We start from the raw sequence: 55,455 nt of genomic DNA, 5'->3' as shown, positions 1-55,455 counted from the left end.
GGGGACTCTTGACGTGTCGTTCTCAGCCAAGCCCGATGATCCTCAGTCCTTGCGCAGGCGGTCCCTGCCGGACGGGCAGCCGTCCCGGCGCCAAGGATCGGCGCAACGGGCAGGCCGCAGGGCCAACACCGGCAACCGCCGCGCGGGCAAGCCGGAGGCGGTCGCCGAGATCGTCGGCGCTCGGATCATCTACCTGAGCTGGGCCCAGACCTTCGGACGTCCGCCCCGGGCGCGATTGCCCGGGATGATCGCGCGCATCCTGCCGTTCCGCCAGCGGTAACCGGCGACCGAAGGAAGCCGCTGATCGGCGGAGGCGCCGGTCAGCCTTTGGTGCCCGTCCTGCGCTGATCGGCGCGGGCACCCGGAACGCCGAGGCCGATCGCCTTGGCGAGGGCGGAGCGCTGCGCGGCGTAGCCCGGCGCGGTCATCGGATAGTCCGCCGGCAGGCCGTAGCGCTCGCGGTAGCGCTCGGGCGTCAGGCCGTGGGCCGTCAGGTGGCGCTTCAGCGTCTTGTACGACCGGCCGTCGATGAAGCTGATGATGCCGTCCTGCTGGACCGACTTGCGGATCTGGGCCGCGGTCGGCGGCTCGATCACGGGCTCGACCTCCACGGGCGGCTTGCCGTCGAGATTGACCAAGGCGCCGTGAACGCTGGCGATCAGCTCGGGCAGCGCGGTCGGCGGGACGGGATTGTTCGACACATAGGCGGCGACGATGTCGCCGACCAAGACGGCCAGTTCGGCGCTGCTCTCGGGGATCGTTTCGGGCACTGCGCAAGTTCCAGTCTAAGATTTCGATCGTGACACCACGGTTCCAAAGCAAAAACCGTCGCAGTGTCAAGATGCTTTGTTCAGCCGATCCCGTTTCGCGGCAGAATTTTAATGCGACCTCTAAGGAAAACACGTTCCCGACAGAGTGTTTTCACTGCCTCCATCCCGCGATCTGCTGGGCCTGTTCCGATCAGATCTTCAGAAAATCCGAAATACGAAACTCAGAACACAGTTTGCTTCTGTCCACGGTCTCAACCGATCCCGAGTCCGCGGATGAGACCGAGGCTGACCGCGACCAGGACGGCCAGCGAGGCGGTCACTGCCAGGGTGACCCGGCCCCCGACGCGGGCGAGCACGCGCACGTCGACCCCGAGACCCAGGGCCGCCATGGACAGGACCGTGAGCACGCCCGCGAGCTGCGTCAGCGGCTTGACCGCCGCATCCGGGATCAGCCCGAGGGAGCGGGCGGTGGCCAGCGCCAGGAAGCCAAGAATGAACCAGGGCACCAGCTTGGTCAGGCCGGGACGGGGCTTCGGGCCGGTCGCTTCGAGTCCGGCCTCCTGGGGCAGGCGCGAGGCGATCAGCGAGAACGCCACCACCACCGGCCCGAGCATCAGCACGCGCACGAGCTTGACTAGGGTGCCGACCTGCGTGGCGAGCAGGCTCACCGGCACGGTCGCAGCCAGGACCTGCGGCACCGCGTAGACGGTGAGCCCGGCCAGCACGCCGTACTGGTTGTCGCTCAAGCCGGCGAGCGGCACGAACAGGGGCAGCCCGAGCACCATCAGCACGCCGAGCACCGCGGTGAACGCGATGGCCGCCGCGATGTCCTTGGGCTGGGCCCCGATCACCGGCGCCACCGCGGCGATGGCCGAGTTGCCGCAGATCGCGTTGCCGCAGGCCACCAGGATCGCCATCCGGGGCGGCAGGCCGAGCGCTCGGCAGATCGCCACGCTGGCACCGATGCCGATCGCCACGGTGCCGACGATGCCGGCGAGGAGGGCCGGTCCGGAGGCCAGGATCGCCCCGAGACTGAGGGAGGCGCCGAGCAGGACGACCGCGACCTCGAGGAGTTGCTTGGCCGAGAACGCGATGCCGGTGCGGAACCGGGCATCCGGGGTCCAGGCGGTGCGCAGGGCGATGCCGATCAGGATCGCCAGCACCAGCGCCTCGACATAGGGGTGGCCGGCGACGCGCTCCTCGAGCGCCTGTGCGGCCATGGCCACGGCGGTGATCGCCGCGCACAGGCCGAGGCCCGGCAGTACGGAGGCACCGGTTCCGTCCCGTGCGGCCGCGCCGGTTTCGCCCGCCCGGGACGAGGTTTTTGAGCTCACGCCGGTCGCTCCGTGGTCGACACCCGAGCAAAGGGAAGAAAACGTTTGCCGCGAACGCGCAAGAGAGAAGGACACTCTACGGCACGAGAAAACTTCGAAAGACGCGTCCATTGCGGCGCGAGGGTTCGAGCGCGACATTCACTCCCATGCGCACCACCCCGAATACCCGGTCGACGACGATGGCGTTCGACCCCTTTGGCGAGCCCGTCGCCGAAGGCGTGGCGAACGCTTGCCCGACCGCGTCCGGAGATCGGACCGCCCGCCGGGTCGGCGGCGCCGTGTTTTGGACGCTTGCGCTGGCGATCCTGGCTGGCCGCGTCTACGCCTACGACATGCCTGCGGTGGAAAGCGTCGCCTCCTACGCCGCGCAGGTTATTGCCCTGCGCTGAGGCGCGGTCGTCACTCAATACGTATCGGCCAGATAAGCCGCGATCGCGCGGCCATCGGCTTCGTCGATCGGGGCGTGGTAGACCTTGATCATCTTGGTTACCTCCGCATCCCAGAACGCCTTGCCGCGGCCCGGCGGCTGCGTGGCGATGTAATCGATCGAGTGGCAGGTCTGGCAATTGGCCTGCGCCGCCGCGAAGCCCCGGCCCTGGCTGCCCCCCTCCCCGTCCCGGGGCGCCTTCAGTTCCGCGGTCGGATCCGGCAGGGAGTAGCTTCGCGGTGCCGACAGGGCGGTGCCCGCGATCAGGCCGGCGGCCAGCGATCCGACAAGAAGCGCGCGCATCCCGTTCCCCTTCACGCCACCCGGACCCGGGTGGTCTCGACCCCGTTGCGCATGTAACCGGACGGGTTCCAGCGGGACTCCATCGGCTGCGTGCTGCCGTCGGTGGCGGTGGCTCGAACCCGGATCGCGTGCGACCCCGGATCCAGTTCGATATCGAGCGACCAGGGACGGAACGCGTAGGGGCCGAGATCCTGCCCCAGGGCCGCCGGCGTCCAGTTCCGGCCGTCGTCGGTGGACACCGCGACGGCCTTGATGCCGGAACCGCCGTCGAACGCGATCCCGCGCAGATGCGTCCTGCCGGCCTGGATGTTCGCTCCGTCAACGAGGTTGGTCAGGAACGACCGCACATTGAGGCGCCCGATCGGCACCGTAGCGGCGGCCTGGCCGGGCTCCGTGCAGGCGCACGCATTGTCCGGGATGCGGTAGGCGCTCTTCATGAAGAAGCCGTCGAAGGGCGTGTCGCGGACCGTGATCGCGTTCAGGTGTTTGACCCAGTAGGTGCCGTAGAAGCCCGGCACCACGAGGCGCAGCGGAAACCCGTTGAGCCAGGGGAGGTCTTCGCCGTTCATGGCCCAGGCCAGCATCACCTGCCCGTCGCGGGCATGGTCGAGCCCGAGCGCCTTCACGAAATCCGGGGTCTCGGGCAGGACCGGGCCGTCCATCCCGTCGAACGTCACCTGCACGGCGCCGGTCTTCACGCCGGCCCGGTCGAGCACGCTCTTCAGCGGCACGCCGGTCCAGCGGGCGCAGCCCATGGCGCCGTTGCCCAGCTGGCCGCCGGCCATGCGCGGCTCGAAGAAGCCGCGGGAATTGCCCGAGCACTGATTCACGGCCACGATCTCGGTCCGCCCGGGCAGGGCCTTGATCTCGGCCAGCGACAGCGAGACCGGCCGCTCGACATGGCCCGTCACACCGAGCCGGAACGTGTCCAGATCGATCTCCAGGGGGATGTCGGCCAGGTGGTAGCGCACGAAGAAGGCGTCGTTGGGGGTGATCGCCCCCTCGTCGAACACCGCGAACGGCGTCTCGAGCTGCGGCGGCCGGGCCGTATTCTGAAGAAGGGGGCGCTTGCCCGGATAGGCGACCAACGGCCGTGTGCCGTTGCCGAAGGGAAGCGTGACCTCCTCGGCCCGGGCCCGCAACGGTGCCACGACGGTCGCGAGCGCGCCGAGACCGCCCTGCAGAACCCGGCGCCTGTCGAGATCAGCCATCGTCGCGTCCTTCTTCCACCACCCTGGGAAACCGAACGATCTGCGCGCGGACGCCCTTCGATCCGACAATCCCGGGGCGGCCCTACCGTGGGGGTGTATCAGAATTTCGTCCGGTCGAACCGGCCGACCCCGAGGCATTCGTGTTTCACGGGAAACATTACGCCGCGGTCAGCCGAGCGCCGCGATCTCGGCCGCCAGGGCGTCCGGGACCGTCAGCCCGTCGCGCCCGGCGCGGCGGCGCAGATCGAGGCGCCGGCTTCCCGGCAGCCGGGCGCCGTCCTGATCCTCGATCGCTCCGGCCAGGACGGCGAAGCGCTCCGGTGCGTCGGAGCTCAAGGCCGTGGCATCGATCGCCAGGATCAGTTGCCCGGTTCCGGGCGGGTCGCCCGCCGCGTCGAGGAACGAGCTGGCCTCCGCTGCGAAGCGCCCCCCGGTGAGTCCGGCCGCCAGCAGCTCCACCATGAGAGCGAGGGCCGTGCCCTTGGCGTCGCCGAGCGGTATCATCGTGCCGTCGAGGGCGGCGGCGGGATCGGTGGTCGGACGGCCCTCGGCATCGAGCGCCCAGCCCTCCGGGATCGCCTCCCTGCGCTGCTTCGCGCCCACGATGGCGGCCCGGGCGACCTTCGACAGGGCGAGGTCGATCACGATCGGCGCGCGACCGGGCAACGGGCAGGCGAAGGCCAGCGGGTTGGTGCCGAACACCGCGCGGTTGCCGCCCCAGGGCGCCATGGCGGCGGGCGTATTGGCGAACAGGATCGCGAGACATCCGGCCTCGGCCAGGGCCTCGACCGGCCGGCCGGCGGCGCCGCAATGATGCGAGCGCCGGATCCCGGCCGCCGCGATCCCCTGCCGGCGTGTCAGTTCGGGCAGCTCGGCCAGCGCCGCGTCGAGGGCCGGATAGGCGAAGCCGTGTCCGGCATCGATCGCCAGGAGCCCCGGCCGCGGGTGAGTGACGGTGATCGCGGCATCGCCCACGACCTTGCCGGTCCGCAGCTGCGCGGCGTAGCTCGGCACCCGCGACAGGCCGTGCCCCTTCAGGCCGTCCGCCTCGGCGGCCACCAGGGCCCGGGCGGTGCTGTCGGCCGCAGCCGCCGAGGCGCCGCAGCGGCGGAAGGCGCCGGCCGCGAGGGCGTGCGCCTCCGCAAGGGACAGGATTGGCATGGTCAGGACTCCGGATGGATGCGCGACATCACCCGACGCCATGCCGGACTTCGATCAGGCCTGCATCCCCCAACGCTGGATGGTCCGTCGCTCGATCGTCTGGAAGATCAGGTTCTCCACCACGAGACCGATCAGGATCACGGTGAGCAGCCCGGCGAACACGTTCGGGATGTCGAGCATGTTCTTGTTCTCGAAGATGAACCAGCCGAGCCCACCCGCCCCGGACGAGACTCCGAACACCAGCTCGGCCGCGATCAGGGTCCGCCAGGCGAAGGCCCAGCCGACCTTCAATCCGGTGAGGATCGACGGGAAGGCCGCCGGGATCAGGATCTTGCCGATCAGCCGCGGTCCTGACAGCCCGTAATTGCGCCCGACCATCCGGAGCGTCCGGCTCACCGACAGGAAGCCGGAATGGGTGTTGAGCGCGATCGCCCAGGTCACCGAGTGGACCAGGACGAAGATCAGGCTGCCATTGCCTAGACCGAACCAGATCAGCGCCAGCGGCAACAGCGCGATGGCCGGCAGGGGGTTGAACATCGAGGTCAGGGTCTCGAGGAAATCGGTCCCGATCCGCGACGCGATGGCGACGCCGGTGAGCAGGGTCGCCAGCACGATGCCGGCGGCGTAGCCCATCAGCAGCACCTTCAGCGAGCTCCAGGCCCGCGCCGGGAGGGTGCCGTCGGCGACCGCCCGGAAGAACGCCTCCATGGTCGCCGAAAAGGTCGGGAACAGCAGGTCGTTGTCGAGGTAGCGCCCGTACGCTTCCCAGATCCCCGCCAGCAGGACCAGGATCAGGATCTTGCGCAGCCAGGCCTGGTTGTAGAGCCGCTCGAAAGCCGAGAGCGGCTTCTCCACCACCGGAGCGCCGTGGGCCTGGCCGGTCTGCCGCACGATCTCGGGGCGGACCGGCTCCGCGGCGGCCGGCCGCGGCGGCACGGCCGTCGGAGCGTCGCTCAGAAGGGGCGCGCTAGACATTCTCGGCCTCCTGGATCTCCTCGGAGAAGAGCATCTGCTGGATGCGGTTCTCCAGCCGCAGCGCCGCCTCCGGGGTGGCGGCGCTGTTGAGCTCGGCCTTGACCTCGCCGGGATGGGGCGAGAGCAGCAGGATGCGGGAGCCGACCTTGATCGCCTCGGGGATCGAGTGCGTCACGAACAGAACCGTGAAGCGCGTCTCCTCCCAAAGCATCAGCAGCTCGTCCTGCATGCGCCGCCGGGTGAGCGCGTCGAGCGCCGCGAACGGCTCGTCCATCAGCAGGATGTCGGGCTCCATCGCCATGCCGCGGGCGATGGCCACGCGCTGCTTCATCCCGCCCGACAGGGTGTGCGGGTAGCTGTCGGCGAACTTCGTGAGGTTGACCTTGTCGATGTAGAGGTTGGCCCGCTCCAGCGCCTGACGGCCTTTCAGCCGGCCCGAGGCTTCGAGGGCGAAGACCACGTTCTGCCGGACCGTCTTCCACGGCAGGAGCTGGTCGAATTCCTGGAACACCATCATCCGGTCGGGCCCGGGCTCGGTCACCGGGCGGCCTTTCAGCCGGATCTCCCCCTCGGTGGGGGCCATGTAGCCGCCGACCGCCTTGAGCAGGGTCGACTTCCCGCAGCCGGATGGCCCGAGCAGGACGAACCGGTCTCCGGGCCAGACCTTGAAGCTCACCCGGTAGGTGGCCGTGACGAGGTGCTCGGGCGTCTTGTAGCGGAGCGTGACGCCGTCGACCTCCAGCAGAGGCTGACCCGTACCCATCCATCCTCCCTGGCGCCGCAGCTTGAGCCGCGTGTCGCTGATGGCCTGGAGATGGTCCGGGCCTCACGGGAAAGTGTAGGGCCGGCGAGGAGAGGCTGTAAAGCGGCGACTTCTTGATAAACGAGGATTGCTGTCCGGATCAGCCCGATTGTTTCGTCTATCCCGGTCTGCCGCTCAGGTTCGGGAATATCTCACAAGGCTGTTCCCAACGGTCAGTCGAAGGAGCGTATTTCGTACATCTCCCGGCCGAAGCGCCCGTTCGATGGTCCCGCACCGTCATGGCGAGCGCAGCGAAGCAACCCGGGGCGGCGCGCGCCCCCCGGACGTGGCGTTTCCCTCGGTTGCTTCGCTGCGCTCGGAATGACGGTGGCGTGTGGGCCCTGCGACGGAAACCTCACCCTCCCCATCTTAGACCGGGTGCCACCACCGGCCCCGCAGCACCACGCCTTCGGAGAAAATCCGGTGGGCGCCGGTCATGTGCTCGCCCCTTGTGTCCACGTAGTCGAACGCGCCGTCCCGGACCGACAGCACGGTGGCGTCGCCGAGCGCGCCGACCTTCAGGGTGCCGTATTCCATGCGCTTCAGCGCCACCGCGGCGTTGACCGTGGAGGCGGCAATGACCTCGTGCAGGCTCATGCCGAGGCAGAGCATCTTCGACATGGTGGTGACTTGGTCGAAGGCGGGGCCATCGATGCAGAGCTGGTGCACGTCGGACGAGATCGTGTCCGGCAGGAAGCCGCCGGCCAGCATGGCCCGGGCGGTCTTGAACGCGAACGAGCCCTTGCCGTGGCCGATATCGAACAGCACGCCCCGGGCCCGGGCGTCGCGGAGCGCCGGCTTGACCGCGCCCTGCGCAGTCACGGGGGAATTCGGGAACGGCCGGAAGGCATGGGTCAGCACGTCGCCGGGGCGCAGCATGGCCAGCACCTCCTCGTAGCTCGGCGGCGGCTCGTCGATATGGGCCATCAGCGGCAGGCCGGTCTCTTCCGCGACCTGGAGGGCGATGTTGAGCGGCGCGGTGCCCTGGTCCCCGGAGGAGTTGCGCCCGACCCGGACCTTGATGCCGACGATCACGTCCCGGTTGGCCTCGGCCACCTCCACCGCCTCGCGGGGCGCCATGAGCTGCGGGTCCTTGCTCTCGCCGACCATGATCGTCTTGGAGAAGGCGAAGATGCCGGCGAACGACACGTGAAGGTAGGCGAGGATGCGCGCCTCCGAGCGGTCGATCACGTGCTTGCGGAACCCCGCGAAATTGCCCGGCCCGGCGCTGCCGGTATCGACCGAGGTGGTCACCCCGGAGGTGCGGCAGAACGCGTCGGCGTCGATCCCGATCGAGGTGCCGCCCCAGTAGACATGGGTGTGCAGGTCGATCAGCCCCGGGGTGACGATCGCCCCGGCCATCTCCCGCACCTGCGTGCCCGGGCCCGCCACCAGGTCCCGGCCGAAGCCCGAGACGCGGCCCTCCGCGAAGGCGACATCGCAGACGCCGTCATGGTTCTGTGACGGGTCGATCACCCGCGCGCCCTTGAGGATCAGGTCGTGCTGCACGGCTGTCTCCGGTCCGGTCTCAGGCGGCTTGGGCGGCAACAGTGCCGTCGTTGAGGTGGCAGGCGGCCAGGTGGCCGGCGCCCACGGTGTCGAGGCGGGGCTCCTCGACCCGGCAGCGGTCGAAGGCCTGCGGGCAGCGGGTGTGGAAGCGGCAGCCGCTAGGCGGGTTGATCGGGCTCGGAACGTCGCCCTTGAGCACGATGCGGGTGCGCCCGGCCCCGGGCTCCGGAATCGGCACCGCGGAGAGCAGCGCCTGCGTGTAGGGGTGCTTCGGGGCCAGGAACAGCTCCCGGCGCGGGCCGATCTCGACGATCTTGCCGAGATACATCACGGCCACCCGGTGGGTCATGTGCTCGACGATGGCGAGGTCGTGCGAGATGAACAGCATGGCGAGGTCGAGCTCGCGCTGCAGGTCGCGCAGCAGGTTGACGATCTGGGCCTTCACCGAGACGTCCAGCGCCGAGACCGCCTCGTCGCAGATGATCAGGTCCGGCTCGGCGGCGAGCGCCCGGGCGATGCCGATGCGCTGGCGCTGGCCGCCCGAGAACTCGTGGGGCCAGCGCCCCAACGCCTCGCGCGGCAGGCCGACCCGCTCCATCAGGGCGGCGAGCTTCGCCTCGAGGTCGGCCGAGCCCTGGGCCAAACCGAAATTGCGGATCGGCTCGGCCAGGATCGCCCGCACCCGCATCCGCGGGTTGAGCGAGGAGAACGGGTCCTGGAACACCATCTGCATCCGGCGGCGCAGTGGCCGCAGGGTGCCGGCCGAGAGGTCGTCGATGCGCCGGCCCGCCAGCACCACCTGCCCGGCCGTGGGGGCGTAGAGGCGCATCAGCGCCTTGGCGACCGTGGACTTGCCGCAACCGGATTCGCCGACCAGCGAGAGGGTCTCGCCCCGGTCCACCGTGAAGGACAGGCCGTCCACTGCCTTCAGCACCCGGGCGGACCGGCCGAACAGGCCACCGCCGAGGGCGAAGTGTTTTTTCAGGTCGTTGACCTGGAGGAGCGTGCGGGCGGTCGTGGTCACGGGCAGCCTCCCAGGATTGCGTCGACCGCGGATATCCATCCCGCTCTGCGGGCCGCGAGCCTGTCGTCAAGCCTCGGGCCGACGCCGACACGCGCCCTCGCCCGTGCGGGAGAGGGTTGGGGTGAGGGATCCGCCCTCTCCGGACAAGCCTGTCCCCTCTCCCGCACGGGAGAGGGGACCCGCGCTGCATCCGGCATCATGTGAATTCGACGGCCGCTGCGAGGGCGAATGGATGCGCCAGCGAAGTCACAAACCATCATGCCGCCAGCGCGTCCTTGGGCGCGTAATGGCAGGCGGCGAGGTGGGCGGGGGCCTTCGGCTCCAGGGCCGGGGCGTAGGCGCGGCACAGGTCGGTCACGTCCGGGCAGCGGCCGGCGAAGACGCAGCCCTCGATCCGCTGCTTCAGGCTCGGGACCATGCCGGGAATCTCGGCGAGCCGCTCGGTGGCGCCGTGCTCGACCGCGCCGAGCTTGGGCACCGCCCCCATCAGCCCGCGGGTGTAGGGGTGGCGCGGCGCCCGGAACAGGTCGCGGACCGGCGCCTCCTCGACCTTCCGGCCGGCATACATCACCACCACCCGGTCGGCGACCTCGGCGACCACGCCGAGATCGTGGGTGATCAGCATGATCGCGGCGCCGACCCGGCGCTTCAGGTCGCGCATCAGGTCGAGGATCTGGGCCTGGATGGTCACGTCGAGCGCCGTGGTCGGCTCGTCGGCGATGAGGAGCTTGGGCGAGCAGGCGAGCGCGATGGCGATCATCACCCGCTGGCGCATGCCGCCCGAGAGCTGGTGCGGGTATTCCCGGACCCGGCGCCCGGGCTCCGGGATGCCGACCAGCGTGAGCATCTCCACCGCCCGCGCCTCGGCCTCGCGCCGGCTGAGGCCCTGGTGCAGCCGCAGGGTCTCGCCGATCTGGCGGCCGACGGTCAGCACCGGGTTCAGGCTGGTCATCGGCTCCTGGAAGATGACGCTGATGTCGTTGCCGCGGATCCGGCGCATCGCCTTCATGGGCAGGTCGAGGAGGTTCTGCCCCTCGAACCGGATGGCGCCGGCGATGCTGGCCGGCGGCTCGGGCAGGAGCCGCAGGATCGACATCGCGGTCACCGACTTGCCGCAGCCGGATTCGCCGACGATCGCCAGGGTCTCCCCGGCCTGGATCGCGAAGGACACGCCGTCCACCGCCCGGTTGGCCCCGTCGGGGGTGCGGAAATGGACCTGCAGGTTCTCGATGGAGAGGAGGGGTACGCCGTTCACGCCGGGGCTCCTCATGCGTCTTTCGCCATGCGGGGGTCGAGGGCGTCGCGCAGACCGTCGCCGACCAGGTTCACGGCGAGCACCGTCATCGAAAGGAAGATGGCCGGGAACAGGATGATGTAGAACTTCACCTGCCAGAGGGCCCGGCCCTCGGCCATGATGTTGCCCCAGGACGGCGTCGAGGGCGGCACCCCCGCACCGATGAACGACAGGATCGCCTCGGTGATCATCGCGGAGGCGCAGATATAGGTCGCCTGCACGGTCATGGGCGCCAGGGTGTTGGGCAGGATGTGGCGCCAGATGATCGCCGGCATGCGCGTGCCCGTGGTCACGGCGGCCTCGACATAGGGCTGCTCGCGCAGGGACAGCACGACGCCCCGGACCAGCCGGGCGACCCGAGGGATCTCCGCGATGGTGATCGCCACGATCACGTTCTGGACCGAGCCGCGGGTGAGCGCCATCAGGGTGATGGCGAGCAGGATCGGCGGGATCGACATCATGCCGTCGACGATCCGCATGACGATCCCGTCGAGCCAACGCACCATGCCGGAGACGAGCCCGACCGCGAGCCCCGCCACCGAGGCGAGGAGCGCCACCGAGAAGCCGACCAGCAGCGACACGCGGGCGCCGTAGACCACCCGCGAGTAGATGTCCCGCCCGAGCATGTCGGTGCCGAACCAGTACTGGGCCGAGGGCACGCGGGTGCGCTTGGCCGGGGCCAGGGCGGTGGGATCGACGGTGCCGAGATAGGGTGCGAGCACCGCCATCAGGAACACGATCAGCAGCAGGATCCCGCCGACCACGATGGTCGGGTGGCGGCGGACATAAGTCCAGACCGGCCCCCGGCGTTTGCGCGCCGGGATGACGTCCGGCATCGGCGTGGCGACGGCGAGGCCCGCGGGGGGCGGCGCCTTGGCGGGCAGGTCCTTGAGGGACGAGTCCCGGGCGAGGGACGGACCGGAGAGGGGCGCGACGGTCGCGGTCAATAGCGGATCCTCGGGTCGAGCAAGGTGTAGAACAGGTCGATGGCGAGGTTCACCAGCACGTAGACGAAGCTGAACAGCAGGACGACGCCCTGGATGACCGGGTAATCGCGCCGCAGGATCGCATCGACCGTGAGGCGGCCGAGGCCGGGAATCGCGAACACCGTCTCGGTGACCACAGCGCCGCCGATCAGCAGCGCGATGCCGATGCCGATCACGGTGACGATCGGCACGGCGGCGTTCTTGAGGGCGTGGATGAACAGCACCGGCCCCTGCGCCAGCCCCTTGGCCCGGGCGGTGCGGACGTAATCTTGGCTCAGCACATCCAGCATGGTCGCCCGGGTCACCCGGGCGATCAGCGCGATGTAGACGAGGCCCAGCGTCACCGCGGGCAGGATCAGGTTCGAGAACCACGGCCACAGGCCCTGCTCGATCGGCGTGTAGCCCTGCACCGGCAGCCAGCCGAGTTCGAGGGCGAACACGTAGGCGAGCACGTAGCCGACCACGAAGACCGGCACCGAGAAGCCCATCACGGCGAGCCCCATGACCAGCCGGTCGATCAGGCTGCCGGCCTTCCAGGCCGCCACGACGCCGAGCGGCACCGCCACCACGATGGCCAGGACCAGGGTGACGAGCATCAGCGACACGGTCGGCTGCACCCGTTGGCCGATCATGGTGGTGACCGGCAGGTTGGTGAAGATCGAGGTGCCGAGATCCCCGTGGAGGATCTGCCAGGACCATTCGCCGAACCGCACCAGGAACGGCCGGTCGAGGCCGAGCGAGGCGCGGATGCGGGCGACGTCGTCCGGCGTCGCCTGATCGCCCGCGATGATCGCGGCCGGATCGCCGGGGGCGAAGTAGAGGAGGCTGAAGACGAACAAGCCGACCACCGCCATCACCGGGATGGTGGCCAGGATGCGCCTGCCGATATAGCCGAGCATGGGTCTCCCCTATCTCATCGGTCGCCCGCGCCCCGGGCAGCATCCGGCTGGGGCGCAGGTCCCCTCTCCCGTGTTGTGGGAGAGAGACAGGGTGAGGGGACAGGTTTGTCCGGAGAGGGCGTATCCCTCATCCCAGCCCTCTCCCGCACGGGAGAGGGGGCGCGTCGCGCCGAACGGGATGATCGCGGGACATCTCATCACGCCTTCGACACGCCCCAGGTGAACGGGATCGGCCCCTTCACGATCCCCGAGACGCTCTTGCGCCAGGCCTGGTAGCCGAGGAAGAACCCGGTCGGGACGTAGACCACCCCCTCGCAGGCGGCGGCGTTGACCTTGTCGATGGCGGCCTTCTCGGAGGCCGGGTCGGCGGCGTCGAACCACTCGGCGATCCCCGCCTCCACGGGCGGGACGTTCGGCCAGCCGAACCACGCCTTGTCGCCGTTGGCGCGCACCGCCGGGTAGCCCGCCGGGTTGATGGTGTCGGCGCCCGCATGCCACGTGTGGAACATGTTCCAGCCGCCCTGTGACGGCGGCGCCTTGGAGGCGCGCCGGGTGCCGGTGGTGCCCCAGTCGGTGGCGACGAAATCGACGTTGAAGCCCATCTGCTTCAGCAGGTCGGCGGTGATGTCGCCCTGCGCCTTGGTGATCGGCTGGTCCTGCGCCACGACGCAGGTGACGGGCTCGCCCTTGTAGCCGGCCTCCTTGAGCATCTTGCGGCCGAGCGCGATGTCGCCCTTGCCGACGTTCTCGCCGCCCGCCTCGCTGTAGAGCGACGTCCCCGGCGTGAAGAAGCCCGGCAGCTTCTTCCACAGGCTGTCGTCGTCGCCGACGATCGCCCGCATGTAATCCTCCTGGTTCATGGCGGTCAGGACCGCCTGGCGGATCTTCGGGTTGTCGAAGGGCGGATACAGGTGGTTCATCCGGAACGACCCGACATTACCCAGCGGATCGGCGATATCGACGTTGAGGTTGGCGTTCTTGCGCAGGAGCGGCACGAGGTCGGAGATCGGGTTCTCCCACCAATCGACCTCGCCGTTCTGCAGGGCCGCCGAGGCGGTGGCCGCGTCCGGCATGATCACCCACTCGACCCGGTCGACCAGAATGTGCTTGCCCCCGGCCAGCCAGGAATTCGGCTCCGCGCGGGGCTTATAGCCAGCGAATTTCTGGAACACGGCCCGGGCGCCCGGCACCCATTCGTTGCGCACGAAGGTCATCGGGCCGGAGCCGACATATTCGGTGATCTGTGTGAACGGGTCGGTCTTGGCGATCCGCTCCGGCATGATCAGGGCCATCGGGGCGTTGGTCTTGCCGAGCGCGTAGAGGAGCTTCGGGAACGGCTTCTTCAGCCGCCAGCGGAACGTCCGGTCGTCGACGGCGGCGAGGTCGTCCTGGACGCCGCGGATCATCAGGCCGATCGGGTCGCGGGCCATCCAGCGGGTCAGGCTCGCCACCACGTCCTTGGACAGGACCGGCTCGCCGTCGTGCCACATGAGGCCGGGGCGGAGCCGGAAGGTCCAGGTCAGCTGGTCGCCCGAGACCTCCTCGGATTCGACCATTTGCCGCTGCGGCTTCAGCTGCGCGTCCACCCCGTAGAGCATGTCCCAGACGAGGGTGCCGGCATTGCGCACCACGTATTGCGTGCCCCAGATCGGGTCGAAATTGGCGAGGTTCGCCTGGGGCACGAAGCGCAGCACCTTGGCGCCCTGCGCCACGGCCGGCATCGCGATCTGCGGCGCTGCCAGCCCGAGTGCGGCCGAGCCCTTGAGGAAGGTCCTGCGGTCCATCGTGATCTCCCTGGCCGGTGGGATTGCGATCCCGGCTACCGGCCCGCACCCCGGGTGCGCCTGTGACTCGGTCGACGGAAGGCTTCGGTCCCGTATCGGGGCCGAAGTGGGCTGGCGTTTCACGCGATCAGCAGCATGCGCCAGTTCCCTGCTGCCGCAAGACGCTTTTGGGGATTTGAATTCTAGTTATCCGCATCCTGTTCGCGCGCGCCGTCGTCCGGCCGGATGCAGGCCGGCAGGGGATACGGAGGGGCGTCGGCGGATCGGCGGTCGTCATGCTCACGGGGGCTACCTCGCAAGCCTCGCGCCACCGTGAGGGGAAGAGAATTCAAAATGCAGCGCGACCGTCCGGCTGGACGGGGCGGGAGCGCAAGCTCACGAAAGGGATTTCAAAGGACTCTCAGCCCTTTGGTGGGGCTCGGTGCGGCGTCGCCCAAAGGCCAGGGCTCCGCCCTGGACCCGCGAAAGGTCCCGGACCTTTCGAAACCGGGACCTCCCTCAGCTGACCTGGCGCAGGTGCGAGCCGGCCTCCGCCGGTTGGGCGCGGATGAAGGCCGCGATCCGCGGGGCGATCACCGTCCGGTAGCGGGAGCCGTTGAACACGCCGTAATGCCCGACGCCCGCCTGGAGATGGTAGGCCTTGCGGGATTCGGGCAGGTTCGGCGTCAGCTCGAGGGCCGCCTTGGTCTGGCCGACCCCGGAGATGTCGTCGTTCTCGCCCTCCACGGCCAGGATGGCGCAGCGGCGGATCGCCCCGAGATCGACCGGGGTGCCGCGGTGGCGCATCTGCCCCTTGGGCAGAGCGTGGTCGACGAAGACGGTCTGCACGGTCTGGAGGTAGTACTCCGCGGTGAGATCCATCACCGCCAGGTACTCGTCGTAGAATTCCCGGTGCTTCTCGGCCGAGTCGCCATCGCCCTTCACCAGATGGTCGAACATGTCCGAATGGGCGGTGACGTGGCGGTCGAGGTTCATCGCCATGAAGCCCGACAGCTGCAGGAAGCCCGGATAGACCCGGCGCCAGGCCCCCGGATAGATCGGCGGCACGAGGCTGATCGTGTTGCGCTCGAACCAGGCCTGGCCGCGCTCCTGGGCGAGGCAGTTCACCGCCGTGGGTGAGCGGCGGGTGTCGATCGGGCCGCCCATCAGGGTCATCGAGGCCGGCACGGTCGGATCGCCCGCCGGATCGGCCTTGGCCTCCATGAGTGCCACCGCGGCCAGAACCGGCACCGCCGGCTGGCACACCGCCATGACGTGCAGGTCCGGCCCGAGGATCGCGAACATCTCCTGCAGGTAGTCGATATAGGTGTCGAGGTCGAAGCTCCCGAAGGTCAGCGGCACCATCCGGGCATCGGTCCAGTCGGTGATGTAGACCCGGTGGTTCGGCAGCATCGCTTCCACGGTGCCGCGCAGCAGCGTGGCGTAGTGGCCCGACATCGGCGCGACGATGAGGAGCTTCGGCTGCGGCTCGGCGGGCGCCGTGAGGAAGGCGCGCTCGAACGCGACCAGGCGGCAGAACGGCCGCTCCCAGACGACGCGCTCGCTGACCGGGACCGCAATCCCGTCGACCTGCGTCTCGGTGAACCCGAAGGCGGGCTTGCCGTAGCGGCGCGTGGCGCGCTCGAACATCTCGCAGCCGGCACTGATCGACCGGGCGTAGGGGCTGTATGCGAGCGGATTGCCGGGCATCTGCAGGGCGTGGCGGGTCAGGTCCGCGGCGACCCGAGCCGGCGCCATCAGGGCGCGGGCGCCTTCGAACATCGCGTAAGCCAGGAGCATCGCCACCTCGCGGTCTCGAATGCCGTCCGGGGCCGACCGGGACCGGTCCGCCGCGGGACGACACACCATCCGGGCCGCCGACATCCGGCCTGCGCGCGGAGCCTGCTGCAACCCGCCGCGTAGGATAAGGTTCCACCCTGAACGATCACGGAACATCCCCCGCCCCGGGCGACTTGCCCGTGACCACGCCCTCGGCGCGACGGATCCGGCGGCCCGCTCGGATCCGGTGCCGCGGTACCCGCCAGACAATCCGCGCCGGCGCGGCCCGACCGGCGCTCCACCGATAACCCCATGCCCGATAGCGATCTCAACGGCCTCGTCCGCAACGCCCGCCACCTCCGGCTCGACACCTTCGTCCGCCTGCGCTGGCTCGCCATCACCGGCCAGAGCGCCGCCGTGGTCGGCGCACAGTTCGGTCTCGGGCTGGCGCTGCCGTTCGGCTGGTGCTTCCTGGTGATCGCGACCTCCTCCTGGCTGAACCTGGCCCTGCGGATCCGCTTCCCAGCGAGCTACCGGCTGAGCGACGATTCCGCGGCGCTGCTGCTCGCCTTCGACATCGTGCAGCTCGCCGCGCTGCTGTTCCTCACCGGCGGCCTTCAGAACCCGTTCTCGCTGCTGTTCCTCGCCCCCGTGCTGATCTCCGCCACCGCGCTGCCGCCGGAGCGAACCCTGGCGCTCGGCCTGCTCGCCGTGGGGCTGGCGACGCTGCTCGCCCTGGTGCACCGGCCGCTGCCCTGGTTCTCGGACGGGCGGATCGAATTGCCGTTCCTGTACGTGTCCGGGGTCTGGACCGCGATCCTGCTGGGCACCGCGTTCACGGGCGTCTACGCCTGGCGGGTCGCCGAGGAGACGCGGCTCCTCGCCCAGGCGCTCGCCGCCACCGAGCTGGTGCTCGCCCGGGAGCAGCACCTCTCGCAGCTCGACGGCCTCGCGGCGGCGGCTGCCCACGAATTGGGCACGCCGCTCGGGACGATCATGGTGGTGACCAAGGAGCTGATCCGCCAGCTCGGGCCCACCGCCTCGCCGGCCGTGGCCGAGGACCTGAACCTGCTGCGCGAGCAGGTCGACCGCTGCCGCGGCATCCTCGGCAAGCTCACGTCTCTGGATGGCGACGGGGTCGGCTTCCTGGAGACCGTGACGTTCAGCCATCTCGTGGAGGAACTGGTGGCCCCCCAGCGCGCCCTCGGAGCCGTCCTGGAGATTTCCAGCCGCGGTGACGGCCCGGAACCGGCCTGCCGCCGCAACCCCGGGGTGATGTTCGGGCTGGCCAACATCCTCGACAACGCCGTCGATTTCGCCACCTCCCGCGTCACCGTGGAGGGCCGCTGGACCCAGGAGCGGGTCTGGATCGAGATCCGCGACGACGGCCCGGGCTTCTCCAGCGAGGTCCTGCTGCGCGCGGGCGAGCCCTACGTAACCACCCGCAGCGGCGACCGCCCGCAGACCGGCGGGACCGTAGGCGCCGGCCTGGGCCTCGGCCTGTTCATTGCCAAGACCCTGATCGAGCGCTCGGGCGCACAGCTCGCCCTGATGAACGTCTCCGCGCCGGACGCCCATGGAGCGATCGTGCGGGTGTCCTGGGCCCGGCACATCTTCGAACGGGGTGCAGCCCCGCGCCATTCGCCGGAACTCAATATCGGCGCGCCCCTGCCACCGCGCGATGTCGTACCTATATGAGGATCAGACCAAGAACTGACTGAGTAATTCCCTTACGAAAACCCGAAAGGAGTGCCGGATGCTGACGCAGCCCGGGACCACGGCAGCGATCGATCCCGCCGTGATCAACGAAGCCGATCCGCTCGCCGCCTTCACCGACCGCAGCCTGCTGATCGTAGACGACGACAAGCCCTTCTCGACGCGGCTCGCCCGCGCCATGGAAAGCCGCGGCTACCATGTCCAGGTCGCCGACAGCGTCGCCGACGGCGTGTCGGCCGTCGAGGCCCGTCCGCCGGCCTTCGCGGTGATCGACATGCGGCTCGGCGACGGCAACGGCCTCGACGTGATCGCCCGCCTGAAGGAGCGCCGCCCCGACGCGCGCGGCGTGATCCTCACCGGCTACGGCAACATCGCGACCGCCGTCACGGCGGTGAAGCTCGGCGCGTTCGATTATCTCGCCAAGCCCGCCGACGCCGACGAGATCCACGGCACGCTGATGGCCCAGCCCGGCGAGCGGGCCGACCCGCCGGAGAACCCGATGTCCGCGGACCGGGTCCGCTGGGAGCATATCCAGCGGGTCTACGAGCTGTGCAGCCGCAACGTCAGCGAGACCGCCCGGCGCCTCAACATGCACCGGCGGACGCTGCAGCGGATCCTGGCCAAGCGCGCCCCGCGCTGAAGCCCGGACCCACCGATCCCGGGTCCCGCGGTTGCATCCCCCCTTCCCGGTGGGCTAGCTGCGCGGGTCCCGGGCGCATTTCGTCCGGGGCCTCGCAATCGACCGGGGGACGAGTCTCGTGAACGGGCGCAACGCCATCACCATCGTGAGCATGATGGTCCTCGTCGGCACGGAGGTCTTCGCCGTCGCCATCGCGGCCGGCTGGGCCCTCGCGGGCCTGTTCGACCTCGGCGACCGGGTCGGCCATGTGCTGATGGGCGTCTTCAGCCTGTTCGCAGCCTGGATCATGCTCCAGCTCTGGCGCCGGGCGACCAGCATCGAGCCGATCCGCACTCGCGCCACGTCGCGGTAGCCGGATCGGGTGTGTCGCCGGGCCCGTGCCCGGCACGGCGTTCGACAGGCTGGCGGCCTTCCTGCTAGGGAACGTGCGACGGCCGCCCGTGTAACGACGCCGCGGGTTGCGCCCACGTTTTCGGCTGCGCGTGAGACCGGAAGATCCATGAAAGCCCGTATCATCGTCACCCTGAAGACCGGTGTGCTGGACCCGCAGGGCAAGGCGATCGAGGCCGCGCTCAAGTCCCTCGGCATCGACGGCATCGACAGCGTCCGCCAGGGCAAGGTGTTCGATCTCGAGGTCTCGGCCGCCGACGGCCCGACCGCCGAAGCCACCCTCCGGACGGCCTGCGAGAAGCTGCTCGCCAACACCGTCGTCGAGAACTACGCGATCGAGATCCTCTGATGCACGCTGCGGTCGTCGTCTTTCCGGGGTCGAATCGCGAGAGCGACGTCGCCCGGGCTCTGCGCCGGTCAGGCGCGCGGGTCAGCATGGTCTGGCACGCGGATCAGGACCTGCCGGCCGGAACCGACCTCGCCGTCCTGCCGGGCGGCTTCTCCTACGGCGACTACCTGCGCTGCGGCGCCATCGCGGGCCGCGCGGCCGCGATGGATGCGGTGCGGGCGCATGCCGCCCGGGGCGGCCTCGTGCTCGGCATCTGCAACGGTTTCCAGATCCTGTGCGAATCCGGCCTCCTGCCGGGCGTGCTGATGCGCAACGTCAACCGGCGCTTCATCTGCCACCGGCAGACCCTCCGGGTCGAACGCACCGACACGCGCTTCACCAGCGCCTACCAGAAGGGGCAGGTGATCGACGTCTGTGTGGCGCATGGCGAGGGCAATTACTTCGCCGATCCCGAGACGCTGGCGCGGATCGAGGGCGAGGGTCGCGTGGCCTTCCGGTACTGCGACGCCGCCGGGACGATCTCGGTCGAGGCTAACCGCAACGGCTCCCTCAACGCGATCGCGGGGGTCTACTCGGAGGCTGGCAACGTCCTCGGGATGATGCCGCACCCGGAGAACTTCGTGGAAGGCCTGATCGGCGGCACCGACGGACGCGGATTGTTCGACAGTCTCGCCGCATGAACTCGCCGGCGGAAACTGGTTTTTAACCGCCGATTAAGGTTCACACAGCATAAAGAGGTATCCAGAGTTCTGGATATCGAGTTGGACGACCTCGTCCGCTCTGTTTGATGCCTCCCTGATGACTCTCCCAAGCCGCCCCCAACCGGGCGGCTTTTTTCTGTTGGCCTGCGCAGGCCGCGGCGGGCCCCGCTCGGGCTCGCGGATCCGCGGAACGCGATAATTCTCGGCCGCAAGAGACGTCTGTCCGAGGCCCACATTCGGCGGCGAGGTAGAGGATCGTAGCCTGGAAGGGCGCGGCCGCCCGCGCTTCGTCGCAGTGACGTGAAGCGCATCCCTCGGGGGCAACGCCGGAGGATCGGGCGCGAAAGGCCTCGGTCCCACCCGACGGTTGGGACTGAGGCCGATCCCTCAGTAGAGCCCGCCTGCCTGCGCGGCCCGGTCGGGGTCCGCCGGGACCGCCGCGGGGGCAGCGCTTTGGGCCGGGGCGACGTAGGAATCCGGCGGCGCGGTGCCGGGCTTGAACGCCTCCAGGATCGTGCCGGCGCCCTCCCCCGAACCGGCGCGGGTGCCGGAGGCGAGGTTCACGCGGATCAGCTTGATACCGGGCGGCACCCGGAACGGGGTCGGCGGCTTGTCCTTGAGGGCGACCTTCAGGAACTCGAGGGCGATCGGCGCCGCGAGGCCGCCGCCGGTGGCGCGGTCGCCGAGCGAGCGCGGCTTGTCGAAGCCGATATAGATCCCGACCGCGAGATCCGGCGAGAAGCCCACGAACCACGCATCCTTGGCGTCGTTGGTGGTGCCGGTCTTGCCGGCGAGCGGCTTGCCGATCTGCTTCAGCAGGGTCGCGGTGCCGCGCTGGACCACGCCCTCCATGATCGAGACCATCTGGTAGGCGGTGAGCGGGTCGAGCACCTGCTCAGAATCGTCCACCAGCTTCGGCTCGTCCTGGCCGGACCATTTCTCGGCGTCGCAGCCGATGCACTTGCGGTTATCGTGCCGGTAGATCGTCTCGCCGATGCGGTCCTGGATCCGGTCGATCAGGGTCGGCCGGATGCGGCGCCCGCCATTGGCGAGCATCGAGTAGGCGGTGACCATGCGCATGACCGTGGTCTCGCCGGCGCCCAGCGACATCGGCAGCACGGGCAGCATGTCGTCGTAGACGCCGAAGCGGCGGGCGTATTCGGCGATGAGCGGCATGCCAACATCCTTGGCGAGCCGGACCGTCATCAGGTTCTTCGAATGCTCGATCCCGTACCGCAGGGTGTGCGGGCCGCCGGACTTGCCGTCGTAGTTCGAGGGCGTCCAGGCCTCCTGGCCGGGGCCGGCCTCGATGGTGATCGGCGTGTCCTGCACGATCGAGGACGGGGTGTAGCCGTTGTCGAGGGCCGCCGAGTAGACGATCGGCTTGAACGACGAGCCGGGCTGGCGCATCGCCTGGGTGGCGCGGTTGAACTCGGATTCGTCGTACGAGAAGCCGCCGACCATCGCGTGGACGCGGCCCGTATTCGGGTCCATCGCCACGATGGCACCGGAGACCTCGGGCTTCTGGCGCAGGCGGTACTGGCCGCGGCCGCCATCCATCGCCTCGACATAGACCATGTCGCCGGGCTGGAGGTTCGGCCGGCCGGCCCAGCGCATGCCGTCCGGGGGGATCACGCCGGTCTCGCGGTCCTTGCCGACCTGGCCCGACGCCTCGCGCTTGGGCTGGAGGCCGACCTGGACGCCGCCGCCGCCATTGCCCAGCACCACGGCGAGCCGCCACGGCGCCACGTCGCCGAGCGCGGGAACCTCGGCGGCGGCCATGCCCCAGTCGCGCCCGGTCAGGTCGACCTTGGTGACCGCGCCGCGCCAGCCATGGGCCTGGTCGTAGCGCACGAGGCCGTCGACCAGGGCCTTGCGGGCCCAGGCCTGCATCTTCGGATCGAGCGTCGAGCGCACCGAGAGGCCGCCCTCGTAAAGCTTCTTCTCGCCGTAGCGCTCGGAGATCTCGCGCCGGACTTCTTCGGTGAAGTAGTTGGCATTGGCGGCGTTCGGGAAGGCGACCCGCGGGTTGACGCCGAGCGGCATCTTCTTGGCCGCCTCCGCCTCTTCCTTGGTGATGTAGCCGTTCTCCGCCATCAGGCGGATGATCTCGTTGCGCCGGTCGAGGGCCGCCTGGGTCTTGCGGTAGGGGTGGTAGTTGTTCGGCCCCTTCGGCAGGGCGGCCAGGTAGGCCGCCTCGTTGATGGTCAGCTCGTGGACCGACTTGCCGAAGTAATCCAGCGCCGCCGCCGCGACGCCGTGCAGGTTGCGCCCGGGGACGATCGTACCCAGAAAGATCTCATTGAGGTAAAGTTCGAGGATCTTGTCCTTGGAATAGGCCGCCTCGATGCGCAGGGCTACGAGCGCCTCCTTGATCTTGCGGTCATAGGTCTGCTCGGAGGAGAGCAGGAAGTTCTTGGCGACCTGCTGGGTGATGGTCGAGGCGCCCTGCCGCTTGCCCGATTTGGCGTTGGTCAGGAAGGCGCGCACGATCCCCTCGGGGTCGATGCCGCCGTGCTTGTAGAAGTTCTTATCCTCGGCCGACAGGAAGGCCGCGACCACGATCTTCGGCATCGCCTGGATCGGCAGGTACAGCCGGCGCTCGCGGGCATATTCGGCCAGCAGGGAGCCGTCGGCCGCGTGGATGCGGGTCATCACCGGCGGCTCGTAATTGGCGAGCGCGGCGTGGTCGGGCAGGTCCTGGCTGTACTTCCAGTAGAAGTAGCCGCCGGCCGCAGCACCGACCACGAACAGCACCGCGCCGGCGCTAAACAGGATCCCGAAGAAACGAAGGATCAGACGCATCCGGTGTTCCGCTCGTCGCTGGCCCGGCCGCATGCCGGGTTCGGCTCATCCGGCACGGGCGTCCGTGTTCGACGCGGTCGGCTCCCGGACGCTCCCGTGAGGCCCCCTCGGATTGCCGGTTCAGCGGCGGTGCGACGGGGCGTCGGACACCCCGTATCGACACTCTATCTATGGTAAAACTGGGGCGACGGCGGCCGACCGGCGCGGGTTCGTGGACGGCTTCAGGGTCGCGCGGTTGCCGAAGAACAGGTCGATCGCCTTCGCCATCGAGCCGGTGACCCCCGCGCGCCACTCCGGCGATTGCAGCATCTCCAGGTCGCGCTTGCTCGAGAGATAGCCGAGTTCCACCAGCACGCTCGGCACGTCGGGGGAGCGCAGCACCATGAAGCGCGCCTCCCGGTGGGGCTTGGCGCTCATCTCCATGACTGGGGCGAGCTGGCCCATCAGGGTGCGGGCGAAGCCCGAGGAGAAGCCCCGGGTCTCGCGCAGGGTCAGTTCCTGCAGGATGTCGGCGATGTCCGGGGGGGCCTCGGCCGAATCGGCGCCGGCGGCGGCGTCGGCCTTGTTCTCGCGCTCGGCGAGCCGGGCGGATTCCACGTCGGTCGCCTTCTCGGCGTTGGTGTAGATGGTGGCCCCGCGCACCTGGGGCGCGGCCGAGATCGAATCCGCGTGGATCGACACGAACAGGTCGGCCTTGGCCTCGCGGGCGAGGCGGACGCGGTCGGCCAGCGGCACGAACACGTCCCGGTCGCGGGTCATCCGGACCCGGTAGCGGCCGCTCGCTTCCAGCTTCTCGACCAGGGCCTGCGCGTAGCCGAACACGATGTCCTTCTCGAACACCCCGCCCACCGCGATCGCCCCGGGATCGGTCCCGCCATGCCCGGCATCGACCATGATCAGCGGGCGCTGGTCGGCCGGTTCTGGGGCGGCGCTGCGCGCCTGGGCGGGGGCCGGGTCGCTGGCCGCGGCCGCCTTGCGGAACGCGTCGCGCTCGACACGCTGGAGCGGGATCGTCAGCAGCACCGCACCGTCCCGGGCCCGGGTCACGGTCTCGATCCGCCCGATCGTGGCCGGTGCGGCGAGGTCGATCACGACCCGCGAGCGGCCGGGGGCGAACAGGCCGTAGCGGAAGGATTGGACGAGGCCGTCGCGGCGACGCCCCGCCCCGGAATCGAGCTGGAAATTGACCTCCGGCAGGTCGATCACCGCCCGGTCGGGCCGTTCCATCACGAAGCCGCGGGCCTCCACGGCCCGGGACAGGGTCAGGGTGAGCCGCGTGGTGCCGGCCTGGCTGGCGAGATCCGCCCCGATGGCGATCGCGGGCGTCGGCGCGGCGGGCTTGTCGCCGTTCTGCGCGAGGACGGGTGAGCCCGCCAGCGTCAGAGCCAGGCAGAGGCGGTGGATTGCGGAACGGATCTGGCGCGCGCGACTCGGCATCGGTCCGGATTCAACTCCCGTGCCCCGCGATAGGGCATAGGAGCAGTATGGTTAATCGACAGTTGCCCGGAACGAGGCGGCCGGCATGTCACGCGCATGGGACAGCCTGAACGTGGCGATCGTGCGTCAGCGGAACGCGACGAGGCGGCTGGCCTGGCGGATGACGTCGCTCCAGCAGGTCAGCGAGGCATCGGCGGCACGCTGGACCTCGCCCATCTGCAGACGCATCAGTTCGGTCGGCGAGCCCGCTTGCGACAGGGCCCGCAGATGCGCCAGGGCGGCCTCACTCTCCCCACGCATGTAGCGGGCGATCGTCGAGCCGATGCTGGTGCCATCGTGGTGATTCGGCGTGAACCCGGCTCGGCTGGTCGCGGCGACGCTGGTCGCGGGGCCGTGTTCGGCGGCTTCGTCCCGCGCGACGGGCGCGGCGGACGGAGCCGTCACCGGCGGGATCGTCACGGGCGGGACGAGGGCGGCCACTGGGACCGAGACCTCTGCAGGAGCCTCCGGCGCGGCATCATCCGGCTCAGAGGCGGCGACGGCCTCCGTGGCCCTGGCAACGGCCACGTCCGGGATGGCCGTGTCAGTGGGCGGCGGAACGGCGCGGAGCGCGGGCCCGTCGGCATTGAGAGCCGACTTCGGAGCCCAATCGGGGCGGGGCCCCTTCGGTCGACGCGGCTTGCTCATGGCGCGATCTCCTCCTCGTCCGCATCGGGCCCCCTGACGGAGCGGCGGCCGGAGGGAAGACCGTCTTCGGAAGGCTTCTGTCCGGCGGTGCCCCGCCGCCTCGGGCCGGGCACCGCCTCGAACGATCCGCTTGGGGCGGATCGGTGCGTCTTCAGCGGGCGACGTTCTGCTGCGCGAGGGCGCCGAAATCCTTGGCCTGGGCCTGGAGGGCGGCGAACTGGCTGCGGACGAACTCGGACTGCAGCTCGAACGCCTCGCGCAGGTCCTTGGTGCGGGCCAGCTTCTGGGCGAAGTCGAAGGTCGCGTTCGCGTTGGTCTGCGCGTGCTCGAAACCCTTCGAGACCGCCGCCGTCATGGTCGACTGGAAGGTCTGACCCGAGGCCTGGACCTGCTCGGTCGCCTTGATGGCGTTCGCCATCATGGTGCCGACGGCGTTGCGCGCCTGGTCGACGCTCTTCTCGGCGAAGTCACGCATCTCGGTCGGGATCTCGAAGTTCGGGGTCTGCATCGAAGTCTCCAGCACACGCTGTCTCGGGATGGGACGCCGATCTGCGTCCGCGGTGACGCGTCTCTATATGTTGCAGTGCAACAAGCAGTCAAGTGCATGTTTTTGGGTTCGGCGCGGGCGCGAGAATCCGGATAAAATGCATGCTTCCGGTATCCGAACAGTCTTCGCGCCGCCATACCGGCAACGCGCCCGCTTCCAATAAACCTTGGCCGTTCCAGGCAGGGTCATGGTGCGATTCGGCCGCACAGACGCCTCTCTATATAAATCTTAACGGCTGTCTATAGCCGACGCGCCCGGATTTGGGACTTGCCGATTCGGTATCAGGCCGATTCTGCGCTTGGCCGGTCCGGCCGGGCCGCGGCGTCGGCATGGTGCATCGCACCAGTCCCACGATGCACGAGCTCGGCATAGAGCGACCGGAGCGCGGCGGCATGGGTGGCGAGCGTCATCGGCGCGGCCCGGACCTGCGCCCGGGCATTCGCCCCGAGGGTTGCCGCGCAGGCATCGTCCCGCAGGGCGGAGAACGCCGCCGCCAACGCCCCGATCTCGGGGGCGACCACGAAGCCGGTCCGCCCGTCCCGCACCTTCTCGGCGGCGCCGGACCGGTCGGAGGCGACCACGGGAAGGCCGGCCGCCAAGGCCTCGTAGACCGTGAGCGGCCCGGTCTCGTACCAGCGCGACGGGGCGGCGAGCGCGCGGGCACGGCTGCGCAGCAGTGCCCAGACGGCGTCCGGCGCCTGCCAGCCGACCACCTCGACACCCGGCCGAGCGCGCAGGTCCGCCTCCAAGGGGCCGGCGCCGATGAACAGGGCGGTGAGCCCGGCGGACCGGGCCGCGTCCGCCACGAGGTCGGCGCCCTTCTCCCGGGTCAGGCGCCCGACATACGCGATGGCGTCGCCGCGGGCGGGATCGGCCGGCGGCCCGTCGGCGATCCGGACGGGGTTGTCGACGCGGTGATGGGTGAGCGCGTAGCCGCCGAGCAGGTCGCCGAGCCGCCGGCGGCTGGCGTCGCAGACATGCACGACATGGAGCGGGCGCTGGTGCAGCGCCTGCCGGAGCGCCCCCGCGCGGGCGACGCGCACGAGCTTGTGAACCCGGCTGCGGGGATCGCAGGGCGCGGCGAGACAGGCCGGCGAGAGCGGCGCCAGCCCGCAGGGCTCGGCCCGGTCGAACCGGTAATAGACGCCGTTCGGGCAGGCCAGGGCGTAGTCGTGCAGGGTGACAACCACCGGCACATCGAGGCGGGTCAGGACCGGGAAGATCGCCGGCGACAGGGTGCGGGTCCATTGGTGCAGGTGGAGGCAATCCGGCGGTGCCGGAAGACCCCGGAGCGCCGCCTCGAGGGCGCGGGCCGCCGCGGCGTGCCAGATCCCGGAGGCCGCCGCCCTGATGCCGCCCAGGGTCCAGATGTCGGGCAGGCCGAGTTCGATCCGCCGGATCTTCCCGTGGTCCAGCAGGGGATCGACCGGGCCCGGGATCGCCTGGATGTAGGTGACCGCCAGGCCGGCCTCGGCGAGCCCGCGGGCGGATTCCAGGGCGACCTTTTCCGCCCCGCCGCTGGCGGTCGCGAACTCGGCCAGGATCACGACATGCATGATTTGTCTCGGCAGGACCCGCCGCGATCATAAGTCCAGGCCGGTTTACGGAGGATCAACCGCCGGCCGTTACAGAATTCCACCCCAAGAATAGAGCGGCGGACTTCCTGACGTGCACATCGTCCTCGTCGCCGACCATGCCGCGATCAACGGCGGTCAGGCCAAGGTCGCGATCGAATCCGCCCTCGGGCTCGCCGCCCGGGGTCACCGCGTCACCCTGTTCGCGGCCGTGGGCCCGGTCGATCCGCGGCTGGAATCCGCCGGCATCCGGGTGGTGTGCCTGGATCAGGACGACGTCACGACGGCGCGCAGCAAGCTCGCCTTCGCGGCCCAGGCGATCTGGAACGCACCGGCCGCCCGCGCCCTGGCGGCCGAGCTTGCCGCCTGCGATCCGCGGGACACGCTGGTCCATGTCCACGCCTTCGCCAAGGCGCTGTCGCCGGCCATCGGCCCGGCCCTGCGGGCTTCCGGCCTGCCGTGCCTCTACACGATGCACGAGTTCTTCCTGGTCTGCCCGACCGGCGGGTTCTACGCCTATCCCGAGCAGACGATCTGCCACCGGGTGCCGATGTCGGCCTCCTGCATCCTGGCGCAGTGCGATGCGCGCAGCTACCCGCGCAAGGTCGCCCGGATGATCCGCCATGCCGGGCTCGCGCATGTCGCCCGGCTGCCGGAGCTGTTCGCCCACGTCGTCACGATCAGCGACCTGCAGGAGAGCGTGGTCCGGCCGCTGATGCCGAACGGCACCGTGTTCCACCGGGTCGACAACCCGATCGCGGTGGCGCAGGCGCCGGTCCATGAGGGACCGCCGGGCGATTTCCTGTTCGTCGGCCGGATCTCCACCGAGAAGGGCGCACCGATCTTCGCCGAAGCCGCCCGCCGGGCCGGGGTGCGGGCCGTGTTCGTCGGCGACGGCTCGGAGCGGGCCGATCTTGCCGCCCGCTATCCCGAGGCGGTGATGCTCGGCTGGCGCCACCCCGCCGGCGTGCAGGCGCTGATGCGGCAGGCGCGGGCTCTGATCTTCCCGAGCGTCTGGTACGAGGGCCAGCCGCTCACGGTGTACGAGGCTCTGGCCTGCGGTACGCCGGTGATCGTCAGCGATGCCTGCGCCGGCCGGGAGGCGGTGGTCGACGGCGAGACCGGGTTCTGGTTCCGCTCGGGCGATCCCGATGCGCTCGCCGCCCATCTGCGCCGCCTGTCGGACGACGCCCTCGCGGCCCGGATGGGCCGGGCCGCGCATGCCCGCTACTGGACCGCGCCGCTGACCCCGGAGGTCCATCTCGACCGGCTGACGGGCGTCTACGAGACCGTGATGTGTGAGGCTTCTGCGCGCGGCCGCGCGACGCAGCTATCAGCCGGCCGGGCGGTGGCGGCGGCCTGATCGATACGCCTTGCGCCGAAAAAACCGGAAACACCCGGGCCCCGTCGCGTTGACGCGCACAGGCACCGCGCGTGCATCCGTCACCGATAAGGGACAGACATGGCCGACGACCACAAGCTCGCGAACGAGACCAAGCCCGGCTTCCAGCAGGGCAGCGCCAGACCGGACGACAAGGCCAATCCCGCCAACAAGCCCGAGAAGATGGACGAGCGCCTCGACGACGCCCTCGAGGAGACGTTCCCATCAAGCGACCCGATCTCGGTGAAGATCACCAAGTAGCCGGGTTGCCGAAGGGCTCAGCCCTATGGCGGGGCTATCGGGGCTCTGCCCCGATGCAGCCGGGCTCTGCCCGGCACCCGCACAAGGTCCCGGACCGTGTGGAACCGGGACTTTCAGGCCGCTTCGAGCAGCCGCCGGGCGATGACCTGGGCCTGGATCTCGGCGGCGCCCTCGAAGATCGACAGGATGCGGGCATCGCACAGGATCCGGCTGACCGGGTATTCCAGCGCGAAGCCGTTGCCGCCGTGGATCTGGAGCGCGTTGTCGGCGGCCGCCCAGGCGACCCGGGCGCCGAGCAGCTTAGCCATCCCGGCCTCCAGGTCGCAGCGCTTGCCGGCATCCTTCTCGCGGGCCGAGAAATAGGTGAGCTGGCGGGCGATGTTGATCTCCACCGCCATCATGGCGAGCTTGTCGGCGACCCGCGGGAAGCTGACGAGCGCCTTGCCGAACTGCACCCGCTCCTCGGCGTAGCGCAGGGCCACGTCGAGGGCCGACTGGGCGACGCCGATGGCCCGGGCCGCGGTCTGGATGCGGGCCGATTCGAAGGTCTGCATCAGCTGGGCGAAGCCCTTGCCCTCGACCTCGCCGAGCAGGTTGCCGCCGGGCACCTCGAATCCCTCGAAGGCCAGCTCGTATTCCTTCATGCCCCGGTAGCCGAGCACCTCGATCTCGCCGCCGGACAGGCCCTGGACCGGGAACGGCTCTGCGTCCGTGCCCCGGGGCTTCTCGGCGATCAGCATCGAAAGGCCGCGATGGCCCTTCTCCTCCGGCTTGGTCCGCACCAGCACGGTCATGATGTCGGCCCGGACCGGATGGGTGATCCAGGTCTTGTTGCCGGTGATCTTCCAAACCTCGCCCTCCTTCACCGCCTTGGTGCGGAGCGAGGCGAGGTCCGAACCCGTGTTCGGCTCGGTGAACACGGCGGTGGGCAGGATATCGCCCGAGGCGATCTTGGGCAGGAAGCGGTGCTTCTGCTCCTCGGTGCCGCCGCACAGGATCAGCTCCGCGGCGATCTCCGAGCGGGTGCCGAGCGAGCCGACACCGATATAGGCCCGGGACAGCTCCTCCGAGACCACGCACATGGCGGTCTTGGGCAGGCCCATGCCGCCGTATTCCTCCGGGATGGTGAGGCCGAACACGCCCAGCTCGGCCATCTTGGTGACGACCTCCATGGGGATGTATTCATTCTTCAGGTGCCACTCATGCGCCTGCTCGACCACCTCGGCCTTGCCGAAGCGGCGCATCTCGGAGCGGATCGCCTCCATGTCCTCGTCGAGGCCCGAGGCGCCCACGGTGGCCGAGCCGCCGCCCTCGCGCATCAGCGCCACCAGGGCGGCGCGGTTCTCCGGGGTGTTGCCCTCGGCGATCAGGGTCTCGACCGCGTCCGAGCGGTACTGCGCGATCTCCTTAGCCGAGAGACCGAGCGAGCCGGTCGGCCGGACCATCTCGCCCTGGCTCATCGGGATGCCGGAGAACAGCTGGTCGAGATACTCGCCGGCGCCGATCCGCACGAGCAGCGTCTCGGTCTCGCCGAACCGGCCCTCGGCCTGGAGGCGCTCGGCATAACCGCCGAGTTCGGCCACCGCCTCCGCGTAGGTCGCCAGCCAAGCCAGCCCGTGGGCGGCGTGCTGCTGGGTCTCGAGCTTGCCGGCATCGATCCGCCCGTCCGCGCCGAGGATGCGCGTCCGGACCCGGCGCGTGGCTTCCGCTACGAGGGCCTTCGCGCTCTCGCCGGCCGCCTTGGCGAGGCTGACGACGTCCTGCGGCTCGGTCTGGATGGCGGGGGATGCGGACATGGTTTTTAGCTCGCGTGGCGTATTATTGGATCGTGTCTTCTAACCCGTCCGACGTCGAGGCCGAAGCAGATTTCATTTGCGGCGTCTTGAACTGAAGTTGAATGCGTCAGAGTGCTCGCCGCCGAAATGGAGGCCGATTCGGCGCACGTTATTTCGTATACACAATCACTGATAGCTTTGCCCGCGTGCCACGGTATGGGAAGCCGTTTCAGCCCGGGTCAGCGCTTCTGCTCGCAGCGCGTCTTCACGTAGGCGCCGTTCTCGCCGGTGAAACCCGTATTGGCCGCCAGTACCGGTCCCTGAATCAGGCATTCCTGCAGCGTGTGGGCCGGCCCGGTGATCACGTCGAGGGCGGTCTCGCGCGAGCAGTCCGGGGCCTGGACGTTGGCGGCGCAGATGAGCGCGACGACGAGGATCTGGTTCATGGGGCCTCCCGGGGATCTCGGTGATCCGGCCCGGCTCTTCGGCGGCTGGGCGGCAACAAGCGAAAGACCGGGTCTCACCGGGGGTTCCGGGACTGCGGCGCCAAGGCCTCCTGTCAGGCCCGGCTCGCCACCGCGACGCCGAGCGCCGCCACCGCCATCCCGGCGCCCTGGACCAGGGTGAGCACCTCGCCGAACAGCAGGTAGCCCAGCAGGGCCGCCACCGGCGGAACCAGGAAGAACAGGGCGGCGACGCCCGCCACCGCGCCTCGCCGGATCAGAGCCAGGAGCAGCAGGATCCCGGCCACGGAATTGACCAGGATCGCCCAGGCGAGCCCGAGCCACAGGGGCGCGACCGGGTCGACCGTCGCGTGGCCGAAGGCCAGCGCCAGCGGGATCGCGCAGGCCATCCCGCCCACGAATTGCAGTGTCGCGTTGGCCAGGAGGTCGCCGCCCCCGCCGGTCCGCTTCTGCCAGAGGGTGCCCAGCGTCAGGGCCAGGACCGCCACCAGGCTGACCGCTAGGGCGGTCGGGGGGATTCCGGAGGCGTCCGTGGCACCGAGCTTCGGGGCGAGCACCAGGCCGGCGCCGGCAAAGCCCAGCAGGATCCCGAAGGCCCGCCGGCCGCTGACGCGCTCGCCGAGCAGCGGCCCCGCCAGGAGCGCCGTCAGCAGCGGCTGGAGGCTGCCGACCAGGGCGGCGATCCCGGCCGGGAGCCCCCGGCTCACCGCCCAGAACACCCCCGCCAGGTAGATTCCCTGCATCAGGAAGCCCGCGACCATGGGATCGCGCCAGCCCGCCCGGGTCCCGGGCCAGCGCACCCGGGAGGCCACGGCGATCAGCGCCAGCAGCAGGGCCACGCCGGTGAACCGGACCGCCGTGAAGCCCAGGGGATCGGCGTGCGGGATCACGGCCCGGGCCGTGATGAAGCCGGTCGCCCAGATCGGGACGAACAGCACCGGGAGGGCGCTGGCCGCGCGGTTCGAATCGCCTGGGGGGGTGGGCATGACCGCGCGGACGGAGCATGCCGGCGGGGAAATGGCAACGGCGATTCGGCCATCGGGTCGGTCCGGCGTGGCCGCGGCGCGTCACCGGGCCGCGAACGGGACCGGACGGGTCCGGCGGCGTTGACGGGCCGGGCCGCGCGCCCTTCATCGGCGGGCGCGCTACGAGGATCGTTGGAAACCCGTGAAATCTCTCCGCAGCGGATTACAGGTCGCGGGCCTCGCGGCGCAGCGCTTCGTCGCCCATGACGGCTGGGCGATCGCCAGCCACATCGCGCTCTCGACCCTGACCTCCCTGTTCCCGTTCCTGATCCTGCTGGCGGCGCTCGCCGGCCTGTTCGGCACGCAATCGCTGGCCGACGAGGCCGGCAACCTCATCTTCGACGCCTGGCCCCGGGAGATTGCCAAGCCGATCGTCGGCGAGGTCCACCGGGTGCTCACCGAGCAGCGCCGCGGCGTGCTGACGCTCGGCGCCCTGTTCGCCCTCTACTTCTCCTCCTCGGGGGTCGAGAGCCTGCGGGTCGGCCTGAACCGGGCCTACGGCCTGCGGGAGAGCCGCCCGTGGTGGCTGACCCGGCTCGAGTCGATCGGCTACGTGATCTGCGGCGCCTTCGCGATGCTGGCCTTCGCGCTGCTCGTGGTGCTGGGCCCGCTGATCTGGCGCAACATCGTGCTGGTCGCGCCGGGGGTGGAGCCCCTGGGCCTCACGGTGGCGATCGGGCGGATCGTCGTGACGGCCCTGCTGCTGGCGGTGGTGCTGATCATCGCCCACAAGTTCGTGGCCGCCGGCCGGCGCTCGATCCTGTCGGTGCTGCCGGGGATCGGGGTGACGCTGATCCTGTGGTTCCTCGCCGGCCTCGGCTTCGGCTATTATCTCGATCGGTTCTCGAACGCCTACGCGTCCACCTACGGGGGCTTGGCCACCGCGATGGTGTTCCTGGTGTTCCTGTACTGGCTCGCCGCCATGTTCCTGTTCGGCGGCGAGATCAACGGCACGGTAATCGCCGCCCGCCGCAGCCGCCTGCAGGCGAAGATGCTGGCCCGGCGCGCCGGGATGGAGGGACGATGGACGGCACCGAGCACCTGACCGTGCGCGTGAACGGCGCGAACCTGCATGTCGCCCGCCGCGGCACGGGATCGCCGCTTCTGCTGCTCCACGGCTGGCCGGAATTCTGGCTGACCTGGGAACCGGTGATGGAACGGCTGTCCGCCCGCCACACCCTGATCGCCCCGGACCTGCGCGGCTTCGGCGACAGCGACAAGCCCGCCGGTCCGTTCGGGGCGGCCGACCAGGCCGCCGACATGGCGGCTCTGCTCGATGCGCTCGGCCTCGAACGCGCCGGCATCGTCGGCCACGATGTCGGCGGCGCGGTGATCCAGGCGCTGGCCCGGGCCCATCCGGAGCGTTGCGCCGGCCTGTTCCTGTTCGACTTCGTCTATCCCGGGATCGGCCCCCGCCTCGGGGAACCGGACCGGCTCAGCGAGATCTGGTACCAGTCCTTCAACCAGATGGACCTGGCGGTGACGCTGGTGGGTGCCAGCCGGGAGAGCTGCGCCGCCTATATCGGCCATTTCCTGCGTCACTGGTCGCACCGCAAGGACGCGTTCGATCCCGTGATGGATGTCTTCGCGGACAATTTCTGGAAGCCCGGAAACCTTGCCGGCGGCTTCGCGCATTACCGGGCAGCCCAGGCCGGCCGGATCGCGATGCTCAAGGGCAAGGCCCCGACCCTGCCGCCGATCGCCGTGCCGACCTGCGTGCGCTGGGCCGAGCACGACCCGATCTTCCCCTATGCCTGGACCGACCGCCTGGGCGAGACGTTCTCGGATCTCGACCTGGCGCTGTTCCCGGGCGTCGGCCATTTCCCGCACCGGGAGGATCCCGACCGGGCCGCGGCCGAGATCACGGGGTTCTTCGGGCGGATCGGGTGGGTGTGACCTGACCGTCAGCGGGACTGGTTGCGGTAAACGCAATCGCGCCCGCGATCCTCGTACCCACCCGGGCAGGCGGTGACGCAGGCGCCGGCCGCGAGCTTCTTCGGGGGCGGGCAGGCGCCGGCAACTTGCGCCTGAGCCGGCCCGGCCGCGAGCAGCGGCAGGATCAGGAGCGCGATCAGGGCTTTGGCCATGATCGCAGGATTCGCCGAGGCCCGGCCGATCCCTTCGAGACACCGCATCGTCGTCAATCCCGCAGCCGGATCGGTGAGCAGGAGATAGGCCCTCGCGCAGCCGCGTCACCCGCCGCCCGTGTGCTCCGACGCACCGCGCTCCGTCAGCGCGGCCACGATCCGCGCGACCTCGGCCTCGGCGGCGGGAAAGCCCCGGCTTGTATCGATGACGAAGTCGGCCCGGGCCCGCTTCTCGGCATCCGGCATCTGCTTGGCGCGGATCGCCTCGAAGGCGGCCTCGGTCATGCCAGGACGGGCCAGCACCCGGGCGCGCTGCACCTCGGGGGGCGCACTGACCACCGCGACCGCGTCGCAGCGGCTCTCGCCCCCGGTCTCGTAGAGGAGCGGGATGTCGAGGACGACCAGGGGCGCGTCCGCGTGCCGGGCCAGGAACGCCGTGCTGGCCGCCCGGACCAGCGGGTGGACGATGGCCTCGAGCGTCGCCATCCGGTCCGGGTCACCGAGCACCGCAGCGCGCAGGCGGGCGCGATTCACGCCGCCCTGCGGGTCGAGCACGCCCGGAAAGGCTTTGCCGATGGCCGCAGCGGCCTCGCCGCCTGGACCGTAGAGGGCGTGGACGGCGGCGTCGGCATCGTGGACCGGGACGCCGAGCGCCGAGAACATCTGGGCGGTGGCCGACTTGCCCATGCCGATCGAGCCGGTCAGGCCGAGTATGACGGGGCGGCCCTTGCTCATCCGGAAAGATCCGCCACGATCCGGTCCCGCAGGCCTGGGGTGACGGCCGGGCGCAGGCCGAACCATGCCTCGAAACCCGGCACCGCCTGGTGCAGCAGCATCCCGAGTCCATCAACCGCGGCGAGCCCCCGTCGGCGTGCCGCCGCGAGCAGGTCGGTCTCCAGCGGGGCGTAGACGATGTCGGCCACCGCGGCGGTTTCCGGCAACGGGGTGAGGTCGAGGTCGAGGGGCGGCTGGCCCTTCATGCCGAGCGAGGTGGTGTTGACCAGGAGCCCTGCCCCGACGAGCGCGTCGGGCAGGTCGTCCCAGGCGAGCGCCGCGCCGATCCCCGGGGCCAGGGCCGCCAGGGTCTCGGCCCGGGCCCGGGTGCGGTTGGCGATCAGGATCCGGCGCAGGCCGTTCTCGGCGAGGCCGACCACGATCGCCCGCGCTGCGCCGCCGGCGCCCAGCACCACGGCCGTGCCGCCGGCCCGCTCGGGCCAGCTGGCGCCGAGACTGTGGTCGAGATGGGCGCAGAAGCCCGGCGCGTCGGTGTTGTCGCCGCGGATCCGGCCGTCGGGCTCGACCACCAGGGTGTTCACCGCGCCGATTTTTTCCGCCCGCGGCGTCAGGGTGTCGACGAGCGCGTAAGCCGCCTCCTTGTGGGGGATCGTGACGTTGCCGCCCCGGAAACCCGATTCCGGCAGCGCCCGGAGGAAATCCGGGAACGCCTCCGGGGTGACGTCCAGGCGCTCGTAGGAGCCGGGGATACTGTGCTGGCTAAGCCAGTAGCCGTGGATCAGCGGCGAGCGCGAATGCGCGATCGGGTGTCCGACCACGAAGGCCCGGGGGATCGGGGACACGCTCATGCCGCGCATTCCCGGGCGAGCCGGCAGGCCGGGCCGCCGGCCGCCTCGATCTGCAGGGTCGCGTGGCCGATGCCGAAGCGGGTGCGCAGGCCCTCTGCGGTCTCGTTGAGGAAGCCGTTGGCAGCCACGCGATGCTCCGGGTGGCCCTCGGCGATCACCAGATGGACCGTGAGGGCGACGCTGGTGGTGCTCATCGGCCAGATATGCAGGTCGTGGAGGTCGATGACCCCGGGCCGGCCGCGCAGGAAGCCGGTCACCGCCTCCGGCGAGATCTCGGGCGGCACCGCGTCGAGGGACATGGCCACGCTGTCGCGCAGGAGCCCCCAGGTCGCCCAGACCACGAGGCCCGCGATGGCGAGGCTGACCGCCGGGTCGAGCCAGGCCTGGCCGGTGAGCTGGATCACCAGGCCGGCGACCACGACCCCGGCCGAAACCGCGGCATCGGCCACCATGTGCAGGAAGGCGCCGCGGATGTTGATGTCGCCCTTGGCGCCGCTGGCGAACAGCCAGGCGGTGACGCCGTTGACCAGGATGCCGACGGCGGCGACCACCATCACGATGGTGCCGACCACGGGCTCGGGATGGACCAGGCGGACCAGTGCCTCCCAGATCACCGCGCCCATGGCAATCAGTAGGAACACGGCGTTGAACAGGGCCGCCAGGATGGAGGAGCCGCGATAGCCGTAGGTGAAGCGGGCGCTGGCCCGGCGGCGCACCAGGATGGCAGCGATCCAGGCGGCGGCCAGACCCAGCACGTCGGAGAGGTTGTGCCCGGCATCGGCCACCAGGGACATCGAGTTGCTGAGGTAGCCGTAGGCCGCCTCGACCACCACGAAACCGGTGTTGAGCAGGATGCCGATCGCGAAGGCCGGCCCGAAATTCTTCGGCGCGTGGACGTGGCCGCCATGGCCGCCATGCGCGTGACCGCCATGGGCGTGGCCCCCGGATCGGCCAGCCGTCGCAGAAGTGCCGTGGCCGGAATGCGAAGCGCCTTCGAAGGGAGGGCCTCCATGCGAATGATCGTGCCCGGCCACGCGGTGCTCCCTAGAAATCCAGATAGCCGGCGGCGCGCAGGCGGGCGAGCAGCGGCAGCAGCGGCAGGCCGAGCACGGTCGAATGGTCGCCAGTGACCGAGTCGAACAGGTGGATGCCCGGTCCCTCGAGCTGGTAGCCGCCAACGCTGGCGCGCACCTTTTCGGCGCCGGCGCAGTCCACATAGGCGGCGATCGCCCGGGCATCGAGGGGGCGGATCGTCAGCCGGGCGGTCTCCACGAAGCCGTCGTCGATGGCGCCGGCGAGCGCCACCGCGGAATGCAGGGCGTGGGTGCGGCCGGCGAGGCGGGCGAGCTGGGCCCGCGCTGCGTCGGAATCCCGGGGCTTGTGGAAGATCGTGCCGTCCAGCTCGAGGACCTGGTCGGCGCCGATCACGACCCGTCCCGGATGGCGGGCGGCCACCGCGTCGGCCTTGGCCCGGGCGAGGCGCTGGGCGAGGTCGGGCGGCGACAATCCCTGGCTCGACGCCTCGACGGCGCGCTCGTCGACGTCGGGGGATGCGGTTTCGACCGGCAGGGCCGCGCTCTCCAGGAGCAGGCGCCGGGTCGGGCTGGTCGAGGCGAGGAGGAGCGGATCCGGACGGAGCCAGGGCGAGCGGGGCATCGCGCCAGTGTCACGGATCGGGTCGCTGAAGCAAGGCTGCGACGAGCCCCGCCGCCGGGATGAACCGGTCGGCGGGGCTGTCGCGGAGCCGATACGCAACCTGGCTCCCGAGGCCGACCATGGCAGGCACGGGTTAGGAGAAGGTCAACGCGGCCCCGGGTTTCCGAAGGGCGCAGTCCTTGAAAAAGGTCCCGGACCCTCTGGATCCGGGACCCCACCCGATCAGGTGTTCATCGAGTCGAAGAAGTCGCTGTTGCTCTTGGTCTGGCGCAGCTTGTCGAGCAGGAACTCGATCGCGTCGGTGACGCCCATCGGGTTGAGGATGCGGCGCAGCACGTAGGTCTTCTTGAGCGCGTCCGGCGGGACCAGCAGCTCCTCCTTGCGGGTGCCGGAGCGGGTGATGTCGATCGCCGGGAAGATGCGCTTGTCCGAGACCTTGCGGTCCAGGATGATCTCCGAGTTGCCGGTGCCCTTGAACTCCTCGAAGATCACCTCGTCCATGCGCGAGCCGGTGTCGATGAGCGCGGTGGCGATGATCGAGAGCGAGCCGCCCTCCTCGATGTTGCGGGCGGCGCCGAAGAAGCGCTTCGGCCGCTGCAGGGCGTTGGCGTCGACACCGCCGGTCAGCACCTTGCCGGAGGACGGCACCACGGTGTTGTAGGCGCGGCCGAGCCGGGTGATCGAGTCGAGCAGGATGACGACGTCGCGGCCGTGCTCCACCAGGCGCTTGGCCTTCTCGATCACCATCTCGGCGACCTGAACGTGGCGGGTGGCCGGCTCGTCGAAGGTCGAGGCGATGACCTCACCCTTCACCGAGCGGATCATGTCGGTCACCTCCTCGGGCCGCTCGTCGATGAGCAGCACGATGAGGTAGCATTCCGGGTGGTTGAGGGTGATCGACTGCGCGATGTTCTGCATCAGCACGGTCTTGCCGGTGCGCGGCGGCGCCACGATCAGGGCGCGCTGGCCTTTGCCGATCGGCGCCACGATGTCGATGATCCGGGGCGAGAAATCCTTCTTGGTCGGATTCTCGAGCTCGAGCTTGAACCGCTTGGTGGGGAAGAGCGGCGTCAGGTTGTCGAAATGGACCTTGTGCTTGATCTTCTCCGGGTTCTCGAAGTTGATCGTGTTCACCTTCAAGAGCGCGAAGTAGCGCTCGCCGTCCTTGGGGCCGCGGATCGGGCCCTCGACGGTGTCGCCGGTGCGCAGGCCGAAGCGCCGGATCTGCGTCGGCGAGATGTAGATGTCGTCCGGGCCCGGCAGGTAGTTCGAATCGTTCGAGCGCAGGAAGCCGAAGCCGTCCTGCAGCACCTCGACGGTGCCGGCGCCGATGATCTCGACCTCCTTGGCAGCGAGCTGCTTCAGGATGGCGAACATCAGCTCCTGCTTGCGCATGGTCGAGGCGTTCTCGACCTCGACCTCCTCGGCGAAGGCGATCAGGTCGGTGGGCGTCTTGGCCTTGAGGTCGAACAGCTTGACCTCGCGCACGCCCTCGAGGACGGCGACGGTGCCCGGGGTGGCGGGCGCGTCGGCCGGATCCGCGGTCTCGGGATCGGCCAGGGGATCGGCGAAGGCGTCGGGATGTGGCGTCATGGGGTGTCTTGCAACCGACGGAGAAGGTGGGAGGGCCGGTTCTGCGCCAAGCAACCCGGGGGACGGGCGCCGGAGAGCGGGCCGCGCTGGAACAGCGAGGGGCCCGAAGATCGTCTTGGCTGGACCGTTTTCGGCAGGACCCTCGCGGCTCACGGGCGCGCTGCGGCGCTGACCTTGTGAAGAGGGCCCACGAGAAATAACGCGTTTCGCCACCGCACTCAAGGGGCTGCTGAATCGCGGGCCGTTCGGGACGCGTGGGATCGGTGACGATGGGCCGGCATCGTCGCGGGATCGGGCGGTGGCAAACCCCCACGCATCCCCTCCCCCCCCTCTGCGGGGGAGGGAGACACGCTCCGTTTTGGAATCGGCGGCACCTCTCGAAGATCTGCACTCACCCGTCACGATCCCTTGAACGCCTCCTGCGCAGGCCGGACCTCGCGGATCGGCTCGCGCGGCGCTAAAGGGCTCGACGCGGAACCGGGGTCCCGCGGGGCCGTTCCCCGTCCCGGCGCCGCAGCGCAGCAAACCCGTCACCCGAGAGCCCGGCCCCACAGACATGCGCGACGACGCCACCGGACGCACCATCACCGCGCACGAGCCGCGCCGGATCCCGTGGCTCGACATCGTGTTCGGCTTCGGCCCGATGGTGCCGATCGCCGTCGGCGCCGCCGCGGCCTGGTGGCTGAACGGCCAGCCCCTCGACTATCTCGTGGCCCTATTCACCCTGCTCTACGCCGCCTCGATCCTGCTGTTCCTGGCCGGCGTCCATCGGGGCGTCAGCTTCCGCACCGAGGGCGGGCCGCGGCTCGCCCAGATCGTCACGATGCTGATCCTGTACGCGCTCGGGCTGTTCAGCCTGTTCTCGGCGGTGATGGGCAAGGCGGTGCCGGCACTCGCCATGCTGATCCTCGGCTACGCGGCCATCGGCATCCTCGATCCGATCGCCGCCCGCGCCGGCGAGGTGCCGCTGGCCCATGCCCGTCTGCGCCCGCTGCAGATGCCCATCGCCGTGGTGAGCCTCGCGGTCCTGCTCTGGCTCAAGCTGACGGCGCCGTACTGAGGGTTTGACGAGCGTTCCGACCCGCCACCGTCGTTGCGAGCGCAGCGAAGCAACCCGGCGTAGCGCGCATTCCCCGAACGTCGCGTTGCCCTGGGTCGCTTCGCTACGCTCGCGATGACGGCGCTGGATAGGCGGCCGAGGAAGCTTCCCGGAAACCGAATTCCCCTTTCGCCCGTCATGCTCTAGAGCCCGGCCTCAGGATCCCTGCCGCGCCGGGGACGACTCACACCGGACCCGGGCTCCGGGTCCGCGGGAAGCGAACGCGTTCACATGTCCAAGCCCGAAACCGCGAAGGCCGAAAGCCGGGCCGAAACCCTGAAACCCCGACTGCCCCGCGGCTTCGTCGACCGCCGCGCCGACGAGATCGCCGCCCAGGGGCGGATGCTGGAGACGATCCGCAAGAGCTTCGAGCTCTACGGCTTCGAGGCCCTGGAGACCCCGTTCGTCGAGTATACCGAGGCGCTCGGCAAGTTCCTGCCCGACCTCGACCGCCCGAACGCCGGCGTGTTCTCGTTCCAGGACGACGACGAGGCCTGGCTCTCCTTGCGCTACGACCTGACCGCGCCGCTCGCCCGGTTCGTGGCCGAGAATTACGATTCCCTGCCCAAGCCGTACCGGAGCTACCGGGCCGGCTACGTGTTCCGCAACGAGAAGCCGGGGCCCGGCCGGTTTCGGCAGTTCATGCAGTTCGATGCCGACATCGTCGGCGCCGGCAGCGTCGCGGCCGATGCCGAGACCTGCATGCTGATGGCCGACACCCTGGACCGGCTCGGGCTCGGCGGCCAGTACGTGGTCAAGGTCAACAACCGCAAGGTGCTCGACGGGGTCATGGAGGCGATCGGCCTCGCCGGCCCCGACAAGGCCGGGCAGCGGCTGGCCGTCCTGCGGGCGATCGACAAGCTCGACCGCCTCGGCGTCGATGGCGTGCGCGACCTGCTCGGCGCCGGCCGCAAGGACGAGAGCGGTGACTTCACCAAGGGCGCCGGCCTCGACGCGACCGCGGTGTCCAGGATCCTGGCCTACGTGTCGTTCCAGGCCGATGCCGGGGACGGCGCCGACAAGATGGCGTTCTGGGAAAAGTTCTTCGCCGGCTGGCACGAGGCGGTGGGCGAATCCGAGACCGGCCGCGCGGGCATCGCCGAGCTGCACGCGATCATGCGGCTCTGCGCGGCGGCGGGCTACGGCCACGACGTGATCCGCGCCGATCCGAGCGTGGTGCGCGGGCTCGAATACTATACCGGTCCGGTCTACGAAGCCGAGCTGACCTTCCCGGTGACCAACGAGGACGGCCAGACCGTGCGCTTCGGCTCGGTGGCCGGCGGCGGGCGCTATGACGGCTTGGTCGGGCGGTTCCGGGCCGAGCCGGTGCCGGCCACGGGCTTCTCCATCGGCGTCTCGCGTCTGTTCTCGGCGCTCCAGCTGGTGAAGAGCCCGCTGCTCGCCGGCACCGAGACCCCCGGCCCGGTGGTGGTGCTGGTCCTCGACCGCGAGAACATGGCCGATTACCAGCGGCTGGTCGCCCTGCTGCGAGCGGACGGGATCCGGGCCGAGCTCTATCTCGGCGCCGCCGGCATGAAGGCACAGATGAAATACGCCGACCGCCGCCGCGCCCCGGTGGCGATCATCCAGGGCTCGAACGAGCGCCTGGCCGGCGAGATCCAGATCAAGGACCTGATCGAGGGCGCCCGCGCCGCCGAGTCCATCGGCAGCAACGCCGAGTGGAAGGCCGCCCGCCCGGCCCAGTTCTCCTGCCCGGAGGCCGACTTGGTCGCCCAGGTCCGCGCCGTCCTGGCCCGCCACTTCCCCGCCACCGCGGGCTGAGTCCTGGTTTCAAAAGGTCGTCGACCTTTTGCGGGTCCATGGCAGAGCTCTGGTCCATCGGGGCTCTGCCCCGATACCCCGCCAAAGGGCTGAGCCCTTTGGGATCTCATGATGTTCGCGTGTCGCCAAGCGCCGCCGCGATTGCTAGAGAGCGCCCGCGAGGGACATGCGATGACACGACCGGAGGCCGGTGAGACGGGGGCGGGCGACGCGGCGCGGACGCGGCTGCTCGCGCATCTGAGTGCGGCCGGCTACCGGCCGGTGACGCCCCCGGTGCTGCAGCCGGTGGAGCCGTTCCTGGAACTGTCCGGCGAGGATATCCGCCGGCGGATCTTCGTCACCCAGGATGCGGCCGGGGCCGAATTATGCCTGCGGCCGGAATTCACGATCCCGGTCTGCCGCCTGCACTGGGCCCAGGCCGACGGCCAGGCGGCCGATTACAGCTATTGCGGCCCGGTCTTCCGGCTCGCCGCCGACGAGCCCGACGAGTTCTTCCAGGCCGGCATCGAATCGATCGGGCGGACCGACACGCCCGCCGCCGATGCCGAGGTGCTGGGACTGGCCCTCGAGGGCCTCGCCTTATTCGGCCGGACCGACCCGGCGGTGCGGCTCGGCGATATGGGCCTCACCGTGGCGCTGCTGGACGGCCTCGCGGTGCCGCCGGCGGCCAAGCGCCGGACCCTGCGGGCGCTCGCCGCCGGGCGCTCCCTCGACGAGGTCACCAATGGCGGCGAGGGCGCGCGCCCCGAGGATCCGCATGCCGGCCTGCTGGCCGCGATCCAGGGCCAGGACCCACAGGGCGTGCGCGCCTTCGTGGAGGATGTGCTGGCTATCGCGGGCATCTCGGCGGTGGGCGGCCGCAGCGCCGGCGAGATCGCCGAGCGCTTCCTCGGCAAGGCGGCCGCGCAGGCCAATGGCGGCGCCGGGCTCAACGCCGAGAACCGCGCCGTGCTCGACCGCTACCGGGCGATCGCCGGCCATCCGGACGCGGCGGCCCGCGACCTGCGGGGGCTGGTAGCGGAGGCTGGCCTGCGCCACGACGCCCTCTCGACCGCCCTCGACCTGTTCGAGGAGCGCACCGGCTTCATCGCGGCCCGGGGCCTGCCGATCGAGCGCTTCCGGTTCCAGGGCGGCTTCGCCCGCAACCTCGACTACTACACCGGCTTCATCTTCGAGGTGAACGAGGGGGACGGCCCGATGCTGGTCGGCGGCGGCCGCTACGACGGCCTGCTCGGGCATCTCGGCAGCGCGGCGCCCCTGCCCGCCGTGGGCTGCACCTTCTGGGTCGAGCGCGTGGCGGGAGCCGGCCGATGACCACCTCGGATTCGGGCACCATGCCGCTGATCCTCGCCGTCCCGTCCAAGGGACGCCTCCAGGAGAATGCCAGCGCGTTCTTCGGCCGGGCCGGCCTGCGGCTCGCTCAAGGAGCGGGCGCCCGCGACTATCGCGGCAAGCTCGTCGGCGTGCCGGGGGTCGAGGTGCGCTACCTCTCGGCCTCGGAGATCGCCGCGCAGCTCGCCTCCGGGGCGGCCCATCTCGGCATCACGGGCGAGGACCTGATCCGCGAGACCCTGCCGGACGTGCGCGGCCAGGTGGAGCTCCTGACCCCGCTCGGCTTCGGCAACGCCACCGTGGTGGTGGCGGTGCCCCAGGCCTGGATCGACGTGCGGGCGATGTCCGACCTCGACGAGGTCGCGGCGCTGATGCGCACCCGCCACGGCCGCCGCCTGCGGGTGGCGACCAAGTACGTGAACCTGACCCGCCGGTTCTTCGCCGAGAAGGGCGTCGCCGATTACCGCATCGTCGAGAGCCTGGGCGCCACCGAGGGCGCGCCGGCGGCGGGCTCCGCCGAGATCGTGGTCGACATCACCACCACGGGGGCGACGCTCAGCGCCAACGCCCTGAAGGTGCTGGACGACGGCATCATCCTGCGCTCCGAGGCCAATCTGGTCGCCTCGCTGAAGGCCCCCTGGGGCGAGGACCAGCGGACGGCTTTGCGCACGGTGCTCGGCCGGATCGCCGCCGAGGAGCGCGCCCGCACCACCCGGGAGGTCCGGGCGGCCCTGCCGGAGAGCGGCACGATCGACCTCGCCACCATCGCGGGCCTGCACGAGGCCGAGTTGCCCTACGGCGCGCCGCGGGGGAGCGACGGCGAGATCGTGATGCGCTGCCCCGAGGGCGCCGTGTTCGCGCTCGCCGGCGCCCTGGTGGAGGCCGGCGCCCGGGCCGTGACCGTCCGGCGGGTCGATTACGCCTTTGCGGCCGAGAACCCGCTGGCGGAGCGGCTGCTGGCCCGTCTGTAAGACAGCCGGCGATGGAGCTGAAATGGCTCGAGGACTTCCTGAGCCTCGCGCGCACCGGCAGCTTCTCCCGCTCGGCGGTGGAGCGCCACGTCACCCAGCCGGCTTTCGGGCGGCGGATCCGCGCGCTCGAGGGCTGGCTCGGCGTCCCGCTGATCGACCGCAGCACCTACCCGACCGCCCTGACCCCTGAGGGCCAGCTGTTCCGCGAGACCGCGCAGGAGACCGTTCGGCTCCTGTACGAGGGCCGCGCCGCGCTGCGGGCCCGGACCCGGCCGGCCGCCCGGGCGGTGTCGGTGGCGGCACTCCACACCCTGGCGCTGACGGTGTTCCCGGGCTGGTACCGGGAGATCGAGGCCCGGACCGGGCCCCTGGGCAGCCGGCTGCTGCCGGGGGACTTCCACGGCTGCGTGCAGGCGCTGGCCGAGGGCAGCCACGACCTGCTGCTGACCTATCACCATCCCGGTGTGCCGATCCCCCTCGACCCCGCGGCGTTCCCGCACCTCATCATCGGCCGGGACAGGCTCGTGCCGGTGCACCGGCCGGGTCCGGCGCCAGCCGACCTGCCCGGCCTCGGCTACCCGGCGGATTCCTTCCTGGGCCGGGTGGTGGCGCAGAGTGCCGAGCCGATGCCGGCAGCCCATGTCAACGAGAACGCCATGGCGGAGGCCCTGAAGTTCATGGCGCTGGCGGGCCACGGCTTGGCCTGGCTGCCCGAGAGCCTGGTCACCCTGGAGCTTGCCGAGGGCAGCCTCGTGGCCTCGGGACCAGGAGCCGCCCTGGAGATCCGCCTCTACCGGAACGCCGCCCGCCGTCACCCGGCCCTCGACGCGGTCTGGCAGGCCGCCCACGCCCTGGCCTCCGAGGGCGGCTGAAACCGGGTTCCCAAAGGGCCAGCCCTTTGGCGGGGTGTCGGTGCAGCGCCCCGACGATGCCGGACCGGCATGACCCGTGCCGACACGGCATTGGACTCTGGGTCCGTTCGCCCCGCAAGACCGCTTCCGCGACGTTCGGAGGCGATGATGCTCGGTGTTCTCGGGGGGATGGGTCCGCTGGCGACGGCGGACTTTCTGGCCAAGCTGGTGCGGGCGACCCCGGCCCGGCGCGACCAGGACCACATCCCGACCCTCGTCTGCTCGGCGGCCGACATCCCCGACCGGGCCTCCGCCATCCTGGGCCAGGGCCCGGACCCGTTGCCGGCGATGCGCGCGGCCCTGGCCCGGCTGGAGGCGGCGGGCGCCACCCGGATCGCGATCCCGTGCAACACCGCCCATCACTGGCACGCGGCGCTCCAGGCCGGCACGGCGCTGCCGATCCTGCACATCGTCGATGCGGTGGCCGATGACCTCGCCGGGAGCGGCCTTGCCGGCGGCCCGATCGGCCTGCTGGCGAGCGCCGGAACCCTCCGGGTCGGTCTCTACCCGGAGCGGCTCGCCCGGCACGGCTTCGCCTGCCTGAGCCCGGATCCGGACGGACAGGATGCGGTGGTCGCGGCGATCGACCTGGTGAAGGCCGGCCGGGTGGCCGAGGCGGCCCTGATCCTCGAAGCCCAGGCCCGGGCCCTGATGGCGGCCGGATGCCGCCGGGTGGTGATGGCCTGCACCGAGATCCCGGTGGCGCTGTCCGACCTCGACGATGAGCTCGCGGGCGTGATGGTGGATGCGACCGAGTCCCTGGCCCGGGCCTGCGTCGCCGCCTGCCGGGCCGACCCGGTGATGCTGCCGCTCGTGGCGTGACACCTGCGGGGGCCGAGGGGGCGGCGGCTGCAGATTGCTGTGGCCGTCGCTTAGAAGAGGCGTATTTTCCAGCGCGATCGAGCTGATCACTGCGCAAAGCCTCTTGAGTGGCGGTCTTCCCATCCACCCCCCTCATCCTGAGGTGCTGAAGCGCAGCGGAGGCTTCGAAGGAGCTATCCAGCCCGCCGCGCGATCCCTGGAGGGCTCCTTCGAGGCCGCTAACGCGGCACCTCCGGATGAGGGGGGGTGGATGGGATCGTCCCTGTGACGTGTGTCAGCCGGGGCCCCGTCATCGCCAGCGAAGCGACGTGATGCGGGGACCCGCCACGGGCCGGGATCGCGCGCTGCCCCTGGTTGTGGCGCTCCGCTCGCTATGACGGCGTGGGCGAAGCCGACCGATCACCCGATGGCCCGAACCGCCCTCACTGCGGCCCCTGCTTGGCGAATTCCGCCAGCACCCCGCGCAGCACCTTGAGCCGGGTCTCATAGAGGCCGCGCAGGCAGGCGATGTCGGCGCCGCAAGCGTGGCGCTCCTTGAGCCAGGCTTCCTGATCGTCGCGCAGCTTGGTCTGGCCGCCCATCGGCAGGACGTCCTTCAGGATGGCGAAGCGGGTCGCCATCTCGACATCCATGTCGTTGAGCGGGAGATGGGCGCAGATCGCCTTCTCGTCGGGGATCTCGGCCTTGTCGCAGGGGAAGCTCGCGGCCCGGGCGGGCGCGGCGCCGAGAAGAGGCAGGAGGGCCAGCGGCAGGGCGAGGGCGGGAACCTTGGTCATGGCCCCCAACGGCCCGGCTGGCGAAAGGCTCCGGGCATGCCGGCGGCGTGGGGAGCCGGATCACAGGATCCCGGGATCAGAGGCCCGGCTTGACGATCGCCAGGATGACGATGCCGATCATCAGGAGCGTCGGCACCTCGTTGAGCACCCGGTAGAACCTGTGCCCGCGGGTGTTCCGGTCAGCGGCGAAATCCTTGACCATCCGGGCGAGCCAGCCGTGGATGCCCGACATCGCCAGCACCAGCAGGAACTTCGCCTGGAGCCAGGGGCTCGCGTAGTAGCCGCTCATCCAGGCCAGCGTCAGCCCGAACGCCCAGGTCGCGATCATGGCCGGGTTCATGATCGCCTTGAGCAGGCGGCGCTCCATCACCTTGAAGGTCGCGGCCTGCCCTTCCGAGCCCGGCGGCAGGCTTGCGTGATAGACGAACAGCCGGGGCAGGTAGAGCATGCCCGCCATCCAGGCGATCAGGCTGATGACGTGCCCGGCCTTGAGCCAATCGTAGAGCACGGCCTACCTGCGCAGCCGCGCGAGCATGCGCTCAACATGGGCGACCGGCGTCTGCGGGGTGATGCCGTGGCCGAGGTTGAACACGTGCGGTAGCCCCGCGGTCGCCTCCAGCACGGCGTCGACCCCGGCATCCAGGGCGTCGCCGCCGGCGATCAGCGTGTCGGGATGCAGGTTGCCCTGGGTCACCGTGGTAGCGGGCAGCTGCCGGCGCAGGGCCTTCAGGTCCACCGCCCAGTCGACGCCGACCGCGTCGGCCCCGGTCTCGGGCACCACCCGGGCATGGCCGCCGAGGCCCGAGCCGCGGGCGAAAACGATGATCTTGGCGCCCGGCACCCGTGCGCGGACGCCGGCGATCATCCGGGCGATCGGGCGGAGCGACCAGCGGGTCAAGGCGTCCATCGCCGCATCGTCCGGCAGGGCGCTCTCGGTCACGTCGCCCACCGGCTCGACGATGTCCCCGGAGGCGGGCACGGCGCGCGGCAGGGTCCCGGCATGGGATTCGAAGATCTGCACCGCGTCGGCGCCGGCCTCGAGCTGGCGGATGAGATACTCGGTCTGCACCGTGACGAGGCGGTCGATCAGGCTGTCGACCAGGGCGGTGTCGCCCTCGGCGAGCGCCCGAGCGGGGGCGAGATCCGGGGTGCCGCGGCCGCCGATCATGTAGCTCGCCACCGTCCAGGGTGCGCCGCAGAAGCCGAGCAGGGTGGTCTCGCCGGGCAGTTCCGAGCGCAGCCGCTTCACGGTCTCGAAGACCGGAGCCAGATGGGAGAAAATCGCCGGATCGCCCGCCTCGCGCAGCCGCCCGAAGGCGTCGCGGCCGTCCAAGGGATCGAGCCGCGGCCCCTCGCCTTCCACGAAGCGCACGTCCTGGCCGAGCGCGTGGGGGACGACCAGGATGTCCGAGAACAGGATCGCGGCGTCGAAACCGAAGCGCCGGATCGGCTGGAGCGTCACCTCGACGGCGAAGTCCGGGCTGTAGCAGAGGTCGAGGAAGGAGCCGGCCTCGGCCCGGCTCGCCCGGTATTCCGGCAGGTAGCGGCCGGCCTGGCGCATCATCCAGGCGGGGGGCGGTCCGATCGCCTCGCCCTCGAGGACGCGCAGCACCTTCCGGTCGGACTTGCCTTCGGACATGCGCTCCGTCCCCGTCATCGTCGCTCCCATCCCGCCTTCGTCATCCCGCATGCCTGTCGGCGACCGTCCTGTCGAGTCGAGGCGCGCCGGATCCCCACACAGGCCCCTCTCGAAAAGAAAAGAGAGATTCTAGGACTCTGTTTTTTCTATTGGGGGGCCTCAACACGGTGGTGCAAGCGGGTCCACAGGCCGTCCCCGCCGCCGCGCCGTTAACGAGGCTTTAAAGGATTCGCTCCATGTTGCGAGAACGGCCAAGTCCAACAGCGGCTTGCGAACGCCGAGTCCGGTACGCGCCCCTATTGCGTCCCGGATTCTCCCAGGCGCCCGGATTCCGTGCGCCTCGACGGCGTACCTGTGAACGGCGGAGTCGATAAAGCGCAGCCCCTGCGCCCTGGACCTGCCCGAAGCCGCATCCTATCCACACTCATCGACTCCCCTGGCGGCCGGCGGTGGATAACCCGACCGCCGAGGCGAAGGAGACCGGATGGGCCGCAGCTACTTCCACCTCCACCTCGTCTCCGACTCCACCGGGGAGACGCTGATCAATGTCGGCCGGGCGGCGGCCGCGCAGTACGAGGGCGTCTCGGCGATCGAGCACGTCTATCCGCTGGTGCGCTCGGCGGCGCAGCTCGACCGGGTGATCTCGGAGATCCGGGCGGCGCCGGGCCTCGTGCTCTACACGCTTGTGGGCGGCGATCTCGGCGAGCGGCTGGAAGAGGTCGCCCGGGAGACCGGCTCGCCCTGCCTGTCCGTGCTGCGCCCGGTTCACGACCTGCTGCGCGCCTATCTCGGGGCCGAGACCACGGCCCGGCCGGGCGCCCAGCACATGCTCAACGCGGAGTATTTCAAGCGCATCGACGCGATGAACTTCACGCTGGCCCACGACGACGGCAACCTGCCGGAGGATCTGGAGGAGGCCGACGTGATCCTGCTCGGGGTCAGCCGGACCTCGAAGACGCCGACCTCGATCTACCTGGCCAATCGCGGGCTCAAGACCACGAACCTGCCGCTGGTGCCGGGCATGCCGCTGCCACCCGCGATCGAGCGGGCGCGCAAGCCCCTGGTGGTCGGGCTGTTCGCCTCGCCGGAGCGGATCGTGCAGATCCGCCAGAACCGGCTGTCGAGCCTTAACGCCGACGAATCCTCGATGTATGTCGACCGCTCGGCGGTGGCCGACGAGATCACCATGTCCCGTCGGCTGTTCACCAAGAACCGCTGGCCGACCATCGACGTGACCCGCCGCTCGATCGAGGAGACCGCCGCGGCGATCGTCGACCTCTACCGCGACCACCGCCTGAAGTTCATCGCGGACTGAGAGAAGTCCGGGATCCCAAAGGGCAAGCCCTTTGGCGGGGATTGGGGCGCAGCCCCATGCCTCCAGGGCTCTGCCCTGGACCCGCACAAGGTCTCGGACCTTGTGAAACCAGGACTGTTTTCAGAGCGCGCGGATCAGGGCCATGCCGGCGATGAGGCCGAGCAGCCCGCCCGCCACCGAGACCGCCACGTAGAGGGCGGCCAGGGCCGGCTCGCCGCGCTCGTACAGGCTGATCGCGTCGAGCGAGAAGGTTGAGAAGGTGGTGAAGCCGCCCAGGATCCCGGTGGTCAGGAACAGCCGCGCCGGGTGGCCGGCTGCGCCGCGCAGGGCGAAGCCCTCGGCCAGCACGCCCATCAGGAACGAGCCGAGCACGTTGATTACCAGGGTCGCGAGGGGAAACCCGAAGCCCGGCAGCAGGCGGGCCACCGCGACGTTGATGCCGTGGCGGACCCCGCCGCCGAGCCCGGCGCCGAGGATGACGATGAGGGTGTTGACCATGCCTGCCCTTCCTGTTCGGTCGGGCGGCCCTGTCGCGGCTTCGGCGCACGGCCCCACCGCGGACGTCCGGAGCACGCCCGTGCGGTAGGAGCCATCAGCCCGGCTTGGCGATCGCCGGGCGGTTATCGGGGAGCTCCATCCCCATCCCGGGCAGGCTTAGCGCAGGATCGGCGTCGCCGCTACTGGACGGCGGCGAAGTGGCTGCGCTGCTCGATCTGGGCGGCGTAGAAATCCTCCACGACCTCGCGGACCACCTCGGCGAGCTCGGTGCCGCGGTTCTCGTCCAAGTGGATGTCGCTGCCGACGCTGCGGCCGAGGGCGGCCCCGGCCGCGCCCGGGACCAGGCGCTCGTTGTAGCGCTGGTTCAGGCCGGAGACCGAGATGGTGTTGCTGCCGCCGAGCTCGGGCCCGTACTTGATCTTGATCTTCTGCTCGGTGTCCGTCCCGCGCAGCTTGGCGCACAGGCTGATGAAGTTGTCCTGGTCGATCTTGGCCTCGAGGCCGGTGATGCTGCCGTGGACGTTGTCCTCCTCGTTGAGGACCTCGGCCATCAGGTTCAGGACGTCGACCACCGGCTCGAGGGCGCGGGTGCCCTCCTCCAGCAGCTTGCGGCGAAAATCGTTGCTGCGGGCGTCGGCATCCTGCAGCCGGGCGCGGAACCGGTCCTTGACGTCGTTGGCGCGTGCCATGGCGCTCCTCCCCGATCATCGTTGCAAGGCTTCGTTGTTGAGGCAACGAAGGTTACGAAGCGAAATCAAGTGACGCAAGACGGTGCAAAATATTGATGCCTGGTCAGAACTTGGGCCGTTGCACAGGAATAGTACCTGCCTAAGTCCTGTGCAAAGGTTTCAGGTCGCCGGCCCGTCGAGGGGGGCGAGCCGATCCGGCCCGGAGGCGGTCGCCTGAAATTCCGGCCGCGCCAGGGCGCGGGCGAGCGCCGGCAGGTCCGAGGCCGGGGCGCCCGCGGTTCCGAACACCGCCCGGTCGAGGGCGGCGAGCGGCGCGGCGAGATCGGGCCGTGCCTGCCAGATCCGGGCAAGCTCCGGCGCTTCCCGGCGGGCCGCCTCCAGGGCGGCGCGGAACCCGGCCGGATCGCCCGCGCGGGCGGCCCGGTGCAGGGCCCGGCGGCTGGCGGCGGACAGGCGCAGGCGCGGCCGGCCCGCGCCGTAACCGATCAGGGCCAGGCCGAGGCCGAAGGCGGCGAGCGCCGCCGCGGCAGCGACCAACGGTGACGGGACCGCCGGCGGCGCCCGGTCGCCCTCCCGGTCGGGCAGGCCGCCGCCGATCTGGCGAGCCGGGATCTCGGCCTCCCGCATGGTGCGGGTGTTGGTGTCGAACCACGGGATCGCGATGGCGTCGAGGGGGATCACCTCGGGCACGCCGGGCTTCACGTCCCACTGGTAGGTCGCCCGGGCCACGGGGCCGGAGGGCGTCAGCAGGGTCTCGCGGGTGACCGGGCCGGCGAAGGTGAGGATGCCGCGGGTGCGCATCACCGGCCGGGGCGGCAGGCCCTCGGCGACCATGCCCTGCACCTCGAGGGTGACGATCCGCCGGGTGGTCTCGCCGAGCTTCACGGTCTCGGGATCCGGGCTCCACGAATCGGTGACTGCGACGTCCCGGGCGGGCAGCCACCAGGGTTCCTTGACGTCCGGGCCGCCACCCGCCTCGGTCCAGCGCGCCACCGGGAACGGGATCGGCTTCGAGCGCACCTCGACCACCCGCCGCTCGCCGACATCGTTGACCGTCAGCTTGTGGGTGAAGGGCTCGATGATGAAGTCGCCCGCATGGTGCGGGAACACCGCTACGGTGCGGTCGAACGCGATGGCGCTCTGGCCATCCGGAAGCTTGGTCCGGCTCCAATGGTCCCGGCCGAGCTGGGTCCAGGAGAAGTTGGCGAGCGTCGGCTGGACCACCTCCTCCAGCAGGATCGGCTGCTTGTAGACCCCCCGGATCTTCAGCAGCACCATCTCGCGGGCGAAGGGCGGGCTGTTGCCGTTGAACTCCGCGGTCACCGTGAGGGTGAGGTCGCCGGTCTCGATCTCGGCCCGGGCCGGGAGCGGGGCGAGGAGCGTGAGGAGCAGGACGTAGCTCTGTCGCCTCCGGCTACGGGTTCCAGTGCTCCCAGATCGCGTTAGGCAGGCGGCGCCGCGCCCCCTCTCCCGCACGGGAGAGGGGACCCGCGCCGCATCCGGCGACGTGGCCATCCGGCCGCTCGCCAAGCGGGCCAAAAGCGGGCGGAAAAAGTCCCAAAAAACTACCACGGGTTGCTCCCGGCCGGGATGGCGGTGCCGGCTTCGACCCGGCGGGTCTGCTCGGCGCGCAGGCGCAGCTTGAGGAAGCGGCCGGGATCGTCCGGCAGGGTCTGGAGCCAGAGCCGGTCCGGGCGGATCTCGTGGGCCTCGAAGCTCTTGGTCACCCGGCGGACCTCGCGCTCGGGGGCCTCCGCGACCATGGCGGCGCCCCCGCCGGTTCGGCCGCGCCCGGCGGCGTCGCCGGCCGAGCCCCGGGCCTGGCCCTTGCCGGCATCGATCGATTGCTGCTCGGCCTTGCCGCGGCGGGCGACCTTGCTGTTGCCGGGCAGCGACGCGCTGGCGTTGGATTCCTTGTTGCCGGCCAGGCCCTCGCCGCTGGAGGCGGCGTTGATGTCGTTGTTCTGGTCCTGGTTGGCGGTGTTGTTGTAGCGGGCGCCGTATTGCGCGGTGCCGTTGGCGATGCCGCCGCCGGGGCCGCGATCGATCACCTCGGCCTGCATCCGAGCGACCAGCGAGCGGTTGGCCTGCGCGTCGGCGTCGCGCGGGTCGAAACGCAGGGCCTCGTCGTAGGCGGCGAGCGCGCCGTCGAAATCGCCCGCGCGGGCCAGCGCGTTGCCGAGATTGTAGCTCGCCCGTCGCCCACCGGAGCGGAACAGCGCGATCGCCTCGCCGTAGCGGCCGGCCTCGTACAGGGCGGCGGCCCGCCAGGCGGGATCGACGATCAGGTCGGCGGCGAGCCCGGGCAGGCCCAGCGCCATCAGCAGGCGCCCGAGCCCGGTGCGAGGCTGCGAGACGGCGAGCAGGGCCACGAGCCCGAGCCCGGCCAGCGCCAGCCCGGCGATCCGGGCGAGCCGCCGCCAGCCGGCGGGCAGGCCGGCGCGGATCGGGACGGCGAGGCCGGTTTTCGGAAGAAACCGCTCCATCACGCGCTCCTGCGGAACAGGGCCAGGGCCGGCAGGGCCGCGAGCAGCAGCAGCCAGCGGCCGAGATCCGCGTAGGCCAGCACGCCGTAGCCACCGGCCGCGAGATGCTGGGCGGTGCCGGCCCCGACCGCGTCGAGCACCGGGCCGGGCTCGGCGATGTCGGCGACGCGGCCGCCGCCGACCCGCACCAGCGCGTCCAGGGCGGCCCGGTCGGGCTTCGGCGCGCCCGGCGGCAGCGGCTTGTCGGCGGGGACGAACAGGGCCTGGAGGCGCCAGCCGCGATCGGCCAGGGCCCGGGCTTCCCGGTCGGCGGCCTCGCCGATGCCGTCGCCGTCGGTGATCAGCACCACGTCGGCCGCGACCACGTCGGCTTCCGCGAGGGTGCGGCGAGCGAGCGCCAGCCCGCGCTCGGGATGGCTGCCGCGATCCGGCACGGTGTCGGCGTCGAGGGCGAACAGGGTCGTGCCGAAGCTGTCCCGGTCGGTGGTCGGCGAGGCGGCGAGATAGGCGTCGCCGGCATAGACGACGAGGGACACGGCCCGGGTGCCGGCGGCCTCGGCGATCGCGGCGGCGGCCTGCCGGACGCCCTGGAGATTGCCGCCCTCGGTGACCGAGCGGGACAGGTCGACGACGATCACGGTCTCGTCGAGATTGCGGAAGGTCGCCGTATCCTGGCGCTCCAAAGCGGGTCCGGTCAGCGCCAGGGCGATCGCCCCGGCGGCCAGGGCGGCGGCCCGGTTGGCCTGCCGCCTTCCGCCGAGCACGGCCCCGGCGCGGGCGAGATGGGCCATCAGGGCCGGATCGACCGCGCGGCCCCAATCGCCCAAAGGTGCCGCCCGCCAGGCAGCGCGCAGGGCCAGCAGGGCCACGACCGGGATGGCCAGGAACCACCAGGGGCGCAGGAACGCGAAGGCGTCGAGGGCGCTCATGCGGGCTGTCCTCCCGCCCGCATCCTCATCCTGAGGTGCCGGAGCGCAGCGGAGGCCTCGAAGGAGAACTCCAGGCATCGCGCGGCCTGCTGGAGCGCTCCTTCGAGGCCGCCGACGCGGCACCTCAGGATGAGAGCGTGGGTTGGGGAGACGGTGTTGGGACGCATCACACACCCCTCCGGGTCGCCAGCAGGGCCGCGGCGGCGGCGAGCGCCAGGGCGGCGGGCCAAGGCCAGAGGTCCCGGCGCAGCGGCAGGGGCGGCGCGAGGGCGCGGCCGCCCTCCAGGCGGTCGATGGCGTCGGCGACTCGGACGAGGTCCTCGGTGGTGCGGACCCGGAACGCCTCGCCGCCGCTGGCCTGGGCCATGTCGCGCAGGGTCTCGGTGTCGACCACGTCCTGCTCGCCGTCGGCATCGGCCATGTCCCGGGGGCCGAGCGCGATCGTGTAGACCTTGATGCCGAGCTCCTTGGCCAGGGCGGCCACGTCTTTGGGGGCGGTCTGGCCGGCATTGTTGGCGCCGTCCGAGAGCAGGATCACGGCCTTGGCGGATGGCGCCGGCTCGCCCTGCGCGCCCGTCGGCGCGTCCTTCGGGTCGAGCCGGCGCAGGGCAAGCCCGAGCCCGTCGCCGATGCCGGTGGAGCGGCCGCTGATGCCGATGGTCGCCTCGTCGAGGGCACGGGCCACCGCGGCGGTGTCGAAGCTCGGGGCGGCGGCCACGTAGGCTTGGTCGGCGAAGATTACCAGGCCGATCCGGTCCCCGGCCCGGCGCCGGATGAAGTCGGTGCCGACGCGCTTGACCGCGGTGAGGCGGTTCACGGTCTCGCCGTTCAGGGCGAAGTCGCGCCGCTCCATCGAGCCGGACAGGTCCATGGCGATCATGATCTCCCGGCCCGAGGCGGGGAGCGCTGCGGCCGGCATCACCAGGCGGGGGCCGGACAGGGCGACGACCAGGGCCGCCCAGAGGGTCCAGATCAGCGCGGCGCGGCGGCGGCCCCGTGCGGCGAGGTCGGCCCCGGAATGCGCCTGGCCGACCAGGGTCCCGGGCACCAGCAGGGCGCCGCTGCCGCCCTCCGTCTCGGCCGGGAGCAGGCGTGCGGCGAGCAGCGGCAGCGGCAGGGCGAGCAGGATCCAGGGCGCCGCGCAATCGAAGGCCGAGAGCTGCGCCGTGAGCCAGGCGGGGAGGAGGCCGCTCATGTCCGCAACCGTCCGATCAGGCGGCCCAACTCGGCGTCGAGCCCGTCGAGGTCGGGCTCCTGGCGCCGGTAGAGCCCATCGGCCAGGACCCGGCCGGATCCGC

At 70.7% G+C, this 55,455-nt stretch carries 55 protein-coding genes and 1 riboswitch; of the genes, 18 read left to right on the top strand and 37 right to left on the bottom strand.

The genetic code is table 11. The features are described 5' to 3' along the window. Positions 1-49: 49 nt before the first annotated feature. A complete protein-coding gene (locus AKJ13_RS20325; RefSeq protein WP_050734988.1) occupies positions 50-280 on the top strand; it encodes a hypothetical protein in 231 nt (76 codons plus the stop codon). A gap of 40 nt (positions 281-320) precedes the next feature. Here the strand turns inward: AKJ13_RS20325 and AKJ13_RS20320 are convergent, their stop codons facing one another. Together AKJ13_RS20320 and AKJ13_RS20315 are read right to left on the bottom strand one after the other, a co-directional pair. Continuing rightward, positions 321-770: a MucR family transcriptional regulator gene (locus AKJ13_RS20320; RefSeq protein ID WP_050734987.1), complete on the bottom strand. Its 450-nt coding sequence runs from the start codon at positions 768-770 to the stop codon at positions 321-323. 251 nt (positions 771-1,021) lie between these two features. Further along, on the bottom strand, positions 1,022-2,032 hold the full coding sequence (locus AKJ13_RS20315) for a putative sulfate exporter family transporter (RefSeq protein ID WP_144426319.1): 1,011 nt from the start codon (positions 2,030-2,032) through the stop codon (positions 1,022-1,024). Between the two features lie 218 nt (positions 2,033-2,250). On the opposite strand from AKJ13_RS20315, the gene AKJ13_RS20310 reads away from it, so the two are divergent. Further along, positions 2,251-2,493: a hypothetical protein gene (locus AKJ13_RS20310; RefSeq protein ID WP_050734985.1), complete on the top strand. Its 243-nt coding sequence runs from the start codon at positions 2,251-2,253 to the stop codon at positions 2,491-2,493. A 14-nt stretch (positions 2,494-2,507) separates the two neighbouring features. Here AKJ13_RS20310 and AKJ13_RS20305 read toward each other — a convergent pair whose 3' ends face one another. The 12 genes from AKJ13_RS20305 to phaZ all read right to left on the bottom strand — a co-directional run bounded on the left by AKJ13_RS20305 (position 2,508) and on the right by phaZ (position 16,258). Further along, on the bottom strand, positions 2,508-2,834 hold the full coding sequence (locus AKJ13_RS20305; RefSeq protein WP_050734984.1) for a hypothetical protein: 327 nt from the start codon (positions 2,832-2,834) through the stop codon (positions 2,508-2,510). Positions 2,835-2,845: 11 nt separating this feature from the next. Next, complete coding sequence (locus AKJ13_RS20300) at positions 2,846-4,045, bottom strand: molybdopterin-dependent oxidoreductase (RefSeq protein ID WP_050734983.1); 1,200 nt, start codon at positions 4,043-4,045, stop codon at positions 2,846-2,848. 168 nt (positions 4,046-4,213) lie between these two features. Beyond that, on the bottom strand, positions 4,214-5,206 hold the full coding sequence (locus AKJ13_RS20295) for an Ldh family oxidoreductase (protein ID WP_050735022.1): 993 nt from the start codon (positions 5,204-5,206) through the stop codon (positions 4,214-4,216). Positions 5,207-5,260: 54 nt separating this feature from the next. Then, the gene (locus AKJ13_RS20290) at positions 5,261-6,181 is read right to left on the bottom strand and encodes an ABC transporter permease (RefSeq protein WP_144426316.1); all 921 of its coding nucleotides are present in this window, start codon (positions 6,179-6,181) and stop codon (positions 5,261-5,263) included. Beyond that, on the bottom strand, positions 6,174-6,944 hold the full coding sequence (locus AKJ13_RS20285) for an ABC transporter ATP-binding protein (protein WP_007565223.1): 771 nt from the start codon (positions 6,942-6,944) through the stop codon (positions 6,174-6,176). Before AKJ13_RS20285 ends, AKJ13_RS20290 begins: the two co-directional genes overlap by 8 nt. Before the next feature lie 408 nt (positions 6,945-7,352). Continuing rightward, on the bottom strand, positions 7,353-8,492 hold the full coding sequence (locus tag AKJ13_RS20280) for an amidohydrolase/deacetylase family metallohydrolase (RefSeq protein WP_050734982.1): 1,140 nt from the start codon (positions 8,490-8,492) through the stop codon (positions 7,353-7,355). 19 nt (positions 8,493-8,511) lie between these two features. Further along, positions 8,512-9,516, bottom strand: a complete 1,005-nt coding sequence (locus AKJ13_RS20275; protein WP_244471665.1) for an oligopeptide/dipeptide ABC transporter ATP-binding protein — start codon at positions 9,514-9,516, stop codon at positions 8,512-8,514. A 256-nt stretch (positions 9,517-9,772) separates the two neighbouring features. Next, complete coding sequence (locus AKJ13_RS20270; RefSeq protein ID WP_050734980.1) at positions 9,773-10,786, bottom strand: ABC transporter ATP-binding protein; 1,014 nt, start codon at positions 10,784-10,786, stop codon at positions 9,773-9,775. Further along, positions 10,783-11,646: an ABC transporter permease gene (locus AKJ13_RS20265; RefSeq protein ID WP_050735020.1), complete on the bottom strand. Its 864-nt coding sequence runs from the start codon at positions 11,644-11,646 to the stop codon at positions 10,783-10,785. Before AKJ13_RS20265 ends, AKJ13_RS20270 begins: the two co-directional genes overlap by 4 nt. Positions 11,647-11,753: 107 nt before the next feature. Then, the gene (locus AKJ13_RS20260) at positions 11,754-12,695 is read right to left on the bottom strand and encodes an ABC transporter permease (RefSeq protein ID WP_050734979.1); all 942 of its coding nucleotides are present in this window, start codon (positions 12,693-12,695) and stop codon (positions 11,754-11,756) included. Positions 12,696-12,892: 197 nt separating this feature from the next. Continuing rightward, positions 12,893-14,479, bottom strand: coding sequence for an ABC transporter substrate-binding protein (locus AKJ13_RS20255; RefSeq protein ID WP_050734978.1), 1,587 nt, complete (start codon positions 14,477-14,479; stop codon positions 12,893-12,895). A 498-nt stretch (positions 14,480-14,977) separates the two neighbouring features. Continuing rightward, on the bottom strand, positions 14,978-16,258 hold the full coding sequence (gene phaZ, locus AKJ13_RS20250; RefSeq protein ID WP_050735019.1) for a polyhydroxyalkanoate depolymerase: 1,281 nt from the start codon (positions 16,256-16,258) through the stop codon (positions 14,978-14,980). Positions 16,259-16,549: 291 nt separating this feature from the next. Between phaZ and AKJ13_RS20245 the strand changes: the two genes are divergently transcribed. The 5 genes from AKJ13_RS20245 to purQ all read left to right on the top strand — a co-directional run bounded on the left by AKJ13_RS20245 (position 16,550) and on the right by purQ (position 20,012). After that, positions 16,550-17,935 carry an ActS/PrrB/RegB family redox-sensitive histidine kinase gene (locus tag AKJ13_RS20245; protein WP_007565232.1) on the top strand — a complete coding sequence of 462 codons (1,386 nt, stop codon included), beginning with the start codon at positions 16,550-16,552 and terminating at the stop codon, positions 17,933-17,935. 58 nt (positions 17,936-17,993) lie between these two features. Then, the gene (locus AKJ13_RS20240; RefSeq protein ID WP_007565233.1) at positions 17,994-18,593 is read left to right on the top strand and encodes an ActR/PrrA/RegA family redox response regulator transcription factor; all 600 of its coding nucleotides are present in this window, start codon (positions 17,994-17,996) and stop codon (positions 18,591-18,593) included. Between the two features lie 118 nt (positions 18,594-18,711). Next, positions 18,712-18,945, top strand: a complete 234-nt coding sequence (locus AKJ13_RS20235; RefSeq protein WP_007565235.1) for a hypothetical protein — start codon at positions 18,712-18,714, stop codon at positions 18,943-18,945. A 147-nt stretch (positions 18,946-19,092) separates the two neighbouring features. After that, positions 19,093-19,332, top strand: coding sequence for a phosphoribosylformylglycinamidine synthase subunit PurS (gene purS / locus AKJ13_RS20230; protein WP_007565237.1), 240 nt, complete (start codon positions 19,093-19,095; stop codon positions 19,330-19,332). After that, positions 19,332-20,012 carry a phosphoribosylformylglycinamidine synthase subunit PurQ gene (gene purQ / locus AKJ13_RS20225; RefSeq protein ID WP_050734977.1) on the top strand — a complete coding sequence of 227 codons (681 nt, stop codon included), beginning with the start codon at positions 19,332-19,334 and terminating at the stop codon, positions 20,010-20,012. The genes purS and purQ overlap by 1 nt, the downstream gene beginning before the upstream one ends. A gap of 408 nt (positions 20,013-20,420) precedes the next feature. Here the strand turns inward: purQ and AKJ13_RS20220 are convergent, their stop codons facing one another. From AKJ13_RS20220 to AKJ13_RS20200, 5 genes are all read right to left on the bottom strand, one after another. Continuing rightward, positions 20,421-22,838 (bottom strand): penicillin-binding protein 1A, encoded by a 2,418-nt coding sequence (locus AKJ13_RS20220; RefSeq protein ID WP_050734976.1) that lies wholly within the window; start codon positions 22,836-22,838, stop codon positions 20,421-20,423. Positions 22,839-23,006: 168 nt separating this feature from the next. Beyond that, positions 23,007-24,275 (bottom strand): N-acetylmuramoyl-L-alanine amidase, encoded by a 1,269-nt coding sequence (locus AKJ13_RS20215; RefSeq protein WP_007565243.1) that lies wholly within the window; start codon positions 24,273-24,275, stop codon positions 23,007-23,009. Positions 24,276-24,401: 126 nt separating this feature from the next. Further along, the gene (locus AKJ13_RS20210; protein WP_050734975.1) at positions 24,402-24,962 is read right to left on the bottom strand and encodes a hypothetical protein; all 561 of its coding nucleotides are present in this window, start codon (positions 24,960-24,962) and stop codon (positions 24,402-24,404) included. Positions 24,963-25,113: 151 nt separating this feature from the next. Continuing rightward, entirely contained in the window at positions 25,114-25,470 is a 357-nt protein-coding gene (locus AKJ13_RS20205) for a phasin (protein WP_050735018.1), read from the bottom strand. Between the two features lie 320 nt (positions 25,471-25,790). Beyond that, entirely contained in the window at positions 25,791-27,065 is a 1,275-nt protein-coding gene (locus tag AKJ13_RS20200) for a glycosyltransferase (protein ID WP_050734974.1), read from the bottom strand. A gap of 112 nt (positions 27,066-27,177) precedes the next feature. On the opposite strand from AKJ13_RS20200, the gene AKJ13_RS20195 reads away from it, so the two are divergent. Continuing rightward, positions 27,178-28,446, top strand: coding sequence for a glycosyltransferase family 4 protein (locus tag AKJ13_RS20195; protein ID WP_050734973.1), 1,269 nt, complete (start codon positions 27,178-27,180; stop codon positions 28,444-28,446). Positions 28,447-28,545: 99 nt separating this feature from the next. After that, positions 28,546-28,725 carry a hypothetical protein gene (locus AKJ13_RS20190; protein ID WP_050734972.1) on the top strand — a complete coding sequence of 60 codons (180 nt, stop codon included), beginning with the start codon at positions 28,546-28,548 and terminating at the stop codon, positions 28,723-28,725. Between the two features lie 113 nt (positions 28,726-28,838). Here the strand turns inward: AKJ13_RS20190 and AKJ13_RS20185 are convergent, their stop codons facing one another. The 3 genes from AKJ13_RS20185 to AKJ13_RS20175 form a co-directional block, all read right to left on the bottom strand. Further along, positions 28,839-30,521, bottom strand: coding sequence for an acyl-CoA dehydrogenase family protein (locus AKJ13_RS20185; RefSeq protein WP_050734971.1), 1,683 nt, complete (start codon positions 30,519-30,521; stop codon positions 28,839-28,841). 218 nt (positions 30,522-30,739) lie between these two features. Then, complete coding sequence (locus AKJ13_RS20180; RefSeq protein WP_007565256.1) at positions 30,740-30,946, bottom strand: hypothetical protein; 207 nt, start codon at positions 30,944-30,946, stop codon at positions 30,740-30,742. Positions 30,947-31,059: 113 nt separating this feature from the next. Further along, positions 31,060-31,950: a DMT family transporter gene (locus tag AKJ13_RS20175; RefSeq protein WP_050734970.1), complete on the bottom strand. Its 891-nt coding sequence runs from the start codon at positions 31,948-31,950 to the stop codon at positions 31,060-31,062. Positions 31,951-32,131: 181 nt separating this feature from the next. Here AKJ13_RS20175 and AKJ13_RS20170 point away from each other — a divergent pair, with 181 nt between their 5' ends. Next, entirely contained in the window at positions 32,132-33,034 is a 903-nt protein-coding gene (locus AKJ13_RS20170) for a YihY/virulence factor BrkB family protein (RefSeq protein WP_050734969.1), read from the top strand. Beyond that, positions 33,013-33,885 carry an alpha/beta hydrolase gene (locus AKJ13_RS20165; protein ID WP_050734968.1) on the top strand — a complete coding sequence of 291 codons (873 nt, stop codon included), beginning with the start codon at positions 33,013-33,015 and terminating at the stop codon, positions 33,883-33,885. The genes AKJ13_RS20170 and AKJ13_RS20165 overlap by 22 nt, the downstream gene beginning before the upstream one ends. Positions 33,886-33,893: 8 nt before the next feature. On the opposite strand, the gene AKJ13_RS20160 is transcribed toward AKJ13_RS20165, so the two are convergent. The 6 genes from AKJ13_RS20160 to rho form a co-directional block, all read right to left on the bottom strand. Next, positions 33,894-34,124 carry a hypothetical protein gene (locus tag AKJ13_RS20160; RefSeq protein ID WP_007565263.1) on the bottom strand — a complete coding sequence of 77 codons (231 nt, stop codon included), beginning with the start codon at positions 34,122-34,124 and terminating at the stop codon, positions 33,894-33,896. Positions 34,125-34,181: 57 nt separating this feature from the next. After that, positions 34,182-34,811: a dephospho-CoA kinase gene (gene coaE / locus AKJ13_RS20155; RefSeq protein WP_050734967.1), complete on the bottom strand. Its 630-nt coding sequence runs from the start codon at positions 34,809-34,811 to the stop codon at positions 34,182-34,184. Then, on the bottom strand, positions 34,808-35,659 hold the full coding sequence (locus tag AKJ13_RS20150) for a shikimate dehydrogenase (protein WP_050735017.1): 852 nt from the start codon (positions 35,657-35,659) through the stop codon (positions 34,808-34,810). Before AKJ13_RS20150 ends, coaE begins: the two co-directional genes overlap by 4 nt. Beyond that, entirely contained in the window at positions 35,656-36,693 is a 1,038-nt protein-coding gene (locus tag AKJ13_RS20145; RefSeq protein WP_050734966.1) for a cation diffusion facilitator family transporter, read from the bottom strand. Before AKJ13_RS20145 ends, AKJ13_RS20150 begins: the two co-directional genes overlap by 4 nt. Before the next feature lie 10 nt (positions 36,694-36,703). Beyond that, positions 36,704-37,315: a Maf family nucleotide pyrophosphatase gene (locus tag AKJ13_RS20140; RefSeq protein ID WP_050734965.1), complete on the bottom strand. Its 612-nt coding sequence runs from the start codon at positions 37,313-37,315 to the stop codon at positions 36,704-36,706. 222 nt (positions 37,316-37,537) lie between these two features. Continuing rightward, a complete protein-coding gene (gene rho, locus AKJ13_RS20135) occupies positions 37,538-38,908 on the bottom strand; it encodes a transcription termination factor Rho (protein ID WP_050734964.1) in 1,371 nt (456 codons plus the stop codon). 556 nt (positions 38,909-39,464) lie between these two features. Here rho and AKJ13_RS20130 point away from each other — a divergent pair. From AKJ13_RS20130 to AKJ13_RS20105, 6 genes are all read left to right on the top strand, one after another. Continuing rightward, complete coding sequence (locus AKJ13_RS20130) at positions 39,465-39,968, top strand: DUF3429 domain-containing protein (RefSeq protein WP_007565273.1); 504 nt, start codon at positions 39,465-39,467, stop codon at positions 39,966-39,968. A 270-nt stretch (positions 39,969-40,238) separates the two neighbouring features. Beyond that, positions 40,239-41,789 carry a histidine--tRNA ligase gene (gene hisS / locus AKJ13_RS20125; RefSeq protein WP_050734963.1) on the top strand — a complete coding sequence of 517 codons (1,551 nt, stop codon included), beginning with the start codon at positions 40,239-40,241 and terminating at the stop codon, positions 41,787-41,789. 171 nt (positions 41,790-41,960) lie between these two features. After that, entirely contained in the window at positions 41,961-43,103 is a 1,143-nt protein-coding gene (locus tag AKJ13_RS20120; RefSeq protein ID WP_050734962.1) for an ATP phosphoribosyltransferase regulatory subunit, read from the top strand. Further along, a complete protein-coding gene (hisG, locus tag AKJ13_RS20115; protein WP_050734961.1) occupies positions 43,100-44,092 on the top strand; it encodes an ATP phosphoribosyltransferase in 993 nt (330 codons plus the stop codon). Before AKJ13_RS20120 ends, hisG begins: the two co-directional genes overlap by 4 nt. A gap of 11 nt (positions 44,093-44,103) precedes the next feature. Next, positions 44,104-44,964 (top strand): LysR family transcriptional regulator, encoded by an 861-nt coding sequence (locus AKJ13_RS20110; RefSeq protein ID WP_050734960.1) that lies wholly within the window; start codon positions 44,104-44,106, stop codon positions 44,962-44,964. 147 nt (positions 44,965-45,111) lie between these two features. Then, the gene (locus tag AKJ13_RS20105; RefSeq protein WP_050735016.1) at positions 45,112-45,825 is read left to right on the top strand and encodes an amino acid racemase; all 714 of its coding nucleotides are present in this window, start codon (positions 45,112-45,114) and stop codon (positions 45,823-45,825) included. Positions 45,826-46,247: 422 nt separating this feature from the next. On the opposite strand, the gene AKJ13_RS20100 is transcribed toward AKJ13_RS20105, so the two are convergent. The 3 genes from AKJ13_RS20100 to AKJ13_RS20090 all read right to left on the bottom strand — a co-directional run bounded on the left by AKJ13_RS20100 (position 46,248) and on the right by AKJ13_RS20090 (position 48,240). Continuing rightward, positions 46,248-46,601, bottom strand: a complete 354-nt coding sequence (locus AKJ13_RS20100; protein ID WP_050734959.1) for a lysozyme inhibitor LprI family protein — start codon at positions 46,599-46,601, stop codon at positions 46,248-46,250. Positions 46,602-46,677: 76 nt separating this feature from the next. Beyond that, a complete protein-coding gene (gene hemJ, locus AKJ13_RS20095; RefSeq protein ID WP_050734958.1) occupies positions 46,678-47,109 on the bottom strand; it encodes a protoporphyrinogen oxidase HemJ in 432 nt (143 codons plus the stop codon). Between the two features lie 3 nt (positions 47,110-47,112). After that, entirely contained in the window at positions 47,113-48,240 is a 1,128-nt protein-coding gene (locus AKJ13_RS20090) for a uroporphyrinogen decarboxylase (protein WP_050735015.1), read from the bottom strand. 484 nt (positions 48,241-48,724) lie between these two features. Between AKJ13_RS20090 and AKJ13_RS20085 the strand changes: the two genes are divergently transcribed. Next, the gene (locus AKJ13_RS20085) at positions 48,725-49,555 is read left to right on the top strand and encodes a pyruvate, water dikinase regulatory protein (protein ID WP_007565296.1); all 831 of its coding nucleotides are present in this window, start codon (positions 48,725-48,727) and stop codon (positions 49,553-49,555) included. 120 nt (positions 49,556-49,675) lie between these two features. Here the strand turns inward: AKJ13_RS20085 and crcB are convergent, their stop codons facing one another. The 6 genes from crcB to AKJ13_RS20055 all read right to left on the bottom strand — a co-directional run bounded on the left by crcB (position 49,676) and on the right by AKJ13_RS20055 (position 55,352). Beyond that, positions 49,676-50,053, bottom strand: a complete 378-nt coding sequence (gene crcB, locus AKJ13_RS20080) for a fluoride efflux transporter CrcB (RefSeq protein ID WP_050734957.1) — start codon at positions 50,051-50,053, stop codon at positions 49,676-49,678. A 78-nt stretch (positions 50,054-50,131) separates the two neighbouring features. Next, a riboswitch (Fluoride riboswitch) is annotated at positions 50,132-50,205 on the bottom strand. Between the two features lie 27 nt (positions 50,206-50,232). Then, positions 50,233-50,742, bottom strand: coding sequence for a hypothetical protein (locus tag AKJ13_RS20075; RefSeq protein ID WP_050734956.1), 510 nt, complete (start codon positions 50,740-50,742; stop codon positions 50,233-50,235). A 159-nt stretch (positions 50,743-50,901) separates the two neighbouring features. Continuing rightward, on the bottom strand, positions 50,902-52,257 hold the full coding sequence (locus AKJ13_RS20070; RefSeq protein WP_244471664.1) for a hypothetical protein: 1,356 nt from the start codon (positions 52,255-52,257) through the stop codon (positions 50,902-50,904). A 50-nt stretch (positions 52,258-52,307) separates the two neighbouring features. Beyond that, entirely contained in the window at positions 52,308-53,228 is a 921-nt protein-coding gene (locus tag AKJ13_RS20065) for a tetratricopeptide repeat protein (protein ID WP_050734955.1), read from the bottom strand. Then, entirely contained in the window at positions 53,228-54,157 is a 930-nt protein-coding gene (locus AKJ13_RS20060; RefSeq protein ID WP_050734954.1) for a VWA domain-containing protein, read from the bottom strand. The genes AKJ13_RS20065 and AKJ13_RS20060 overlap by 1 nt, the downstream gene beginning before the upstream one ends. A 166-nt stretch (positions 54,158-54,323) precedes the next feature. After that, the gene (locus AKJ13_RS20055; RefSeq protein WP_050734953.1) at positions 54,324-55,352 is read right to left on the bottom strand and encodes a VWA domain-containing protein; all 1,029 of its coding nucleotides are present in this window, start codon (positions 55,350-55,352) and stop codon (positions 54,324-54,326) included. Positions 55,353-55,455: the final 103 nt, after the last annotated feature.

Source organism: Methylobacterium sp. ARG-1 (assembly GCF_001262595.1).
GTDB classification, from domain to species: Bacteria; Pseudomonadota; Alphaproteobacteria; order Rhizobiales; family Beijerinckiaceae; genus Methylobacterium; species Methylobacterium brachiatum.
Note: the sequence above shows the minus strand (reverse complement) of the source record. Positions and strands in the feature narration are given on the sequence as shown.

Bases quoted from the DNA above. Each gene is read 5' to 3' on its own strand.
- AKJ13_RS20085 (WP_007565296.1), top strand. From the start codon at position 48,725: ATGGGCCGCAGCTACTTCCACCTCCACCTCGTCTCCGACTCCACCGGG.
- AKJ13_RS20090 (WP_050735015.1), bottom strand. From the start codon at position 48,240: ATGTCCGAAGGCAAGTCCGACCGGAAGGTGCTGCGCGTCCTCGAGGGC.
- phaZ (WP_050735019.1), bottom strand. From the start codon at position 16,258: ATGCTCCTGGCTTACGCGATGTTCGAAGGCGCCCGCGCCCTGATGGCG.
- AKJ13_RS20300 (WP_050734983.1), bottom strand. From the start codon at position 4,045: ATGGCTGATCTCGACAGGCGCCGGGTTCTGCAGGGCGGTCTCGGCGCG.
- AKJ13_RS20100 (WP_050734959.1), bottom strand. From the start codon at position 46,601: ATGACCAAGGTTCCCGCCCTCGCCCTGCCGCTGGCCCTCCTGCCTCTT.
- AKJ13_RS20110 (WP_050734960.1), top strand. From the start codon at position 44,104: ATGGAGCTGAAATGGCTCGAGGACTTCCTGAGCCTCGCGCGCACCGGC.
- AKJ13_RS20165 (WP_050734968.1), top strand. From the start codon at position 33,013: ATGGACGGCACCGAGCACCTGACCGTGCGCGTGAACGGCGCGAACCTG.
- coaE (WP_050734967.1), bottom strand. From the start codon at position 34,811: ATGAGCAAGGGCCGCCCCGTCATACTCGGCCTGACCGGCTCGATCGGC.
- AKJ13_RS20130 (WP_007565273.1), top strand. From the start codon at position 39,465: ATGCGCGACGACGCCACCGGACGCACCATCACCGCGCACGAGCCGCGC.
- AKJ13_RS20120 (WP_050734962.1), top strand. From the start codon at position 41,961: ATGACACGACCGGAGGCCGGTGAGACGGGGGCGGGCGACGCGGCGCGG.
- AKJ13_RS20175 (WP_050734970.1), bottom strand. From the start codon at position 31,950: ATGCCCACCCCCCCAGGCGATTCGAACCGCGCGGCCAGCGCCCTCCCG.
- AKJ13_RS20070 (WP_244471664.1), bottom strand. From the start codon at position 52,257: ATGGCCACGTCGCCGGATGCGGCGCGGGTCCCCTCTCCCGTGCGGGAG.
- rho (WP_050734964.1), bottom strand. From the start codon at position 38,908: ATGACGCCACATCCCGACGCCTTCGCCGATCCCCTGGCCGATCCCGAG.
- hisS (WP_050734963.1), top strand. From the start codon at position 40,239: ATGTCCAAGCCCGAAACCGCGAAGGCCGAAAGCCGGGCCGAAACCCTG.
- AKJ13_RS20270 (WP_050734980.1), bottom strand. From the start codon at position 10,786: ATGAGGAGCCCCGGCGTGAACGGCGTACCCCTCCTCTCCATCGAGAAC.
- AKJ13_RS20295 (WP_050735022.1), bottom strand. From the start codon at position 5,206: ATGCCAATCCTGTCCCTTGCGGAGGCGCACGCCCTCGCGGCCGGCGCC.
- AKJ13_RS20150 (WP_050735017.1), bottom strand. From the start codon at position 35,659: ATGAGCGTGTCCCCGATCCCCCGGGCCTTCGTGGTCGGACACCCGATC.
- AKJ13_RS20140 (WP_050734965.1), bottom strand. From the start codon at position 37,315: ATGCCCCGCTCGCCCTGGCTCCGTCCGGATCCGCTCCTCCTCGCCTCG.
- AKJ13_RS20310 (WP_050734985.1), top strand. From the start codon at position 2,251: ATGCGCACCACCCCGAATACCCGGTCGACGACGATGGCGTTCGACCCC.
- AKJ13_RS20285 (WP_007565223.1), bottom strand. From the start codon at position 6,944: ATGGGTACGGGTCAGCCTCTGCTGGAGGTCGACGGCGTCACGCTCCGC.
- purQ (WP_050734977.1), top strand. From the start codon at position 19,332: ATGCACGCTGCGGTCGTCGTCTTTCCGGGGTCGAATCGCGAGAGCGAC.
- AKJ13_RS20260 (WP_050734979.1), bottom strand. From the start codon at position 12,695: ATGCTCGGCTATATCGGCAGGCGCATCCTGGCCACCATCCCGGTGATG.
- AKJ13_RS20160 (WP_007565263.1), bottom strand. From the start codon at position 34,124: ATGCGGTGTCTCGAAGGGATCGGCCGGGCCTCGGCGAATCCTGCGATC.
- AKJ13_RS20105 (WP_050735016.1), top strand. From the start codon at position 45,112: ATGCTCGGTGTTCTCGGGGGGATGGGTCCGCTGGCGACGGCGGACTTT.
- crcB (WP_050734957.1), bottom strand. From the start codon at position 50,053: ATGGTCAACACCCTCATCGTCATCCTCGGCGCCGGGCTCGGCGGCGGG.
- AKJ13_RS20265 (WP_050735020.1), bottom strand. From the start codon at position 11,646: ATGCCGGACGTCATCCCGGCGCGCAAACGCCGGGGGCCGGTCTGGACT.
- AKJ13_RS20240 (WP_007565233.1), top strand. From the start codon at position 17,994: ATGCTGACGCAGCCCGGGACCACGGCAGCGATCGATCCCGCCGTGATC.
- AKJ13_RS20065 (WP_050734955.1), bottom strand. From the start codon at position 53,228: ATGGAGCGGTTTCTTCCGAAAACCGGCCTCGCCGTCCCGATCCGCGCC.
- AKJ13_RS20200 (WP_050734974.1), bottom strand. From the start codon at position 27,065: ATGCATGTCGTGATCCTGGCCGAGTTCGCGACCGCCAGCGGCGGGGCG.
- purS (WP_007565237.1), top strand. From the start codon at position 19,093: ATGAAAGCCCGTATCATCGTCACCCTGAAGACCGGTGTGCTGGACCCG.
- AKJ13_RS20305 (WP_050734984.1), bottom strand. From the start codon at position 2,834: ATGCGCGCGCTTCTTGTCGGATCGCTGGCCGCCGGCCTGATCGCGGGC.
- AKJ13_RS20255 (WP_050734978.1), bottom strand. From the start codon at position 14,479: ATGGACCGCAGGACCTTCCTCAAGGGCTCGGCCGCACTCGGGCTGGCA.
- AKJ13_RS20055 (WP_050734953.1), bottom strand. From the start codon at position 55,352: ATGAGCGGCCTCCTCCCCGCCTGGCTCACGGCGCAGCTCTCGGCCTTC.
- AKJ13_RS20210 (WP_050734975.1), bottom strand. From the start codon at position 24,962: ATGAGCAAGCCGCGTCGACCGAAGGGGCCCCGCCCCGATTGGGCTCCG.
- AKJ13_RS20245 (WP_007565232.1), top strand. From the start codon at position 16,550: ATGCCCGATAGCGATCTCAACGGCCTCGTCCGCAACGCCCGCCACCTC.
- AKJ13_RS20075 (WP_050734956.1), bottom strand. From the start codon at position 50,742: ATGGCACGCGCCAACGACGTCAAGGACCGGTTCCGCGCCCGGCTGCAG.
- hisG (WP_050734961.1), top strand. From the start codon at position 43,100: ATGACCACCTCGGATTCGGGCACCATGCCGCTGATCCTCGCCGTCCCG.
- AKJ13_RS20220 (WP_050734976.1), bottom strand. From the start codon at position 22,838: ATGCGTCTGATCCTTCGTTTCTTCGGGATCCTGTTTAGCGCCGGCGCG.
- AKJ13_RS20190 (WP_050734972.1), top strand. From the start codon at position 28,546: ATGGCCGACGACCACAAGCTCGCGAACGAGACCAAGCCCGGCTTCCAG.
- AKJ13_RS20215 (WP_007565243.1), bottom strand. From the start codon at position 24,275: ATGCCGAGTCGCGCGCGCCAGATCCGTTCCGCAATCCACCGCCTCTGC.
- AKJ13_RS20185 (WP_050734971.1), bottom strand. From the start codon at position 30,521: ATGTCCGCATCCCCCGCCATCCAGACCGAGCCGCAGGACGTCGTCAGC.
- AKJ13_RS20290 (WP_144426316.1), bottom strand. From the start codon at position 6,181: ATGTCTAGCGCGCCCCTTCTGAGCGACGCTCCGACGGCCGTGCCGCCG.
- AKJ13_RS20060 (WP_050734954.1), bottom strand. From the start codon at position 54,157: ATGAGCGCCCTCGACGCCTTCGCGTTCCTGCGCCCCTGGTGGTTCCTG.
- AKJ13_RS20180 (WP_007565256.1), bottom strand. From the start codon at position 30,946: ATGAACCAGATCCTCGTCGTCGCGCTCATCTGCGCCGCCAACGTCCAG.
- AKJ13_RS20205 (WP_050735018.1), bottom strand. From the start codon at position 25,470: ATGCAGACCCCGAACTTCGAGATCCCGACCGAGATGCGTGACTTCGCC.